This is a genomic window from Priestia sp. TRM10, from assembly GCF_057808375.1.
In genome coordinates this window covers 920,689-978,359 of the sequence record NZ_JBJZOT010000013.1, presented here as the reverse complement: position 1 = coordinate 978,359, position 57,671 = coordinate 920,689, and the positions used below count along the sequence as shown (strand labels likewise).

General features: G+C 37.3%; 54 protein-coding genes and 1 pseudogene (2 of these 55 only partly in view). 5 read left to right on the top strand and 50 right to left on the bottom strand.

Translation table 11 applies throughout. From position 1 onward, the window contains the following. The 39 genes and pseudogenes from lpdA to ACK3CR_RS15905 all read right to left on the bottom strand — a co-directional run. Nucleotides 1-420, bottom strand: the beginning of a protein-coding gene (gene lpdA, locus ACK3CR_RS16095) for a dihydrolipoyl dehydrogenase (RefSeq protein WP_488975754.1). 960 nt of this gene lie to the left of the window's left edge; only the first 420 of its 1,380 coding nucleotides appear in the window; its start codon is at nt 418-420; its stop codon lies off the left edge, out of view. An 11-nt stretch (nt 421-431) separates the two neighbouring features. After that, entirely contained in the window at nt 432-1,640 is a 1,209-nt protein-coding gene (locus tag ACK3CR_RS16090) for a dihydrolipoamide acetyltransferase family protein (protein ID WP_488975753.1), read from the bottom strand. Between the two features lie 20 nt (nt 1,641-1,660). Then, nucleotides 1,661-2,695, bottom strand: a complete 1,035-nt coding sequence (locus tag ACK3CR_RS16085) for an alpha-ketoacid dehydrogenase subunit beta (RefSeq protein ID WP_488975752.1) — start codon at nt 2,693-2,695, stop codon at nt 1,661-1,663. A 15-nt stretch (nt 2,696-2,710) separates the two neighbouring features. Continuing rightward, entirely contained in the window at nt 2,711-3,703 is a 993-nt protein-coding gene (locus ACK3CR_RS16080; RefSeq protein WP_488975751.1) for a thiamine pyrophosphate-dependent dehydrogenase E1 component subunit alpha, read from the bottom strand. 192 nt (nt 3,704-3,895) lie between these two features. Then, nucleotides 3,896-4,294: a hotdog fold thioesterase gene (locus tag ACK3CR_RS16075; protein WP_243510465.1), complete on the bottom strand. Its 399-nt coding sequence runs from the start codon at nt 4,292-4,294 to the stop codon at nt 3,896-3,898. Between the two features lie 127 nt (nt 4,295-4,421). After that, nucleotides 4,422-4,772, bottom strand: a pseudogene (locus ACK3CR_RS16070) (DUF3992 domain-containing protein). A gap of 70 nt (nt 4,773-4,842) precedes the next feature. Next, the gene (locus ACK3CR_RS16065) at nt 4,843-5,178 is read right to left on the bottom strand and encodes a hypothetical protein (protein ID WP_488975750.1); all 336 of its coding nucleotides are present in this window, start codon (nt 5,176-5,178) and stop codon (nt 4,843-4,845) included. A gap of 50 nt (nt 5,179-5,228) precedes the next feature. Continuing rightward, on the bottom strand, nt 5,229-5,750 hold the full coding sequence (locus tag ACK3CR_RS16060; protein WP_488975749.1) for an S-Ena type endospore appendage: 522 nt from the start codon (nt 5,748-5,750) through the stop codon (nt 5,229-5,231). A 188-nt stretch (nt 5,751-5,938) separates the two neighbouring features. Then, a complete protein-coding gene (locus ACK3CR_RS16055; RefSeq protein ID WP_488975748.1) occupies nt 5,939-6,961 on the bottom strand; it encodes a DUF3231 family protein in 1,023 nt (340 codons plus the stop codon). 100 nt (nt 6,962-7,061) lie between these two features. Next, complete coding sequence (locus tag ACK3CR_RS16050; protein ID WP_488975747.1) at nt 7,062-8,471, bottom strand: sensor histidine kinase; 1,410 nt, start codon at nt 8,469-8,471, stop codon at nt 7,062-7,064. Nucleotides 8,472-8,474: 3 nt separating this feature from the next. Next, the gene (locus tag ACK3CR_RS16045) at nt 8,475-9,182 is read right to left on the bottom strand and encodes a response regulator transcription factor (protein ID WP_243510486.1); all 708 of its coding nucleotides are present in this window, start codon (nt 9,180-9,182) and stop codon (nt 8,475-8,477) included. Between the two features lie 141 nt (nt 9,183-9,323). After that, nucleotides 9,324-9,683, bottom strand: a complete 360-nt coding sequence (locus tag ACK3CR_RS16040; RefSeq protein ID WP_243510489.1) for a YxeA family protein — start codon at nt 9,681-9,683, stop codon at nt 9,324-9,326. Between the two features lie 15 nt (nt 9,684-9,698). Next, the gene (locus ACK3CR_RS16035) at nt 9,699-11,633 is read right to left on the bottom strand and encodes an ABC transporter permease (RefSeq protein ID WP_488975746.1); all 1,935 of its coding nucleotides are present in this window, start codon (nt 11,631-11,633) and stop codon (nt 9,699-9,701) included. Continuing rightward, nucleotides 11,634-12,389, bottom strand: coding sequence for an ABC transporter ATP-binding protein (locus tag ACK3CR_RS16030; protein WP_243510495.1), 756 nt, complete (start codon nt 12,387-12,389; stop codon nt 11,634-11,636). A gap of 137 nt (nt 12,390-12,526) precedes the next feature. Continuing rightward, on the bottom strand, nt 12,527-13,957 hold the full coding sequence (locus tag ACK3CR_RS16025; protein WP_488975745.1) for a phospholipase D-like domain-containing protein: 1,431 nt from the start codon (nt 13,955-13,957) through the stop codon (nt 12,527-12,529). Nucleotides 13,958-14,104: 147 nt separating this feature from the next. Beyond that, a complete protein-coding gene (locus ACK3CR_RS16020; RefSeq protein WP_480380759.1) occupies nt 14,105-14,527 on the bottom strand; it encodes a BclA C-terminal domain-containing protein in 423 nt (140 codons plus the stop codon). A gap of 210 nt (nt 14,528-14,737) precedes the next feature. Continuing rightward, complete coding sequence (locus ACK3CR_RS16015) at nt 14,738-15,268, bottom strand: (2Fe-2S)-binding protein (RefSeq protein WP_480380760.1); 531 nt, start codon at nt 15,266-15,268, stop codon at nt 14,738-14,740. Continuing rightward, entirely contained in the window at nt 15,265-17,517 is a 2,253-nt protein-coding gene (gene pucD, locus ACK3CR_RS16010) for a xanthine dehydrogenase subunit D (protein ID WP_488975744.1), read from the bottom strand. The genes ACK3CR_RS16015 and pucD overlap by 4 nt, the downstream gene beginning before the upstream one ends. Then, nucleotides 17,517-18,410, bottom strand: a complete 894-nt coding sequence (locus ACK3CR_RS16005; protein ID WP_488975743.1) for an FAD binding domain-containing protein — start codon at nt 18,408-18,410, stop codon at nt 17,517-17,519. Before ACK3CR_RS16005 ends, pucD begins: the two co-directional genes overlap by 1 nt. Further along, nucleotides 18,407-19,003, bottom strand: coding sequence for a nucleotidyltransferase family protein (locus ACK3CR_RS16000; RefSeq protein WP_243510525.1), 597 nt, complete (start codon nt 19,001-19,003; stop codon nt 18,407-18,409). The genes ACK3CR_RS16005 and ACK3CR_RS16000 overlap by 4 nt, the downstream gene beginning before the upstream one ends. After that, on the bottom strand, nt 19,000-20,037 hold the full coding sequence (locus ACK3CR_RS15995) for an XdhC family protein (RefSeq protein WP_243510528.1): 1,038 nt from the start codon (nt 20,035-20,037) through the stop codon (nt 19,000-19,002). The genes ACK3CR_RS16000 and ACK3CR_RS15995 overlap by 4 nt, the downstream gene beginning before the upstream one ends. 243 nt (nt 20,038-20,280) lie before the next feature. Next, a complete protein-coding gene (locus ACK3CR_RS15990; RefSeq protein ID WP_243510531.1) occupies nt 20,281-21,195 on the bottom strand; it encodes a PfkB family carbohydrate kinase in 915 nt (304 codons plus the stop codon). Further along, a complete protein-coding gene (locus ACK3CR_RS15985; RefSeq protein WP_243510541.1) occupies nt 21,176-22,564 on the bottom strand; it encodes a purine-cytosine permease family protein in 1,389 nt (462 codons plus the stop codon). Before ACK3CR_RS15985 ends, ACK3CR_RS15990 begins: the two co-directional genes overlap by 20 nt. Before the next feature lie 11 nt (nt 22,565-22,575). Then, the gene (locus ACK3CR_RS15980; protein ID WP_243510545.1) at nt 22,576-23,583 is read right to left on the bottom strand and encodes an ADP-ribosylglycohydrolase family protein; all 1,008 of its coding nucleotides are present in this window, start codon (nt 23,581-23,583) and stop codon (nt 22,576-22,578) included. A 422-nt stretch (nt 23,584-24,005) separates the two neighbouring features. Beyond that, nucleotides 24,006-24,332, bottom strand: coding sequence for a DMT family transporter (locus ACK3CR_RS15975; RefSeq protein ID WP_061805143.1), 327 nt, complete (start codon nt 24,330-24,332; stop codon nt 24,006-24,008). 155 nt (nt 24,333-24,487) lie between these two features. Continuing rightward, nucleotides 24,488-25,378 carry a UTP--glucose-1-phosphate uridylyltransferase GalU gene (gene galU / locus ACK3CR_RS15970; RefSeq protein ID WP_328124775.1) on the bottom strand — a complete coding sequence of 297 codons (891 nt, stop codon included), beginning with the start codon at nt 25,376-25,378 and terminating at the stop codon, nt 24,488-24,490. Between the two features lie 33 nt (nt 25,379-25,411). Next, nucleotides 25,412-25,798 carry a GtrA family protein gene (locus ACK3CR_RS15965; protein WP_488975742.1) on the bottom strand — a complete coding sequence of 129 codons (387 nt, stop codon included), beginning with the start codon at nt 25,796-25,798 and terminating at the stop codon, nt 25,412-25,414. Further along, entirely contained in the window at nt 25,791-26,762 is a 972-nt protein-coding gene (locus ACK3CR_RS15960) for a glycosyltransferase family 2 protein (RefSeq protein WP_410914741.1), read from the bottom strand. The genes ACK3CR_RS15965 and ACK3CR_RS15960 overlap by 8 nt, the downstream gene beginning before the upstream one ends. Nucleotides 26,763-26,833: 71 nt before the next feature. Then, nucleotides 26,834-28,987, bottom strand: a complete 2,154-nt coding sequence (locus ACK3CR_RS15955) for an ArnT family glycosyltransferase (protein ID WP_488975741.1) — start codon at nt 28,985-28,987, stop codon at nt 26,834-26,836. 213 nt (nt 28,988-29,200) lie between these two features. After that, nucleotides 29,201-30,142, bottom strand: coding sequence for an agmatinase family protein (locus tag ACK3CR_RS15950; RefSeq protein ID WP_488975740.1), 942 nt, complete (start codon nt 30,140-30,142; stop codon nt 29,201-29,203). A gap of 102 nt (nt 30,143-30,244) precedes the next feature. After that, a complete protein-coding gene (gene eutH / locus ACK3CR_RS15945) occupies nt 30,245-31,483 on the bottom strand; it encodes an ethanolamine utilization protein EutH (RefSeq protein ID WP_243510564.1) in 1,239 nt (412 codons plus the stop codon). Between the two features lie 17 nt (nt 31,484-31,500). After that, nucleotides 31,501-32,208, bottom strand: coding sequence for an ethanolamine ammonia-lyase subunit EutC (gene eutC, locus ACK3CR_RS15940; RefSeq protein ID WP_488975739.1), 708 nt, complete (start codon nt 32,206-32,208; stop codon nt 31,501-31,503). A 17-nt stretch (nt 32,209-32,225) separates the two neighbouring features. Then, on the bottom strand, nt 32,226-33,587 hold the full coding sequence (locus ACK3CR_RS15935) for an ethanolamine ammonia-lyase subunit EutB (RefSeq protein ID WP_488975738.1): 1,362 nt from the start codon (nt 33,585-33,587) through the stop codon (nt 32,226-32,228). Nucleotides 33,588-33,601: 14 nt separating this feature from the next. Beyond that, nucleotides 33,602-35,047: an ethanolamine ammonia-lyase reactivating factor EutA gene (locus ACK3CR_RS15930; RefSeq protein WP_488975737.1), complete on the bottom strand. Its 1,446-nt coding sequence runs from the start codon at nt 35,045-35,047 to the stop codon at nt 33,602-33,604. Nucleotides 35,048-35,122: 75 nt separating this feature from the next. Then, nucleotides 35,123-35,695: an ANTAR domain-containing response regulator gene (locus ACK3CR_RS15925; RefSeq protein ID WP_328124785.1), complete on the bottom strand. Its 573-nt coding sequence runs from the start codon at nt 35,693-35,695 to the stop codon at nt 35,123-35,125. Beyond that, entirely contained in the window at nt 35,692-36,756 is a 1,065-nt protein-coding gene (locus tag ACK3CR_RS15920; protein ID WP_430238914.1) for a sensor histidine kinase, read from the bottom strand. Before ACK3CR_RS15920 ends, ACK3CR_RS15925 begins: the two co-directional genes overlap by 4 nt. Before the next feature lie 135 nt (nt 36,757-36,891). Further along, on the bottom strand, nt 36,892-37,998 hold the full coding sequence (locus ACK3CR_RS15915) for a Ger(x)C family spore germination protein (protein ID WP_430238916.1): 1,107 nt from the start codon (nt 37,996-37,998) through the stop codon (nt 36,892-36,894). Beyond that, nucleotides 37,995-39,089: a GerAB/ArcD/ProY family transporter gene (locus ACK3CR_RS15910; protein ID WP_488975736.1), complete on the bottom strand. Its 1,095-nt coding sequence runs from the start codon at nt 39,087-39,089 to the stop codon at nt 37,995-37,997. Before ACK3CR_RS15910 ends, ACK3CR_RS15915 begins: the two co-directional genes overlap by 4 nt. A 51-nt stretch (nt 39,090-39,140) precedes the next feature. Further along, complete coding sequence (locus tag ACK3CR_RS15905) at nt 39,141-40,559, bottom strand: spore germination protein (protein WP_488975735.1); 1,419 nt, start codon at nt 40,557-40,559, stop codon at nt 39,141-39,143. Nucleotides 40,560-40,796: 237 nt separating this feature from the next. Between ACK3CR_RS15905 and purT the strand changes: the two genes are divergently transcribed. Beyond that, the gene (purT, locus tag ACK3CR_RS15900; protein WP_488975734.1) at nt 40,797-41,960 is read left to right on the top strand and encodes a phosphoribosylglycinamide formyltransferase 2; all 1,164 of its coding nucleotides are present in this window, start codon (nt 40,797-40,799) and stop codon (nt 41,958-41,960) included. 55 nt (nt 41,961-42,015) lie between these two features. Then, complete coding sequence (locus tag ACK3CR_RS15895) at nt 42,016-42,297, top strand: hypothetical protein (protein WP_488975733.1); 282 nt, start codon at nt 42,016-42,018, stop codon at nt 42,295-42,297. Between the two features lie 24 nt (nt 42,298-42,321). Here ACK3CR_RS15895 and ACK3CR_RS15890 read toward each other — a convergent pair whose 3' ends face one another. From ACK3CR_RS15890 to ACK3CR_RS15855, 8 genes are all read right to left on the bottom strand, one after another. Continuing rightward, nucleotides 42,322-43,923, bottom strand: coding sequence for an MDR family MFS transporter (locus ACK3CR_RS15890; protein WP_243510595.1), 1,602 nt, complete (start codon nt 43,921-43,923; stop codon nt 42,322-42,324). A 15-nt stretch (nt 43,924-43,938) separates the two neighbouring features. Then, nucleotides 43,939-44,403, bottom strand: a complete 465-nt coding sequence (locus tag ACK3CR_RS15885) for a MarR family winged helix-turn-helix transcriptional regulator (protein WP_243510600.1) — start codon at nt 44,401-44,403, stop codon at nt 43,939-43,941. Between the two features lie 149 nt (nt 44,404-44,552). Continuing rightward, nucleotides 44,553-45,257 (bottom strand): FadR/GntR family transcriptional regulator, encoded by a 705-nt coding sequence (locus ACK3CR_RS15880; protein ID WP_243511138.1) that lies wholly within the window; start codon nt 45,255-45,257, stop codon nt 44,553-44,555. Nucleotides 45,258-45,430: 173 nt separating this feature from the next. Further along, nucleotides 45,431-46,801, bottom strand: a complete 1,371-nt coding sequence (gene gudD / locus ACK3CR_RS15875) for a glucarate dehydratase (protein WP_243511140.1) — start codon at nt 46,799-46,801, stop codon at nt 45,431-45,433. 33 nt (nt 46,802-46,834) lie between these two features. Then, on the bottom strand, nt 46,835-48,220 hold the full coding sequence (locus tag ACK3CR_RS15870) for an MFS transporter (RefSeq protein WP_243511151.1): 1,386 nt from the start codon (nt 48,218-48,220) through the stop codon (nt 46,835-46,837). A gap of 144 nt (nt 48,221-48,364) precedes the next feature. Beyond that, nucleotides 48,365-49,831 carry an alpha-ketoglutaric semialdehyde dehydrogenase GucD gene (gene gucD / locus ACK3CR_RS15865; protein WP_243511180.1) on the bottom strand — a complete coding sequence of 489 codons (1,467 nt, stop codon included), beginning with the start codon at nt 49,829-49,831 and terminating at the stop codon, nt 48,365-48,367. A 40-nt stretch (nt 49,832-49,871) separates the two neighbouring features. Then, nucleotides 49,872-50,804 carry a 5-dehydro-4-deoxyglucarate dehydratase gene (kdgD, locus tag ACK3CR_RS15860; RefSeq protein WP_328124799.1) on the bottom strand — a complete coding sequence of 311 codons (933 nt, stop codon included), beginning with the start codon at nt 50,802-50,804 and terminating at the stop codon, nt 49,872-49,874. A 146-nt stretch (nt 50,805-50,950) separates the two neighbouring features. Next, a complete protein-coding gene (locus ACK3CR_RS15855) occupies nt 50,951-52,852 on the bottom strand; it encodes a sigma 54-interacting transcriptional regulator (protein WP_410914679.1) in 1,902 nt (633 codons plus the stop codon). 226 nt (nt 52,853-53,078) lie between these two features. On the opposite strand from ACK3CR_RS15855, the gene garD reads away from it, so the two are divergent. The 3 genes from garD to ACK3CR_RS15840 all read left to right on the top strand — a co-directional run bounded on the left by garD (nt 53,079) and on the right by ACK3CR_RS15840 (nt 56,412). Beyond that, nucleotides 53,079-54,614 carry a galactarate dehydratase gene (gene garD, locus ACK3CR_RS15850; protein ID WP_430238931.1) on the top strand — a complete coding sequence of 512 codons (1,536 nt, stop codon included), beginning with the start codon at nt 53,079-53,081 and terminating at the stop codon, nt 54,612-54,614. Nucleotides 54,615-54,763: 149 nt separating this feature from the next. Then, on the top strand, nt 54,764-55,192 hold the full coding sequence (locus ACK3CR_RS15845) for a MarR family winged helix-turn-helix transcriptional regulator (RefSeq protein WP_243511206.1): 429 nt from the start codon (nt 54,764-54,766) through the stop codon (nt 55,190-55,192). Between the two features lie 29 nt (nt 55,193-55,221). Next, nucleotides 55,222-56,412 (top strand): MFS transporter, encoded by a 1,191-nt coding sequence (locus ACK3CR_RS15840; protein WP_488975732.1) that lies wholly within the window; start codon nt 55,222-55,224, stop codon nt 56,410-56,412. A 42-nt stretch (nt 56,413-56,454) separates the two neighbouring features. Here the strand turns inward: ACK3CR_RS15840 and ACK3CR_RS15835 are convergent, their stop codons facing one another. The 3 genes from ACK3CR_RS15835 to ACK3CR_RS15825 all read right to left on the bottom strand — a co-directional run. After that, the gene (locus tag ACK3CR_RS15835) at nt 56,455-56,997 is read right to left on the bottom strand and encodes a histidine phosphatase family protein (RefSeq protein WP_328124804.1); all 543 of its coding nucleotides are present in this window, start codon (nt 56,995-56,997) and stop codon (nt 56,455-56,457) included. Beyond that, nucleotides 56,969-57,115 (bottom strand): hypothetical protein, encoded by a 147-nt coding sequence (locus ACK3CR_RS15830; RefSeq protein WP_328124806.1) that lies wholly within the window; start codon nt 57,113-57,115, stop codon nt 56,969-56,971. The genes ACK3CR_RS15835 and ACK3CR_RS15830 overlap by 29 nt, the downstream gene beginning before the upstream one ends. 101 nt (nt 57,116-57,216) lie before the next feature. Further along, nucleotides 57,217-57,671, bottom strand: the 3' portion of a protein-coding gene (locus ACK3CR_RS15825; RefSeq protein ID WP_488975731.1) for an SDR family oxidoreductase. Its footprint extends 460 nt past the window's final position; the window shows 455 of its 915 coding nt (coding positions 461-915); its start codon lies beyond the right edge, outside the window; it ends in the stop codon at nt 57,217-57,219.

Here is a 57,671-nt window from a genome sequence, read left to right as displayed (position 1 = left end):
CGCAGCAATAATAAACTCTGTTCCTTCTATTTCGTCAACACTGTCCTCTTTTTGCACTCTTACTCGATTATGACTGATAAAAGAAGCTCTTCCCTTCATAACGTTAATTTTATTTTTCTTCATTAAGTATTTAATCCCTTGCACAAGCTGATGAACAACACCGTGCTTATAAGCCTGCACACCGTTCCAATTAACAGTAGCGTCTTTTGGAACTTCTATACCAAAGCGTCCTGCTTTCTTTACTTTTTCATATGTTAAAGCACTCTCAAGTAAGGATTTCGTTGGCATACATCCTTCATTTAAGCACGTACCCCCAAGATCCTTTTCTTCAATTAATATCACCTTTTTTCCAAGTGAGGAAGCTTTAATTGCTGCAACATAGCCAGCAGGACCTCCTCCAATTACAACTAATGTTGACATGTTTTTTCCTCCTACAAAAGGATTGCGATTGGGTCTTCTAAATACCCCTTAATGGTTTGTAAAAATTCCGCAGCAGGTGCTCCATCTACAACACGATGATCAAATGTTAAACTAAGTGGTATCATGCTGCATTTTTGAAGTTCTGCTCCTTTATACATTGGAACTTGCTCAATTGCCCCAACCCCAAGAATACCTGTTTCTGGTGGGTTTAAAATAGGAGTAAAAAATTCTACTCCGTATGTGCCAAGGTTTGTCACTGTAAAGGTCGATCCTGTCATTTCAATCCCATCCATCTCTCCTCGCCGAACTGAAGAGGACAATTTTCTAATCGTTGTGGCTGTTTCCACTAGGGAAAGCTTTTCGGCATTTCTTACAACAGGAACAAGTAAGCCATCTTTAATAGCAACAGCGATTCCAACATGTACACCTTCATGATAAATAATGCCGTCCTCATCATAGCTGCTGTTCATTTCTCTATGTTTTCCTAATGATAAAACAGTAGCTCGCACAATAAAATCGTTCAGAGAAAGCTTTTCTTCTCCTCTTTTTTCAAAGGATTGTTTTACTTCCTCTCTTAGTTTAACAAGATTTGTAACGTCTGCTTTCATCGTAATTGTAAGCTGTGCACTGTTTAATAAACTGCTTTGCATACGTTCTGCAATCACTTTTCTCATTCCTGCTAAAGGTATTTTTGTTCGTTCTTCTCTCCCTTCTTCTCTGCTTTCTTCCTCCTTTTCAGCTTGCTTTTTCAATTCTTTTTCAACATCAGCTTTTGTAATGCGACCTCCTGGACCGCTTCCTTGTATAGTGTCAATGTCAAGTCCAGAAGCTAATGCTATCTTTTTAGCAACAGGTGAAATTTTCAGACGGTTCCTTTTTATAGGACATTCTTCTATAGCAACTGTTGCTGCCACTTCCTCTTTTGAAGAAGATAAAGAAAGACGCTTTGTTTCATTTTCTTTTTTTTCGGCAATTTGTTCATTCAGTTCTCCAATGTAGCAAATAACAGTACCTGGAGGAACCCCTTCCTCTTCTTCAACTTTAATATCTAATAAGACTCCGTCACTTGGCGCTTCCACTTCCATCTCGATTTTCTCGGAGTTAATGCTCGCAACAGGCTCTCCTTTTGTCACTTTATCCCCTACTTTTTTATTCCAAGACGATATTATTCCTTCTTTCATCGCCATTCCGAGCTTTGGCATGACAACTTCGACTGCCATTTTCGTTTCCCCCTTTTTTCTTATACATTTAGAAGAGATTTGTCTCCGATCAGTTCTGATACAACTTTAATAATTTTTTCTGGCGTTGGTAAGTATTCATCTTCTAGAGGTGGCGAAAATGGAACAGGTGTGTGTGGTCCTGTAATCCGCTTAATTGGTGCATCTAACATATCGAACGCTTCATCTGCTACAAGTGCTGCAATGTCTGTTGCAATGCTGCATCGTGGGCTTGCTTCATCAACAATAATAAGGCGGTTTGTTTTTTCAACAGAAGAAAGAATTGTTTCAGAATCAAGTGGTGAGAGGCTACGTGGATCTACGACTTCTGCTTCAATGCCCAGTTTTGAAAGCTGTGCTGCCGCTGTTAGTGCTGTGCCAACTTGCTTTCCAATTGCAACAATTGTTAAATCGTTTCCTTCTCGCTTAATGTCTGCTTTGCCAAGTGGAATTGTGTAATATCCTTCAGGAACTTCTCCTTTTGCGTTATACAAAATTTTATCTTCAAAGAAAATAACAGGATCATCATCTTCAATTGCTGACAACAACAATCCTTTTGCATCATATGGAGAAGAAGGAACAACAACTTTAATTCCTGGAATGCTTGTAAATAAAGCATATAAGCTTTGGGAATGCTGCGCTGCTGCTCGAAATCCTGCTCCATGTGTTGTGCGGATTGTAACAGGGACTTTTGCTTTTCCACCAAACATGTAGCGAAACTTCGCTCCCTGATTTAACACTTGATCAAGACAACATCCGATAAAATCATTAAACATAAGCTCTGCAACAGGTCTAAGTCCAGTCGCAGCTGCCCCCATTGCTGCTCCAACATATCCTGCTTCTGAAATTGGGGTATCTAACACTCGATCTCTCCCAAACTCTTGAACAAGTCCTTTTGTAACCCCAAGAACGCCTCCCCATGCCTCATCATCTTGAAGATGGTCAACTCCTCCACCACCTGCAATATCCTCTCCAAGCATGATGACATCTTCATCTTTCCTCATTGCAAGCTGAAGTGCTTCATTAATTGCTTTTGACATTGTTAGTTGTCTGATCATTTTTCTCTCCTCCTTTTAATATGAAACATATACGTCTGTAAACAGTTCTTTTTGATCTGGATACTCGCTGTTTTCAGCAAGTTCAACTGCTCTTGAAACGGCTTCTTCTACTTTTGCGTCAATGTTATGAAGCTCTTGTTCGTTAACAATTTCTTCTGAAGTAAGATAGCTTTTAAACAAAGCAATTGCATCACGTTCTTGTAAATGTTCTTCTCTATCTTCTTTTTTCTTATAGGTTTGAGCATCACCTTCAAAATGACCATAATTTCTGTATGTTACACATTCAATGAGAGTTGGGCCTTCTCCGTTCCGGGCTCTTTGGACCGCTTCTTCTGCTGCTTTATAAACAGCTAAAATGTCTTTTCCGTCAACACGTATTCCTGGAATGTTGTATGATGTTGCTCTTTCTGCAATTGTCGAGCAGCTTGAAGCAGAATCAAAAGGTGTTGCTTCTCCATATCCGTTGTTTTCAGCAACAAAAATAACAGGTAATTTCCAAACCGCTGCTAAATTGATTCCTTCGTGAAACGTTCCTTCATTATTAGCTCCATCACCAAAAAAGCAAACGCTTACATCTTTTGTCTTTTTATATTTTGCTGTTAATGCAGACCCACACGCAAGCGGGAATCCTCCTCCAACAATTCCGTTTGCTCCAAGCATTCCTTTATCTAAATCTGCAATATGCATTGACCCTCCTTTTCCTTTACAAAGGCCTGTAATTTTCCCGAAAAGCTCCGCCATCATCCCGTCAAGATCGCATCCTTTTGCAATACAATGTCCATGCCCTCTATGTGTGCTTGTAATGCTGTCCTTATCTGTTAAATGTGCACACATTCCAACTGCAATAGCTTCTTCCCCTGCATACAAATGAACAAATCCAGGTAGAACGCCTCGTGCGAAGATTTCATGAACTTTATCTTCAAACTTACGAATTTCAACCATCTTCTGATACATCCACGTTGCTTTTTCCCAAGAAAGGTGTTTTTGATTTTGCTCCGTCATTTTCATTGTATAGCCTCCTTTTTAATATCTCACTATACATAGATGCAAGAAGCATGCCAAAAAAAGAATGTTGTTTTATAAGCTTTCTGTCTCACTTTCCTTCTTAAAAAATGAGACAAAATGGCACGTTTGTGTCACTTTGTCTCATTTTGTTTCAAAAAAAACATCCTTTAAGCACTAAGACTTAAAGGATGTTTTTTAGCGTTTATCAACAACCGCAATTGTACATCTTGAGATTGAAATCAGTTTTTCTTCTTCATCAACAATCCGAATCTCATACACCATGCTTGTCCGGCCTTGGTGAATAACAGATGCTATTCCTGTTACAAAGCCACTTTGTTTAGAGCGAATATGATTTGCATTAATCTCTTGTCCAAAAACTGCTTTTTCCTTAAGGTCAACTAAACTTGCGGCCCCAAGACTTGCAACCGTTTCAGCAAGAGCTACAGAAGCTCCGCCATGTAGAAAACCAAACGGCTGACGTGTTCTTTCATCAACAGGCATCTTTGCTATACATGTCCCGTTTTTTTTCACTTCTAAAATTTCTATCCCTAGACTCTCCATAAGGGTGTTTTTCATGTTAAAACGTGCTTCCATTATAACTGCCTCCAAAAAATAAAAATATGTACACTTTAGGATAACAGTTTTTTTCTCTTCTTCCAAAGAATAAACTAAAAGTATATAAAAAAGCTTAGATTTAGAATAATCCAAGCTTTCTTCACGATTAAAATTTATAGTTTAAGGAAAAAGCAACTTTCACATTTGCCGTTCCTGTTCCACCTGTACCTGCAATTGCAATGGACTCGATATTGTTTAATGTGATGGATTGTGCTTCTCCTGGTCCAACTGTAAAATCAGTAACAGCTGTTCCATTAACCTCCAAACTCGCTGTTGGTGAAATCCCTACAGCTCCATTATTTTCAACTACAATTGTTCCATTAATCGCAAACGTGCTTGTATCACTCTAAACTGGAATAGGCGTTCCAGCTGTTGTAACTGGTAAATCAATAGTTACACAAACAGCATCATTTACAACGCCAAGTTCGTCACTGCTACAACCTCCTAATTGAGCCATCTTATTTCCTCCTCATCGTAAAGTGAATTCTTTCTAACTCCATTATATGTTAATCATTTTTTCGGAATGGTTAAAAAATTATTTTTAAGAACTTTCTTCTAGGCATCACAAATGTCCCATTTATACTTCGATTTTCATCTTTTAGAACTTCTATTGTCATATCAAAACTAATCATCAAATTAACAATAAAACAAACTTCTTTCTCATTACTCTGTAGAAACTCTCCATAACAATGAGCATTTTGAATAGTAGTGTTTACAATGGTATGAGTTGGAGCATATAGAAGAGATGTTTCTTCATGTAAAAAAGCAAAAGGACCTATAATACAATCTTCAAATTCAAGGCATACGTATCCTTCTTGTACAAACTGAATTTCTTGAAGAAGGATAGCCTCCCCATTTGGCAAAACAATTCTTCTCCTTTTTCGTTCTGAAGAATCCCTTTTTTCTCTACACGTTATTTTTCTTGTTCTGAAGACAAAGGATACCCTTTTTCGTCACTAAAGAAGAAGCGTGCATTTTCCAAAACTGAAATATCAAACTCTTCCTCTGATATAAATGATAATTTCCGATGCACAGCAATATGGAACGTCCCTTTCACCTCGTGTTTCCCTTCGTTTGTAACAGCTAGAGAATGAAGCTTTGCAACTGTTATGCTTCTTGTTTGTCCTCTTAAAACAGAGAAAACAAACTCAAGATTAACAAAAACGCTCATCTCTTCTCCATGTTGAGAATTATTGCAGATCCAAATCGCGCTCGTCGTAGGAACAGAGGAATGATGTTCCCAAAGTATAGCTGGATACTCAGCGGGATTTGCAATTCGGAAGTGACGGCATATTTTTTCATGCTGTATTTTTTGCTTTTTCTTCTTAAAAACAGGCCGCTCAAATTGAATTGTAGAGGATCGAGTCATCCAGTCAAACACCTTCGCAACTCTTATGCAATGGGATTCAGGGTGATCAGCTTGAATAGTAGACATGCAATCCCCCCCTGTTCTATACAACTAATTTATGAATTTTTTTCCATGTTGGTTAGCCTTTTTGTTGTTATTTTTTAAAAAGAAAGCGTTTATTTAAAGCAAAGAAGTGTTTAATCCCCGTTGGATTAGAAAAAATGATGAATTTAAAAAGAAGAACCTCTTATTTTATTTAAATAAGAGGTTCTTCTTTATTCTTGGTGTTCTTTCTTACGAACTAACATCTCGCGGTCTTCTATTCCAGGAGGCTGCTCTAGCCAGTTGTGTTTAATCATAATATCAGCTCCCTTTTTAGCAAATTGACCAATTTCTAATGATAACCTCTCATAGTTTAAAACAAGATCACTGCGCTGACTAGCGGCTGCTCCAGTCGCATAGTTTCCCGTTCCTGCCGCGCTCAAAAGAGACATTTGAAACATTAACAATTTATCTGAAAATGTTGGAGTTGTAGAGTTGCTTATCCCCATATCAGGTAGCCTCGGAGTAGGGATATCATGATCAAGCAGCGTATCTACAAATACTTTAATATGCTTGTTTGAGATTTCTTTTCCACGCTGCATGTACTGTTGGATTTCTTTTGATGGGGAAGTTTGTCCAAAGCTTAAGCAAAGCTGAACACCGATCACATTTGTGACAATATTCATGAACAAATGAGAAATTTCAACTGCATTCAATGGCCGCTTAGAGCTAAATGGGTTTAAACCGCTAAAATATTTTTTGCTATTTATATAGCTGCTTTCTTTAGGAACTTGGATATACGGTTGGCGGTTAAATACCCCTTTTAAAAGAGCAATATCTGTTGTCATATTGTAAAGCCCACTCGTTTCAGTTAAGGCCGTTGTAAAATAGTGACGAATATCTCCTCTTGAACTCATCGAAATAGTGCCACTATATGTTATCATCCCTATTCTAGCCATAAAATTAACATAATCTAAACAAAAAACATCTGTATAAAGCCATGGAGCTTCTTCATTAACATCTTGAGATGTAAAACCGTTTGGGATAGCATAATTTTCTTTGTTAAATATTTCAACTAGCCTTTTTAAATGCTGTGAAGCAATATCATAAGCATGCCTAATAGCAGGCTTTATGTCATCATCTTCAATATGTTTCAGCATGTGACCTAAAATACATTTTGACATGCTATCATTCATATAAGCGGTCCAAAGAGAAGCAATCTCAGCCGACGTCAAATGAACCTTCTTTCCTTCCATTGTAGTAACCCCCTAAAATTAAGCTTATTATAATTAGTGTTTACAAACATTGGAGGAAATACATATAAAAAGTATAAATAGTTAGAAATCATCCGAGAGACTAGAGATAAATGTGAATTGTTGTTCCCATCCCAACCATACTTTTCATTTCAATATCTCCATCATGTGCTTTAATAACGTCTTTCGCAATAGCCATACCAAGACCAGAGCCTTTATGAACCTCTCCCGTATTTGTCCCTCGATAATACCGATCAAAAATTTTATCAAGATCTTCTTTCCTAATCCCTTTTCCATTATCTTTTATAACAATATGGGGGCGTACTTTTTTTTCAATTCGAACCGTTATTTTTACGTTCTCATCATTGTGTACAATCGCATTATATATTAAGTTGTGCAACGCTCGACGAATTAAAATCTCCTCTACCTCTACTTCTACTTTTTCTTGCTCTACTTCAAATTCAATATGACGGTTAGCATATCTTGCATCATTCAAAATATCGATGACAATGTTGCGAAGCACTGTAACAATATTAACTTCCTTTTTATTCAACATAAGTTCTTTATTTTTTAACCTTGTTGTTAAATTTAAGTCTTCCATCACTTCTTTCATATACAATGCTTTTTTTTCAATAATGTCGGCATATTCTCGCATCTCATCTAATGAAAAGTGATATTCTTTGTTTTTCATCATCTCAGCATATCCTTGAATAGAAGCAAGCGGCGTTTTGATATCATGAGAAATGTTCGCAAGCCATTCTTCTCTCATATGATCTAACTTCTTGCGCTCTTTCTCATTTGCGGTTAGCTCAGTTGACAAGTAGTTCACATTATAAAAAACGTCTTTATAAATGCCTTTTGGTTGGTAATTCACGCTATAATCTTTGTTTGCAAGTCTTTTAATTCCATCAATTAAGCTATTTAATGGAGAGGTTAGTCTTTTGCTAAATAAATAGCCAATGAAAAAAGCGATCAAGCTATCGATAAGTAAAAAAGTAAGTATTCCCACTTTAAAATTGTGAAGAATGCTTTCGATATCAAATGTGAAAACATATTTATTAATATTCGGATCACTAAAACCAACGAAATAGCTGTATTCCCGGTTATTCATCGTTTTCCCGCCTGCAAAAACGGTCGCTAATATATCTTCTTCCTTATATTTATATCTATTGATGGTTTCCAACGGCGTATATTTTTTCTTCACAGCTTTTGGAAGTTTGTAGCCGTATACTTCTTTTCCGTTTTCATCAACAATTTGAATCCACGCGTTTTTTTGGTCAAGCTTCTCTTTCCCTTTTTCGGTAACATCAATATTTCCATTTCCTGCAGTAATATAATGATTAAAATTTCTTGTAAACCTCTCGGCTGATATTTCTCTACTATGAAATATTGGCTTTCCTGTATTAATTTCAATGAGGAACAATCCAATGAGTGTCACAATGTTAATAACTACAACTAAAATAACAACAAGTACAATGGATAATAAATACCGGCCTGTTAGCTTCCATTTCATCTCTTATTCATCCTCGATAACAAGCTTATATCCTAACCCTTTTACAGTCATTAAGTACATGGGTTTTGAAGGCTGATCTTCTATTTTTTCGCGCAGTCTTCTTATATGAACCATAATTGTATTATCAAATCCAATAAAGTCTTCTCCCCATACAACATCACAAAGTCTTTCTTTACTAATTACTTTATTTGGATTTTCAAGAAAGTGCTTCATTAATCCAAGCTCTTTTCGTTTAAGCTCGACAATTTCTCCATTTTTGACTAGCTCTGCTTTTTCTTCATCGAGTATAAAAGGACCTTTTGTAATAATAGGATCACTTTTTTCCTGTTCCTTTCCATAACTTGCTCTTCTTAACTGAGCTTTCACTCTGTAAGCAACCTCTTTTGGACTAAACGGCTTTGTAATATAATCGTCTCCTCCAATTGCAAAACCTAAAATCTTATCAATTTCTTCTGTTTTGGCTGATAAAAAGAGAATCGGTACTTTTGACACTGTTCGAATTTCTTTACATACGTCATATCCTTCTCCATCAGGTAACATAATATCTAGTAAAATAAGATCTGGTTTCTGTTGACGAAATTGAGCCATCCCTTCCTTTGCAGTCGCAGCTGTTAATACGTGCTCAATTCCTTCTTTTCTTAATACCGTCTTTATAAGCCGCAAAATATCTTCTTCATCGTCTATGACAAGTATCTTTTCGTTATTCATCATATATCAACAACCACCTTTAAAATGTATCATGCTCCCTATTATATAGAAATTGCTGTACTTATTAAAACATTGTCGTATTTCCTTCTCTTTCTATAAAAAAACCTTTACAAAAGACTTCTTTTGTAAAGGGCACAAAGTGACTCACATGAATTTTTCTTTTACTTTTTGAGGAACTTTATCTTCGTTTATTTCTTCATATGATGTTACACCTTTATCATTTTTTATAAATAGCTCTAAATAAGCTTGCTGGCGGAGGGGGTTTTGAGACGTAAATGTTACAGTTTTGGCTTCACCGTCTTCCTTTACTGCCCGAAGTGTATATTCATATCTCACAAACACTTCTCCACTAGTGGCTTTCTCCTCTAACTTTTTGCCCTCACCTATAATTTGTGTATAATATTTGTCAGTACCTAATCGATTAATATTAACGTTCTGAAGAAATAGAAACGCTCCACCTAATACAACTAAAAACGTTATAAGAATGATTGCTGTTTTTTTCATGATTTGTCTCCTTTTTTATTCATTTGTTTTCATTACAATTTTGTAATACGAATTTACAGTTAAAATGTAATACAACACATATATGAAAGTATATACACTTATGCATATAATAACTGGCACAACTAGATTTGTTTGTAATAACTTTGATAAAGCGGTTAAAGCTACACTACAATGAGCAATCCCTATAATTAAAGGAAGCGTAAATATAAATGCCTGCTGTTTCGCTATTGTTTTCTTAATTTGTCTTTTATCTACACCAATTTTATATAAAACAACGTAGCGACTTCTATCTGCATTTGCTTCTGCTAATTGTTTGAAATAAATAATACTTCCTGTCGCAGCAAGAAATACTAGTCCTAAAAAACCTCCCATAAATATCATCAAGCCCGCAGCCTCTAGTCCTGAAGCATAATCTTCATAGAAGCTTGAGAATTGTGCATTATCAGCAAGAACAGCGTTAATATTTTCCGTAAGTTGTTTTGCGTGATCTTCGTTTGTGATTTCATAAACTTCCATGTTTACTTGTTTCTCATTTTTTGCTAACTGCGCAAACATATTATCGCTTACAACAACGGTTGCTCCCGCTGTATACGTGTTTAAAACATTATACTTTTTCAATTTTGTAAACGTAATTTCCCTCACTTGCTCATTTCCTTTTAAAGAAACGGTTGAGCCTACATATTTAGGTGTTATCCCTTCAAAATAGGCCGGCTCTAATACAGCTGCTTCATCTCCTTTTAAAGAGAGCTTATCTTTCCTTTTTTGCTCTTTTGCTAACTCATTGAAATCCGCAGATGAAATTACAGTGTACATCATTGTATTAAAAGGCAGTGTATTCTTTAAATCTGTAATATCTCCTTTTAGCTCAAGCGTTGAAATTTGTTTATGATACACTACTTTATGATCTTTATTTTTATGGATTAAATCTTGAACGATTTTTTCCTTACTTTCATCTTCATCCCTAAACATCATACTGTTCGGGTCATTGATTTCTACGTTGCTTTTATTGTTGTAATAAAAACTGTATGCTGTTCCAACGGCTGTTAAGGTTGTTGCACTAAGTATTGCAATGATCGTCAGCATACGAGCATTTCCTTTTATTCGATATAGAAGCTGAGAAACACCAATGAGATTACTTCCCCGCCAAGTATAGCTTTTATTTTTCTTAACAAGCTTTAGTACATAAAGAGATAGTGTATTAAATAAAAGATACGAACCTAGTATAACCGTTACTAGGATAACGAGAGGAGTCATCATAAACCCTATTGTTTTCCAAACTTCTGATTGCAATAAGTTTTGAAGAGCAAGCCAATAACCAATTCCAATGAGTATAAGCGATAAAAGTGCGATGAAAAGAGATGCTTTTGGCTCTTTCTCTCCTTCTTGATCTGCACGGAAAAGTTCAATAAGTTGAAAACGATAAACTAGACGATAGCCTTGAAAAGAAGCAATAAGCGTTATAATAAGAAATACAGTAACTGTGTTTATCACAGCGCTAAAAGAAATCCCAAAACTCCCAAGCACTTCGTATCCCATAATACTCATTAAAAGAGACACAAAAAATCTAGATAGAAGTGCTCCAAGTAAAATCCCTACAAATAGAGCGCCTATTCCCATAATGAAATTCTCATAAAAGAGCATGCGACCAATCTGTTTTTTACGCACACCAAGTAGCGCATATAATCCAACTTCTTTTTTTCGCTTTCTCGTAAAAAAAGTATTGGAATACCAAATAAAAATCGCTACAAAAATGATTAAAATAACAGATGCCCCATTAAAAGCAGAGCTGATTTTTGGTGAAGAATCAGAAGTTGCTTGAATGGTTTTATCGTATTTTAACGAAATAAACGTAAAATAGATAACAATACTAAAAATAAGAGATGTAAAATACAAAAAATAATTTTTGAAATTTTTCCTCATATTTTTTCTAGCAATACTAAAAAGGCTCATCTATACTCCACCTCCAATGGAAGCAAGAACATGTAGAATTTGCTCAAAGAAACCTTGGCGATCTTTTTCACCTTTATAAATTTCAGCAGCAATGCTGCCATCCTTAATAAACAATACACGTTTGCAAAAACTTGCTGCAAAAGCGTCGTGTGTAACCATCATAATCGTTGCTTCTCTTTCTCTATTTAATTTCGTTAAGCTTTCTAACAAACTTTTCGCAGATTTAGAGTCAAGGGCTCCTGTTGGTTCATCCGCTAATACTAAAGCAGGATTTGCAATAATCGCTCGCGCTGCTGCTGTACGCTGTTTCTGCCCCCCTGATATATGGTAAGGGTATTTATCGAGAAGGTCACTAATGCCGAACGTTTTAGCAATATCGTTCACCCGTTTTTCAATTTCTTCTGCTGAGACTTTTGCTAGGGCAAGAGGCAGAAGAATATTTTCTTTTACCGTTAATGTGTCAAGAAGGTTATAGTCTTGAAAAATAAAGCCGAGTTTGTCTCTTCTAAAGTCCGAAAGCTCCTTTTCTTTCATTTTGACGATGTTTTGTTCTGAGATCATAACCTCTCCAGCTGTTGGGGTATCAATGGTTGAAAAAATATTTAGTAATGTTGACTTCCCTGCACCAGAGGGCCCCATAATGCCGATAAATTCTCCTTCTTGAATTTCTAGATTAATGTCTTCTAATGCTCTATATACATTTCCTTTAGTTCCAAATACCTTTTGAATGTTTCTTGCTTTTAAAATGGTTTTCATTTGTGTTCCCCCTTGACTAAGCTACAAGAACGATTATAGATGCCGAACCTTACATCATTTTAATGTAAACCTTACATAAACCTTAAAAAAACCCTTATCAAAGCTGATAAGGGTTTTAAGCATTTATACTATGTGAGTTAAATAAGTTCTTTCCATAACACGGTCATTTTAGAAAGTATACGAAGGAATGTAGATTTTAAAAAAGGTGCTTTTTGTTTCTCTTCATAAGGTTTTCGTACATACTGTTGGTCTTTCGCTATAAGCGCACTATGCTCTACTTTATCATCAATAGCTTTCGTTAACTCAGATGCAAATGACTCACTATCAATAATAAGAACAGATTCTGTATTCAAGAAAACTGAACGTGAATCAATATTAAAAGACCCAACAACGCTCAAGCTTTGATCATAAACAATGGACTTTCCATGTATAGAATGTGGTCCACCGTATTCATAAAGCGTAGATCCTGTTTGAACAATATGATCTCTTGATGCCATATATCCCGCAAAAGCAAGAGCATTCGGTGTAGAAATTAACGAATTAGTAAGAACCGTTGTCTCTAGCTTTTCATTTCTTTTACGAGGCAGATATTTTTCCATGTTTTTAGTTGGAACAATATAAGGACTCTGAATAACCATAGAAGTATGAGCTTGTTTTCCGAGTGAGATTAAACTCTCCCAAACAACAGGTGTTTTATGAAACCGTTCGATTGGATTATGAATAAAAGCAACTTTATGAGCAGGCACTGTTGATGTTTTCCACTGAAAAAGTGGACTCACAAATTCATTTTGAATTTCCTTTGCTTTTTGATATTTATTTTTCAAACGATCTCTCACGCGTTCTCCCTTTTCTTGTTCACTTTTAGAAAGGTTTTGGAAAATAGTCTTTGTATAGGGATGCTTCCACAGTTCATTCATATAGTTTTTCATTGGAATAATAACGCTATCTTTGCGCTGTGTTTCATTAAATACTATCGTATCCCGATCATAAACAAAATCATCAGAAGGGGTCTTCGCCAAGTACTTGTCTCCTATATTTCTCCCTCCAATAATGGCTAAATCCTCATCTGCCATCATTATTTTGTCATGAAGGCGATTATTCCAAGTCCATGGCTTTAATAGTGTAAATGGCTCATAGTATTTTAGCTGGATATTCGGATGTGAAGCTAAAGCATATCGAACATCACTTCTTTTTCCTCGTAGATTATGGCAAATACCGTCCAAAAGCACGCGTACACGTACACCTCGGTCTGCTGCTTGAAACAACGCTCCTAAAACGAAATCAGTAGATTCTCCTTTTCCAATGGAATAATAGGCAATGTCAATTGAATTCCTTGCTTCTTGAATCATCTTTATTCGAGCAATTCCTGAGTTATAGCCGTCTTCAAGAAGCAGTACTCGGTCATCTTTAGAATGCTGATCTTTCCAAACATGAGCTGTACTTCTACTAGCTTCATCCATTTTTTCAATAGGAAGATAAAATAAAACAACTGCTGTTACTACAGCGTATGTAACATATAAAAATAAAACAAACGCTAGTCCTTTCACTATGCTTTTTGCTTTCATCATTTTTCATCTCTTTATGTTTCAATTTCTTCTTATAATTTATAAAAAAGCACTGTTTTATACGATAAATTTCTTCCTTCTTTTTTTGTCAGAATAGAGGCACATGCTAAAAAGACCTTCTTTAACTCAAGCAAGGTTTTCTTCATTCTCCTATTGAATTCTTATTACGTTGAGAGAAGCTCCGATTGTTCCTCCACCAGATATTAGAGTAGCCGTTAATAAAATGCTGCTAAAAAGCTGAAGAGAAAGTGTACTCCCTGCTGTAAGCGGCGTAATACAATCTCTGTAAAATGTCGCATTACTAACAGCCGGAACTAAGATTGTACCTGGGATAGGCGTCCCATTTGCTGTTACCCTTGCTCCAGTTCCAATACCAAGGCCAACTGTTGTATTAATTTGATACGTAATATAATAGCGACCTGTTTCAGGAACAGTGAAAACTGTATCATTTGCACTTACGATAAAGCTTCCTAAACTTTGGTTGTTCGGAAGGCGAATATTTGTTGATCCACCTAAGGCAACAACAATCACAGATCCAAGCGTGTTTGAAGTAAACATTCCACTTGTTGTCACACTATTACCTGGTGGGCCCGTCGCTCCCGTTACTCCCGTCGCTCCTTCCTCCCCACAGTTGCCTAGAGGTCCACAAAAATTTATCCCTGACGCCTGTCTTCCTCCTTCACTTCGTACATTGATTCATCTTTTATAATTTATTCAACTTAGTGAAGGACGAAACGGCATTTAACCTCCTAAAAAATGAAAGAATATAGTGAAGTGATTACGCTATAATTCTATCTTTGATTGAGAATCAAGCGTTCGTTTGATGCTATCAACGGCTCTGTAAATTCCTCCGTACCCTGTACAGCGACAAAGATTTCCAGACAAGCCTTCTTTAATTTCGCAATCTGTTGGGCTTTCGTTTTCTTGAAACAAATATTTAGTGGCCATAATCATTCCTGATGTACAATATCCACACTGAAATCCACCTTCATTTAAAAAAGCTTTTTGACAAACATCTAAGTCCCCTTTTGTTAATCCTTCAATTGTAGTAATGTGCGCATTTTTAACTTGATAAGAGAGCAACAAACACGAATTCACTAAATTCCCATCTATTAAAACCAAACATGCCCCACATCTACCAATTCCACACGAAACTTTTGTACCTGTTAAAGAGAGATCATCTCGTAAAATATCGACAAGTCTTTTTGTTGGAGAGACAGTGATTGTAAATTCTTCATCGTTCACAGAAAAAGTAAGCTTTAATTTTTCTCGTTCTTCTTTCAAATGATGCTTTTCTAGTTTTTCATAGCTCATTTTTTCGCTCCTTCCTCAAGATGATCTAATATATTTTCAGGTTGAAGAGGAAGTTTATTTACAAAGCACTTAGTAGCATCATAAACAGCTGCTGCAATAGCAGGAGCAACAGCAATTGTTCCGATTTCTCCAACGCCTCTAGGACCATAGCTATCTTCTTTATAGAGCGTCTCAATTTTGCTTATGTTCATTTGAAGAGGCAAATCTGAAATACTTGGAATAAGGTATGTGTCAATATTATCTCTTGTATATAACCCACTACATATATGTGAATCTTCCATTAGAGAATAACCAAGAGCCATAGCCGCTCCTCCTTCAATTTGCCCTTGATAACCTCGTTCGCTTATAACAGGTCCTGCCGCGATAGCATGGTCCATTTGTGACACTTTCACCATTCCTGTTATAACGTCTACTTCAACTTCAACTGCAACAGCCCCGAACGCGTATAGAAAATGACCTCCAACAACAGCATCAGGAGTTGTTGGAAAATGAAAATGAGTTTCTACACAAGGGAGTTTGTGAGAAAAAACGTGCTTAGCCACTTCTTTGTATGTTAGGCAAAGGTTATATTCACGCTCGTCTTGTTTATACCATATCCCTCCTCCTCCTAATAAAAGGCAGTCAGTCGGCAAATTGAGAAACTGAGAAACTCCTTGTAGTAATTGAGCTTTAAATTCTCCTTTCATTCTTTGGATTGCTTGCCATACCATACTTGTGCCTCTTGATGCAGTTGAAGATCCAGAAGAAGGAACATATTTAGTATCGCCAATCACAATTTTCAAATCTTTTGGAGCACATCCAAGCTCCTCTGTTGTAATATTTTCAATGACAGATAGCAATCCTTGCCCACATTCTTCAAATCCAAAAGATATTTCAATTTCTCCATCTTTCGTTAAAGAAAGTCGCCCACCAGCTGCATCAAGCCGTCCAAACCCTAACCCACCACCATGCATTGTTATAGCTGTTCCTACTCCAATTAGCTTTCCTTCTTTTCTCCTTCTCTCTTTTTGTAAAATAGGAGATTTTCCAATAGCACAAAGCACATCTCGCGCTCCATCTGTTGGCGCAATTTTCTGACCTAAAGGGCCTGGGTCAAACGTTTCTCTAAGATTCTGAGCTCGAATTTGAAGAGGTTCTATCTTAAGCTCCTCAGCTAAACGATCCATTTGACCTTCAAGTGCAAACGTAATTTGATTTCCTCCAAACCCTCGAAACTCCCCTGCTACACCATTATTAGTAAAAACAGAAACTCCTTTTGTTTTAACATGTGGAATAAGATAAGGACCTATAGCATGTTCAACTGCAAAATCCAATACTGCTGGCCCTAATGTTGCATATGCTCCTGTATCTGCTATAATATTTGTCTCTTGAGCAAGCACTTTTCCTTTTCTTGTTGCACCTGTTTTCATCCTAATTTTCATTGGATGACGTTTTATACTTGAACGAATAGATTCCCGTCTAGTTTGATGAATTTTCACAGGTTGCTGCGTTTTCAGGGCAAGAATGGCTCCATATTGCTGCACATTGAGCTCATCCTTCCCTCCAAAAGAGCCGCCCATTGGACTTGAAACTACTCTTATATCCTGTTCGGGAATGGCAAGAATGCGAGCAAGCTGAAAACGATCTTTATAACCATGCTGTGTTCCCATGTAAGCCGTAATTTTTCCATCCTCTTCTGGAACAACAACTCCTCCTTCTGTTTCCATATAAAGATGAGCTTGCCGAGGCAGTTTATATGTTTCTTCAATAATTACGTCACAGTTTGCAAATCCTTCTTCAACATCTCCTTTTTCATACTGTGCTTGATATAAAACATTGCCATTTGGATGAAGTTTCACAGCATTTTTCTCTAAGGCTTGTTCTGGACTAGAAATGATAGGAAGCTCTTCATAACATACTTCAATAATCTCTAACGCCTGTTCGGCTATCCTTTCACTTTCAGCCGCTACTGCTGCAATAGCATCTCCTATATAGCGAACTCGCTCTTCACAAAAAACAGGTTGATCAGGAAAAACAATTCCAAATCGATTCATTCCCTTCACATCTTTACTTGTTACAACCGCTTTTACTCCTGCTAATTCTTCAGCTTTTTTCGTACAAATTGAGAGGATATTTGCATGAGGATACTTACTTCTGAGTACTTTTCCGTACAGCATATTTGGAAAAGTTAAGTCTGTTAAATATTTAAGTTCTCCTGTTACTTTCTCTTTTCCATCAGGACGAACTCTGTCTTTTACCGTTTCGTTCATTAAAGCCCCTCCTCTTTCGTCTTCCCGCCAAATAAAATTTTGTATACTTTTTCTTCAATAATGTTATAAGCAAGCTTTTGGCGATATGTTCCAGAAGCAATAGCATCTGTATAAGGGCGAAATTCTTTTTTTATCTTTTCTTTTAATAACCTGAAATCTTCTCTTTTTTTGATATTTTTTTTAATCCAGTCTTCACAATCAAAAAGGCGTTTTGTCTCATTGTTTGCATAGCCTGTTACAAGACGAACTTCCTTTATTTCTTCCTTATCTTTTTCAATATAGCCAGCAACTGTTAGCGTTGAAAGTGTAAAAGCTTCCCTGCCGCCTACTTTTTGATAAAAGGTGAATTCATATTGCTTTTTAAGATAAATGGCCGTTACTATTTCTTCATAGATACGATTAAGCTTCCGCTCCTCTAACCATTTCACGATTTTCTTTCGTTCATAACCTTTTAGTGTAAACACTTCAATTTCTGCATCAATTGCAACCAAAAGAGGAAGAAGATCCCCATAAACACCAGCTATGTTTCCTCCAATTGTTCCTCTGTTCCGAACAGAAACACAGCCTATTTCTCTAAGAGCTTCTTGTAAGAATGGAGCGTACTTTTTAATAAGGGCATTTTTAAGACAATGTGAGAGCGTTGAGAGAGCACCTAGTCTAATAGAAAGTTCTTTTTCTTTACATTCCGTAATACCTGTAAGTTCTGTTATGTTTTCTAAACTAATTAAATGCTTCGGCATCTCTCCGCTTTTTTCCCATTGAATTTGAAGGAGGGTGCCCCCTGCAATAAATTCTGCTTTTAGTCCTAGCTTTCTCTTCATATCCAGAGCTTCTGTAATTGTATTTGGTATCCAAACATATGGCGTGCTTGTCATTGCTTCGTTAATCATCATTTTCTCCTTTCCTCAAAAACATGTTCATATGCTTCTTTTGTATCAATATCATAGAGCCACTTCTTTTCCTTATAAGAAAGAAAAAGACCATCACTTCTGTGTTTCAAGATCTTCCTAGCTCCTATATCTCCTTCTAAACTTAAAAGAAGAGGAAACATACTAGCCGCAAATAAGATAGGAGGCGCCATCGTTCCTTGAAAACGAGGGGCAATAAAGGAAAGGAACGGTTGCTTAGAGTAGGTAAACATTAGATCATTAACCATTGTAGACGTTACAAAAGGCTGATCTGCCAGAAGAACAACAACTGCATTTGCTTGTTGATATATTGCTTCTTGCACACCACTCTTTAATGAATATGCCTGCCCTTTTTCAGCTCTTATACAAGAAACGAAGTGAACTCTTTTATCACTTTTGTTCATCCAAAAAAGATCATCATTTGGACGGTGAACAACGATAATGGTATGAAGTTGAGATAAAAGAGCATGTGAAAGAGATGTATTCCCGATGGTAGAGGTTTGAAAAGGTAAAGATAATTTATCTACTCCCATTCTCTTGCTGGAACCTGCAGCTAGAAAGATTCCTGCTATTTTCATGCTGATGTACGGCTTTCTCGCACTGCTAAACGCTGTTGCTGAACAAGCTGCGCCACAATACTAACCGCAATTTCTTCAGGTCCTTCTGCTCCTATTGAGAGACCAACTGGACTGTATATATAAGGAGGAACTTCTCTTCCCTCAAAGAGCCGCTTCGTTCTATTTCTAGATCCTAGTACTCCTACATACTGAAGCTGTTTCTTTTCTAGAAGAGATAAAATTTCTTGGTCACGTTGAAAATTATGGGTGAGGATGACAACAAAGTCTTTAGACTGAATAGTCATTTTATTGATTACTTCATGTGGAAAAGAGACAATGAGCTCATCTGCAAGAGGAAACGCTTCTCTGTGACAGTAACTTCTTCTCCAATCTGTTACTGTCACAGAAAAACCGGTTTGAGCTGCAAGTCTTGCAAGGGGGATAGCATCTTCTCCACCTCCAAATAATAGAAGTCTTGGTTTTGGATAAAAACAGTGAACATATACATATGAGGCATGTTCGTTAAAAAATGCCACACCACTCTTTTCTTTTCCATATAACATCAATTTTTTTACATTTGGAGAAACTGCTCCTTCCCACTCTCCGAAAACATATTCATCTTCTGAAATGAACAGATAGTGAGAAACTCTTAAATCATGCGTAATTTTCTTTACAATGGTTACAGTTTTGCCGTGTTTTAAAAATTCTCCAAGCATTAGTAAATGCTTACGCAGTTTTTCATCTATTCCTTGAACAAGCACGTGAATGATTCCATTACATCCCGCTCCAGTCCCCCATAGCAAGTCGTCTTCACTCTTCATGTTAAATGTAAAAGTAGCCGATTTTGATGTTCCAAAGAAGTCTGTTGCACGTTGAAATAAATCTTCTTCCAAACAGCCTGCACTTAAAACACCTGCTTTTTCTCCATTTTCCAATAAGAGCATTGATGTTCCTTCTTTGCGATATGATGATCCTTCTACTTCGATAATAGTAGCTAAAACAGCTTTTGGTTTAGAACATTTCAACAAAGTTAGAATGTCATATATATTCTCCATCCCTCTTTCTCCTCTCCTTCCTGTTTCTTTTTAAAAAAGTAAGGTATGTCATATATTCTTACAAAAAAAGCAATTCCCTTAGTAATCTTTTGTAAATAATAAACGATTTTCCAAATTCAAACCTCACAATTGTCATATCTTTTAACACTACTTCTTGCTTTTTGGAAAAAATGTGATGTGTATTGTTTTTCTTTAGCAGAAATCACTAAAAAAAGAGACGATGCGAAATTCGCATCATCTCTTTTATAAAACAAGTTTACTACCTGATTGCTGTACAACAAGCCTTGCAATACCATTTCCAACTGCACACGCTTCTCTTAACGATAAATTGACAGCAAGACCTGCAATAAAACAAGCAAGGTGGGAATCACCTGCACCGATTGTATCAACGACAAGAGCAGGCTCTGATGGAATAAGGTCACTTTCTTCTTCTGTGTAAAAGAACGTTCCTTCAGCACCTAATGTAATAATTACAGGTTCACCCGTTTTATCAAAAATAGCACGTGCTCCATCTTCAACAGAGCTTTCACTTGTTAGGCAAAGAAGTTCTGCCTTATTCGAATGAACAATTGTTCCTTTTGTCAAAACCTTTTTTATAACGCTTTCATCAATAAATTTGATTCTTGGACTTGGATCAAAAATTAGCTTGGCTTCTTTTTTCCGTTTTTCAAGCGCTTTTGTAACGATATAACCTGAAGGACCTTCTAATTCGTATCCTGATATATAAATATAGTCGTATGTTTCAATTTCAATAACTTGAAACCATTCTTCTCTCCACTGTGTTTCAATTCCTGGTATACTTATAAATGTTCGTTCTCCACCTTCTTCAACAATGCACAAACTCCAGCCGTTGTCATATGGTTCTTCAATAAGAAGCGGATATTCTTCTTTCAGAAGCTCCTCTCTAATGATCTTTGCACAAATCCCCTCTCCAACAGGGATAAGTAAGTCATGTGGAATACAAAGCTGTTTTAACACACTTGATACATTATAAGCACAACCACCAACCGTCACTTGATCCGCTCTTCCAAAAATATCTTGACCGCTTTTAGGAAGCTCTGCTACTTTAATGATTACATCAATAATAGCTGCACCGAGAATAAGTACTTTTCCTTTCGGTCCAGGCTCGTTCGTGTCTTCATTTTGCCATTTTTCCACTTTCTACACCTCTACTCTTTGAAGATTGCACATTTACTAAAACAGCTTGTACAACTCCACTCACAATAAATGCTAATAATACACCTAAACTGCTATCCTTAAAAATCCCTCTTGCAAATGGCCCAGTAAAAAATGACGTATTTGTAAACGCCAGACCTGCCGCAATTCCAATCAACCAACTTAAAAGTCCCGCTGGATTTATTACCTCTGCCTTGTTGCTCAACAGTTTTTCATCATACCCAAATTTCCTCCGAACAAGAGCAAAATCAACGAGAAACGTAGCTCCCCAAGAAGCTAACCCAATTCCGACTAACCCTAAGAAAATCTGAAAATCTCCTAGAAAATTTTGAGAGAAAAACAAAACATACACAGGAAGAGCAATAATAATGATAGCATGGATAAAAATCGCTGTGGAGTCTTTCACATGAATGTCTAACGTCTGTAAATTTGTACGCGCTGATTTTAAACTTAAAATACATTGCGGAATTAACCCACCTAAAGCTGTAAGAAAATAAAGAGCCGTCATCCAAGATGGAAGAGCTTGACTAATTACATTAATTGGATTATCCGCTGTTCCTAATGATGGAACGGACGTTGTCATTAAAATCCCAGCGCTCATAATAATAAATAACGGAAAAAAAGCTCCTAAAGTTACGCTCATAACAACGGATTGAGAAGAAGTTTTAGGATGTTGATAACGACTATAATCAGCGCCAGCCCCTACCCATCCAATGCCAGTGCCTGCAATAATAATAGAAACAGCAGGAAGAAAAGACGTTAACCAATCCCCGTTATTTATTTGAAACAAAGCTTGCCAGTTTGTTTTCGGGATAAGTAAGGCTATTACAAAAAGAGTTAACAAACCAAAAACGTATGTAAAAATGGTTTGAGCTTTTACAAGTACCTTTTGACTAAATAAATTTGAAAGTAAAACAAGAAGAGAAAAAGCAAAAAGGCTGACAACGGTTAGCAACGATGTTGTATTTAAACCCCAAACATTAAGTAATGACAACAATGTTAAAGTGCCTGTAATAACATTAACAGCAAGCCAACCAACAAAACTCATCCAGACCATCAACGTTGGAAAATAGTTTCCTTTTCTTCCGAAAGCTGCTCGAGATAACGTGAGCATATTTGCTCCCGTATTTTTACCCGAAATACTTGTTAATCCAACAAGGATAAAAGATAGCGATCCAAGCATAGCCGCAAGCAGCGATTGAAAAAAGCTAAGGCCAAACCCGACAATCATTGTGCCGTATACAACACCTAAAATTCCAATATTACTTGCAAACCAAATAAAAAAGAGTTCCTTTGGTTTTCCCGACCGCTCAGAAGGTGACAAAAAAATAGATGAAGATGGTTTACTCATTTTCCTCCCCCTTAATAATGAAATCTTCGATATTTCACAAGGTGTTCAGCATAGTAAGTAAAATCGACTCCATTGCTTCTGTTAATCGTCTCAATCCATTCTGGTAAAATTCCTGTAATTCCTACCTTCGCTCCGCATATTGCTGTTGCCATAGCTCCAATAGTATCCGTATCTCCTCCTAAATTGGCACACATGATACTACATTTATGAACATCCTTTGTATAATACGCCAAAGCTAAAGCTGTCGGCACGGATTCACACGTTAATGTCCCCGCTCCGATAATGTGATAAAGGTGATCGGCAAAAGCGTCTTCTTCATTCTTAAATTTCTCTGCATATTGCAAACAAAGATCAAGTCTTGCTTTTAATGATGGACTAAAAGTTTCTGTCCCATATAAGCTAAGCGAACAACTATAAGTATCTTTTACCTTTTGGATGATCTCCTCCCAACTGCAATCTTCAAATGCGGCGCTAACAGCCATCGCAACCATTGCTGCTCCACTAATAGCAACATCTGACCCATGCGTTACTCGACTAACTTCATAAACATACCTCACAATTTCTTCCATGTAATTAGATGGAATGAGACATCCGATAGGAGCAATTCGCATTGCTGCTCCGTTTGTTTCAGCTTTCGCTGTAACAGTAGAAGCATTTCCCCCTGTCCGAATCGTTTGTAACGCTATTTTTGAACTCGGGCCAAGAATATTGTGTTCAAAAGCTTGATTTTGTTCAGCCCACTCAATAAGATGATCGGCAATTACTGTTGTTGATGGAATAAAATTCCGCTCAATTAAAGCATCTAAAATAGCGATGCTTTGGGCTGTATCATCTGTGTATTGTCCGCTTTTATAATAGCGTGCAGCTTCGTTTTCTTGTGGTCCTGAGATAAACGTATCAATTTTACCAAAGTGTTGTTTAATTCTCCTTCTACTCCAGAGTTCCCCAGGCATTCCCATTGCATCGCCAATTGCTAAACCATATAGCGCTCCTAATGTTTTATCCATTAATATGTCCACTACCAGTTCCCCCATGTTTGTCACTCATTTTATTGCTACATTATCTTCGTTATTTTTCTACCATCAAAAGTCATTTCTCTTTCCCACCTACTTAAATTAGACAATTATTTTATATCCCCTGCTTTTTTGCCAAATTATCTTAATTTTCTACTTTTTATGTAAAAAATTATAATATTCAGAAATTACTTTTTTTATTATCCTTTATAAATTCATTAAAAATTAAATTAAAGTTGAACTTTTTATCTTTTAAATAAAAAAGAGTTTTGATAGAAAGAAAAAAGGGAAGTATATTTTTGCGTGTTTTACACACGCTATATATGTCACCCGCTCCCCATATTATTCGCTTGTTGCGGGACACTTAACCAGGTCGGCGGGGTTGTCGGGTGACTAAAAAACGCTTAAGCCACTAAGCTTAAGCGTTTTTAATGTGGTGCAGCTTTCATATTTAAAACGATAACCCCACCAATAATCATGATAATTCCTATTACACTATATATGCTTATATTTTCTTTCCAAATCATAATGCCAACAAGAGCGGTAAGAGCCGTACCAACGCCAGACCAAATAGCATAAGCCATACTTAATGGTATGTTTTGAAGAGATAGAGAAAGAAAATAAAAAGCAGCTCCTATGCCAGCAACGGCTCCTATACTTGGGATAAGCTTCGTAAATCCTGCTGACGATTTAAGCATAGAGCTACCGATAATTTCTAAAATAATAGCTAGAGCTAAATAGAAATAAGGTTGCACAATCATCACCTCATTCATCTTTCCTATAACATTTTTCCGAAGAAAATCGTACCATATGTGAGCAAGACTACGCTAGTGTTTTTATTAAAAATTGGTGTTGTTCACAAAAAAAGCACGAAGTTGTTAAAAAATCCAACAACTTTGTGCTTTTTACATTAGGATGTATGATGAAGTTCACTTTTTTCGACCAGCTTTTTAAGCTCTTTCAACATTGGTTCGCGAAGCTCCTTATCTTCTAAAGCGAAAGAAATGTTTGTTAAAAGAAAACTGAGCGGCTCGCCTGCATCATATCTTTGACCTTCAAATTGATAAGCAAAAACAGCTTGTAACTCATTCATCGCTTCAATAGCATCTGTGAGCTGAATTTCGCCTCCTTTTCCTTCTTTCTGTTTCTCTAAGTAAGTAAAAATTTCTGGCGTAAAAACATAGCGACCAATAATAGCTAAATTTGAAGGAGCTTCTTCAGGTTGCGGTTTTTCAACAAACGAATCTACTCGATAAAGGCGGTGTTCTTTCTCAGCCGGATCTATTACTCCGTACCTGCTGATCTCTTCGGTTGGGACAGGCTGAACGCCAACAACTGAACACTCTTTTTTCTCATATTGCTTAATGAGCTGTTTCAAGCAAGGTTCTTCAGAGTAAGTTAAATCATCTCCAAGAAGGACCGCAAATGGCTCATCTCCAATAAAAGTGCGAGCACAAGAAATAGCATGCCCAAGACCTTTTGGTTCTTTTTGACGAACATAATGAATATTAGCTAAGTTTGAAACATGTTGAATAGCATTAAGCTGTTCTTCTTTTCCTTGCTCACTTAAATGTCTCTCGAGCTCAGCATCATAATCAAAATGATTTTCAATTGCTTGTTTTCCTTTTCCGGTCACAATTATAATATCTTCAATTCCCGATTTCAGCGCTTCTTCTACAATAATTTGAATTGTCGGTTTGTTGACAATCGGCAACATTTCCTTTGGAATTGATTTTGTAACAGGTAAAAAACGAGTACCTAACCCTGCTGCTGGAATAACGGCTTTTCTTACTTTCTTCATCTTTTTCTCCTCCATTTTATTTGATTTCTTTTTCTATCCATTTTGTGCTTTAAATACCCATGCTTTCGTTCCTATAAAGTTAATCCCCAAACCGATGATGGTAGCTCCCACCTTGCTGATTAAAAGAGACCATCCTAATTGCTCTGAAAATAAAAGTAAACATTTCATTGTTATTAAAAGCGTTAGCATGTTGATGAGAACAAAACGGAATAGTTCACTTCTTTGAGCTTTAGATGATTGTTTAAACGTCCATTTCCGATTTAGGATATAGCTGTTAAAAAGCCCGCAACTATAAGAAATTACTTGGGAAAGAACAGCTGGCATACCCCCAAAAACGAGAAGGGTAAAAACGAGAAAATCAATCATCGTATTAGAAGCTCCCACAATGCAAAATTTGAGAAACGTTCTTCCTTTATTCATGAATCATTTGCTTCTCTTTCTTTAAAGACGTTTCTGTACCATATATGTCACGTACAATATATAAAGGTCGACCTTTTGATTCATCATAGATGCGTCCGATATATTCTCCAATTACGCCAAGAAGAATGAGCACAACCCCACTAAAAAATAGCTGAATAATCACAAGTGAAGCCCAACCTGTGACAGTGCTTTCTGTAAAGAATTTCAAATATAAAACATACAGCATGTAAACAAATCCTGCTCCTGAAAAAAGAGAACCCGCATACGTTGCTAATTTCAATGGTTTATAAGAGAACGATGTAATTCCATCAAGAGATAACTTTAACATTTTTTTAAGTGGATACTTTGTTTCCCCTGCAGCTCGCTCATCACGTTCATATTCAACAGCCGTTTGATGAAAACCAACCCAGCTAACAAGTCCCCGAACAAATCGGTTCTTTTCTTGAAGACCTTTCATTTGCTCACATACTTTACGATCAATAAGTCTAAAGTCTCCTGTGTCAATAGGAATGTCAATGTCTGTCATAGAGCGGAGTGTTCTATAAAACATTGCTGCTGTTTGCTTTTTAAAAAAGGTTTCTCCTTTTCGCTTTGTTCTTTTCGCATATACAACTTCATACCCTTGTTTCCATTTGTCAATCATGTCGAGGATAAGTTCTGGAGGATCTTGCAAATCTGCATCAATTACAACAACTGCCTCTCCTTTTGCATAATCCATTCCTGCTGTAATCGCAATTTGATGACCAAAATTTCTTGAAAAATCAATTAGTTTAATAGATGAATCACGCAAGCTAATCTCTTTCAAAATTTCTACCGTCTTATCTTGACTTCCGTCATTTACAAATAAAAGCTCGTATTTTTCTTTTGTAGAATGCATTACATTACTTAAACGTTCGTACGTTGTTTCAATAACTTCTTCTTCATTATAAACAGGAATAATAATCGAATATTTTATATGTTCCATCTCATTTATAACCTCCTATGAATAGAATTTGTAAAAGGAGAAACGTTTCTCCTTTTACAAATCTACATCTTTTATAGTTCTACTTTGTAAAGCGTTTCGCTTTGACCTCCTCTACCAGGCATTCCGCTATTTGAATCGCTATCAGAATCACTGTTCGACGACGTACCGTTCCATTCTTCTTGTGGCACTTCTTCTCCATGCTCTTTGATCCATGTTTGTAAATCTGAGCTGCCACCAGGACCTCCGCCACCAATTAAGAAGTATTTCACTTCATTGTTTTTAACCATTTCTTCAAGCTTCTCTGTTGTTAAAATTGGATCTGATCCTGAAAATCCACCCATCGCCATGACTGTTTCACCTTCAATAATGTAAGGAGCAGCAGAAGAGGCATTAGATGTAGCAAATAAGTAAGTTTCTCCATCGCTATGTTTCTTAAGGTAAGAAACTAAATTTTCATTAATGCTGTTTTGTCCTTCACCCATCTTCATATTTCCATTTCCCACCGTTGTAGGACCAGCTGCCGGCATTACACTATTTCCATCTCCGTATATAATAGGAGTGCTTGCCCAAAAAGCAGGAATAACAAGAAGGGCAAGAAGGGCTGCTAAGGACACAAAATATGTCGCTCGTTTCTCTTTTTGTTTGAAGAAGAATAGCGCTAGCGAAAGCAATGTCCCTGCTACTCCTACTCCAATGCTCCAAACCATCCCAATTTGATCTATATAAGATTTCAATGTAAAGACTTCAAAAGCAGTTGTTGCTAGAATTGCAATAGGAAGCAACATTGATTTAAATCCTTTTTCTGTTTGATAAAGCTTAAATAGTTTAACCCATCCTGCTCCAACAAATGCTGCAATTGGAGGAGCTAACATGATGAGGTAGTATTGATGGAAAAAACCTGCAATACTAAAGAAGACACCAACAGGACCAAGCCATGCAAGCCAGAATAGGCTTTCTTTTTCCTCATCACTCCACTGTTTTCGCAAACGAATTCCCGAAAGTAAACCAACGCATCCGAAAAGAGCAAACGGAAGAACCCAACTAATTTGATCTGCTAAGCCAATTTGGAACAAACGGAAGAACCCTGGAGTGCCTGTATTGAACATTCCTCCCCCATTTTGACCACCTGGTCCACCTTGATCTCCTCTATTTAGAAAATCACGCTGTTCATTACCTTCAGACGTCTGAGTTTCTGAGTTTGTGCTATCTTGTGTAGAAGATGAATCTGTATTAGAAGAATCATTGCTCGCTGAATTATCACTATTTGTTGTGTTTGTATCATTAGCCTGATTTGGTCCACCTTGACCATTTGGTGGAGTTCCTGATGGCATTCCCTCTGGCGCTTCTCCTTGTTCCATTCTATTTGGTGGAGCCTGCATCTCAGCTCCATTTCCTTTATCACCACCAGCACCACCGCCTCCTGGTGTACCTTGTCCTTGACCTGTTAAACGAGCTACACCATTATATCCAAAAGCAAGCTCTAACACAGAGTTCGTTTGACTGCTGCCCATGTAAGGGCGATCATCTGCTGAGACACTATCAACAACAACAGCCCATGAAAGAGACAATGCCATCATAACAGCTGTTGCGCTTGCTAATATCCCTATTTTCTTTTTCCACTTCACCTTTGCTGCAGTTATGTAGAAAAGATAAAACGCAGGAGCAACCATGAAAGCTTGCATCATTTTCATATTGAAGCCAAGTCCAATCATGGCAAAAGCTCCAATTACCCAAATAGCTTTGTTTTTTCTAACGCCTTTAAATAGCATCCACACCCCAATTAAAAGAGTAAAAACAAGCATACTATCAATGTTGTTTGAACGACTTATGGCAGGAACAATTGGTGTAATCGCCATTGTCAGACTTGCGATTCTAGCTCCTGTAATTCCAAAGGTTGGTTTTAGAAGGAAGTATAGAAGAACAACAGATCCAACTCCAGCTAAAGCTTGTGGTAACATAACGCTCCATCCATGCAAACCAAAAATCGCAGCGCTTAATGTTTGAATCCAAAATGTAAGCGGCGGCTTATCCACTGTTACAAAACCTGCTGGATCAAAAGAAGCATAGAAGAAATTGTGGAAGTTTTCGAGCATGCTTTTTACTGCTGCCGTATAATAAGCATTCGCATAATCGTTTTTCCAAATGTTATAGATGTTTAAGAAAGCAGAAAGAAGAATAATCCCTAGCAGGATAAGATCCATTCTTTTGTACATAAACTTTTTCATTTTTTCACCTCATTATCATTTAAAACGATGATTTACTGAGGCTAATAGAGTCCGGACTTCTACTAACTTTGATCTCTTAAATCATGTTTTTATCAATTCAACGTTTTTAACGTTTCCTTGAGTGTATTTAGACTATAACAAGCAATTATGTCGGAAAGATGTCAAAAACAATTTTTAGCAAAATAAAAAGCTAAAGTTTAAAAACCTTAAACTTTAGCTTTCTCCTTCTATTTTTCCCGCAAGCGCGTAGAGAACAACCGTTGAGACAAAATGGGCAGAAAACTGACTTGGATCTTGCTGAGGATATACTTCAACAAAGTCCATTCCTACAATGCCCCTTTTGGCAAATTCATGCACTAATGTTAATAGTTCATAAGATGTTAACCCGTTTCCATCAACAGGACCGCCTGGGTTAAAGGCATAATCTAAAACATCACTACAAATCGTTAAATACACTCCATCAACATTGTGACTTGCTTTTTTATAAACGTCTTGGGCAAGCTCTTTTATGTTTGTACATTCTCTAATGTCTCGAATTGTAACAGTCTCTGCTCCTGCTTCTTTTGCATACTGACCACTTTCAGGTTTGTTTCGCGGCCCGTGAATCCCTGTATGAATAATGCTTTCATTTCGGATTCCATCTAGTTCATATATTCTTGCAAAAGGGGTTGATCTTGCGAATTCATCTCCTTCGTGTGAAACCATATTATCATAGTGAGCATCAAGGTGAATGATACCAAACTTCTTTCCCTGCTGCGTCTCCGTTAGGGCCTTCATAATTGGATATGTAATCCCATGATCTCCTCCAAATGCAACCGGAAATTTGTTCTCTTTCCATACTCGTTTAGAAAATGTTTCAATCCGCTTCATTGTTTCTTCTACACTAGCTGGAACAACGTCAACGTCTCCCATATCTCCTAAACTTAAATGTTCAAAAACATCAATATGATCCAGCTCAGGCAAATAGCCGCTATAACGAGCGGAAGAAAGCCGAATTACTTTTGGACCAAGTTCACATCCTGTATAGTCCCCCCATGTTACAGCTCCTTCCCATGGCACTCCATATATTAAAACGTCTGTCTCTTCTCTCCCTTTTCCCGTTGATGCATTTTTTGCTCCTAAAAAAGGGGGCGTATTCCCATATATCTTGTTCATTCTTTATCATCCTTTCTTTTCCTTAATTTCTTTTATGGTCTCCTTACCCTTTATGAATAAAAATACTCTTATAAAATAAAAAAGCGCTCAAAAATGAGCACTTTATATAGCCGCTGAATTTACAGTTTCAATGTCTGACTCTTCTTTTTTCTCTTTTTCTTCAAGTTCAATTGCTTTTGGAACAGAAAGGTATTTTGCAAGAACAAGAGCTGATGCTCCTCCTACGAATTTTCCAATCATAATATACAAAATTAAGTTAGGTTGAAAATTCGCTGTAAATGAAAGATGATCTCCAAATAAGAAAGCAGCACAAACCGCATAGGAAATGTTCATTACTTTATCTTTAGCAGGCATATCTTTTACAAGACGGAACATTGCTAAAATGTTCGCGGATGCTGCAAGAATACCAGCGCTTCCTTCTTTACTAATGCCAAATTGATTTCCTATTTTTTCAAGAGGTAGGGCTAAATACTTTTGCATCAAGTATACAAATGGAAAGGCTCCAGCTAGCATTAACCCAATATATCCTGCTACTTCAAGTGCTCTATATTGATCTTGTTCATCAGCTACAATCGGACTAAATCCAAAACTTCCAAAAAGAGTGCTAAATGCTCCTGTAAAATGTTCAACAATGGAGATTAGGAGAACAAGCTTTAAGAAAGCATCAAGACCGCGACCAAATATCATAAATCCTTTAATCATTTTGTCTGGGAAAAAGCGTAATCCTATTGCAAGAGAACCTACAAAAACAATTAACGGAATGAGGTTCATGAATATTGTTCCAAGGCTAAGGCTAAGCTCATACACTACAGAAGAGTTTGTGGAAACGGCAGACCGAATGGTTGGATTTGTAAAGACAATGAGTAAACAGCTTACTAACACGCCAATGGGAATAGCTAAAACCCCTGACATTACCCCAAGCGCCATATACTTGTGATCTTTTTTCTGGAGCATGGCAAGGCCTGTTGGGATAGAGAATACAATGGTTGCTCCTGCCATATATCCAATAATCATAGCCATAATCCAGCTTTCCTTTGTTTGAGCTAACGCCTCTGCTAGCTGATAACCGCCCATATCAACGGCAATAAGGGATGTTGCTGCAATTGATGGATCTGCTCCAAGCTTTACAAAAAGCGGACCAAAGACAGATTCAATAAGTTGAGATAAGTATGGAATAGACGCCATAATGCCTGCAGTTGGGATAAAAATATAACCGATGGAATGAATACCTTCCATAAATTCCTTTCCTATTCCTTTTTCTTTATTTTTAATAGCTGCAATTCCTCCGATAATAGCAGAAATCATTAAAATATAAATAACGTATGTTCCAATTTTCTCCACCCTTATTCCTCCCTCTTTTAAACAACAAGACTTACGCCACTCGTTTTTTGGGCTAACATCTGGTCTATAAGCGTCCCAATGTGCGCTGCCGCTTCAACAGGCGATGTACCTTGACGGTGAATATTTGAAATAACCATTCGGCTTGATTCTTTCGTTCCCTTCCTTGGTCTATAACACATATAAGCACTTAGTGAGTGAGCACAAACAAGCCCAGGTCTTTCCCCAATGAGAAGAATAAAAGCTTCAGGTTTTAAGATTTCACCAATATCGTCCATACAGGCAACTCTTCCCCCCTTTAAAAAGAAAGGAGTTCCAACAGTTAACTTATATGATGTTAGCGAATCTATTAAGGCAGGATATACATCTCGGATATTCTCTTCAATGGCATTTGCACTCAACCCATCCGCTATCACAATTTGTACTTGGGGATGTGTTATGCATTCCTTTTTAATAAGATTGCGCCCTTCTAATGAAAGAAGTCTCCCTTCATCAGGGCGCTTTAAATACCGCTCTTTTGTTTGAAAACGAGTTGTAACAGAAAAAAGATTAAATTCCGCTAATGTTTCTTCACTAACTTCTCCATAAACAGAATCAACCGCAGCAGCATGATCAATCCGGAATGACAAAAAATCTTGTGTGAGAGGCCTTGTACCTGTTCTGCCTACTCCAATTCGTGCTGGTGTATATTGTTTTAAATAAGCAATTTTCTCTTCTTTTTCTCTCATCCTCTTTTCCTCCTTCTTTATTTCACTTTCATAAAAATGGTAGGGTCGCCTGCTTGTCTCGTTAACTTTCCGTTTTCTGTAATCCCTTGATTTTCAAGCCAAGCTGAAAAGGCCGGAGCAGGAGATAAATTAAGTACATTTCGCAATGTTGCGATATCGTGATAGCTTAATGACTGATAGTTCAACATGCAATCATCTGCCATTGGTACACCAATAACAAAATTCACACCTGCTGTGCCAAGCAGCATACTCAAGTTATCCATATCATTTTGATCTGCGTTCATATGATTTGTATAACAAACATCAACCCCCATAGGAAGTCCATGCATTTTCCCCATAAAATGATCTTCAAGCCCTGCCCTTATCACTTGCTTGCTATCATACAAATACTCTGGTCCAATAAATCCAACAACCGTATTCACAATAAATGGATTATAACGTTTAGCAAGACCATAGCAGCGCGCTTCTAAAGTCAGTTGATCAATATCATAATGGCTGTTTGAGGAAAGTTCAGATCCTTGTCCTGTTTCTAAATACCACCTGTTTGACCCAAGTGCTGTTCCTTTTTCTTGCATCAGCTGGTGTGCTTCATCAAGCAGAGAAATGGATATACCAAAGGACTCGTTCCCTTCCTCTGTACCTGCGAGTGATTGGAAAATAAGATCAGCAGGCGCTCCTTTTTCAATTGCCCTCATCTGACTTGTAACATGGGAAAGAACACAGTTTTGAGTTGGAATAGAAAATTCCGTTATAATATTTTTTGTTTCCAAAAGAAGGTCATAAATATTACTTGTTGTATCAATAACAGGGTTAATCCCGATTACCGCATCTCCAATCCCATAGCTTAATCCCTCATATAAAGAAGCGCGCATTCCTTGCAATCGATCTGATGGATGATTAGGTTGAACGCGGGATGCAAGAGTTTTTGGCTGTCCAATTTTCGTTTGACAATGGGTAATAACTTGAATTTTAGCGGCAGCTTGAATTAAGTCTAGATTAGACATCAGCTTAGCTACTGCTGCAATCATGTCACTTGTTAACCCTTTTGAAATGGTTAACAAATTCTCTCCTGTTGTTTCGTCATGTAAGATATACTCCCTTAAATCGGCAACAGTCCAAGTTCGTATTTCTCTGTATACATTCTCTTCAACACTTTCTTCAATCACTCTAGCTACTTCATCCTCAAGAAGCGGATAGTTGCGAAAATCTGCAAGTGTAACATTTGACAGTACAGTTTTAGCTGCCATTCTTTCTTTCATATTTTCAGCACTAACACGCGCAAGCTCATCTCCTGATTTTTCTTCATTTGCTTTTGCCATAATTTCTTTTAAACTTTTAAAAGAATACGTTTGTCCGAGAATAGTTGTTTTTTTGTTCATTCTTTTTCCTCCTTCTATTGATGAAATGCAAGTGTTTTAACAGAAACCGAAATCGCTTCTCCTCCAATAGGCATCCCAAGATCTATATAATCTCCATCAGCGACCTGCACGCCATCAATGCAAACAATATTCACATCCTCGGCGCACCGTTTTTTGAGGGCTTGACCGAGCGCTTTTGCTACATCGTCTTGGCAAACAACGACAATATTTTCCTTTTTAAACTCTTTTTCCATTTCTTCATGAATAGCCTGAGCCATTTCCTGTAAAATCACGTACGAACAATAAGGCATGTCAAGGAGCGTTAAGGCAAACGGTGGATTTTGGTTTGTATCAAACACTTCTTTTGCATGCTTTATTTTTTCTCTCAATCTCCTTGAGAACTCAAGAGAGCTCCACTCTCCTTTTTTACTTGTTTTTACTTTTAAAAGCGGGATATTTCTGATTGGTAAAAGTTCTTTTTGCACATGAACAGTTGCTCCACTTACATCCATGCTTTGCATACCAGCCCCAATCACCGTTGCTCTATTTGTCTCAACTGCTTTTTTAATACACACACTTAACAAGGGAAGAGCAGTCGGAATCACGGAGGCTAAGAGCGGACCAATATCTCCATACCTTGCTGCATCTTTCATTGTATGAATTTGTGCATTATTCATCATTGCCCCAACTCCCCCAGAAATCATCATTTCATCAGGCTTAGGAAGCACTTCATTATAGTCTCCTGTCAGCAAAAGCTCTCCACCTTGTTTATCGTTGCTTAATAAGTAAGCAAACAAGTCTTCACTCAATTTTTGACAGAGGTTTTGAGCTTGCTTATACGATAAAATGCCTCCTTTTTTTAGATTAATAGATCGATAAGAAAGCCAGTTAAAGAGGGATGGCGCTACATACTCCACTTCTCCATCTTCTGTTAAACGAACAAGGCGTCCCCCAACGTGGAAAGTAAGGGAAGCTACAGCTTTTCCATCTTGGAAAAATGCCACATTTGCGGTTCCACCCCCAATATCAACATTCGCAACTGTTCCATTTATCTCTTCTGAACGTTTCATAGCTCCGGATCCTTTTCCAGCTAGAATACCTTCTAGGCTATCTCCTGCTGTTGCAACAACAAAGTCCCCTGCTTTATCTGCCAAATAATGAATAATACTTTCAGCGTTTTCTTTTCGAGCTGTTTCACCTGTAATAATGACAGCTCCTCCTTTAATGTCTTTTAAGTTAACGTTAGCTTTTTGATACTCTTTTGAAAGAAGACTCTTTAGCTTTTCAATATGAATCATATCTTCGGTTTCTAAAGGTGTTTCATATAAAGAGCCTGTATAGGTCACTTCTCGATCAATAATGCGGCAAACAGGGAGGCTAAAACCATCCTTCCTTTCATTAATAAGAAGCCTGCTTAAAATGACTTTTGTTGTGCTTGTGCCAATGTCAATTCCTATACTTTTTATCCAATATTCGCTCAAAACTCCTCCTCCTAACGAAAAAACGCTTTGAAGAATCCCTACAACATGTAGAGGGTCTTCAAAGCGCCATTGCTTTTATTTATTCACTTTTACTATAACCTGTTCCGCTATTTCCACCATTGATAGGTGAGTTTCCATACTCTTTTTTTGAAGTTTTCGATATGCCTCTTCCTCTGAATATCCTTTTACTTTCATTAGAATTCCTTTTGCTTTTTCAATTTTTTTACGATGCTCTATTTTTTCTTCTAAAAGAGCAATTTTTCTAGAGAGCTCTAGCTCTTTCTCACGTTGACTTAAAGCAATTTCAACAGCGGGAATAAGCTCCCTTTCTTTCACAGGTTTTACAAGGTATCCTGTGACTCCTGCTTTTTTAGCCTTTATCGTTAATTCTTGATCACTGTAAGCTGTTAAAAGTAAAATTGCACAATCCGATTGTTTCTTTATAATAGAAGAAGCCTTTACACCATCTAAAATAGGCATCTTTATGTCCATAATGATGAGGTTTGGAGCAAGATGTTTTGCTTTTTCAATTGCCTCTTCACCATTTTTAGCTTCCCCAACTAAGTTATACCCCCGCTCTTCAAGCATTTCTTTTATATCCAGACGTGTAATAGGTTCATCATCTACAACCATCACTCGGTCTTTCATAACATCACCGCTTTTGCTATAGGAAATGTGAGCGTCATTTTTGTTCCGTCTTCTGATGAAAAAGTGGAGAGAACGCCGTTCAGCTCGGCTGCCAACGTATGTACAAGCTGCAGTCCAAGCGAGGACGACTTGTCCTCAATTATTCCTCTACCATTATCTTCAACCGTAATGTTTGCTATTTGTTTACGGCAGATTACTGTAATACTGATTTTTCCACTCTCTTGTTGTCCAAAAGCATGTTTGAGACAATTTTGAACAAGTTCATTCACAATAAGTAAAACGAATGTTGCTTGATTAGATGGTAAAAAAGTAGGCTCCCCTTTAACCGAAAGCGAGATTTTTTTTTCTGGCACAGAGGCTAGGCTTAGAAGCATATCAGCGGCTCGCTCCATTACGAGCACAATGTTCACGGCTTCTATTCCATCTTGTGCTAAGTAATCATGTATAATTGAAATCGTCTCAATCCTTGCTACACTATCTTGCAAGATATCCGATACTTCAAAATGAGCTCGGCGCGTTTGCAATCTAAGCAAGCTTGAAATAATCTGCAGGTTGTTTTTTACACGGTGATGAATTTCTTTTTGAATAAGAGATTTCACCGTTCCCTCCCTGTCTACACTTTCTTTTGGAATTAACAGCTCTTCAATCCGTTTATTAGTCATCATTTCTTCTGAAATATCTCGCTCTCTTATGAGCACCCCAATAGTAGTTCCTTTGTTATCAACAATAGGTACGATATCTTGCTGAACGATAACACATTCTTGGGTGATGCCCCGTGAGTTCGTAATGGTATTACCTGTTCTTAGGCTAAAAAACACCCCTGGTTCATTTTGTTCTGTTGCTGTTTCTCCTATAATATTTCTTTTATATAAAGAAGAAGCTGTTGCAGGCTGAGCTTGTGCAACAATCATTGCTTTATCTTCAGAAAGGGAACAATCAATAAACATATCTGACTTTGCAATATCTGCTGTAAGTTGGAGAGTATTTGCAACTTCCATTATTCTTTCTTTCTGAGATAAAGATAGATGATGGAGGTCTTCTAAACAAGAAAGTGTGTTCATTTTTCCCCTCTTTTTCAAAAAATTCTATCTTTTATACCATTACTATAACATATGAAAAGAAATGCTCAATTTTAATGTCAAAACTTCTGACAATATAACATTTTTCGTCCGATTTCTCTTTTTTTTTGACACTTCTTATGACGTTGATCCTTTTGTTCCAAAATCAATAACTTCAATGTTTACATCATAATTAATTTCAGCTTCACTAAACTTTTTCCCCCACTCTTCATTGTGCTTCTTCCAATATTTTGGATGCTGAATTTGAACATATTGATAAAGACCCGCAACACCTGTTTTATATTTTGTTTGAAGCTTATGAATAATGTCTTCTACGTCTTTTTTCACTTGTTTTTCTATTACTTTCTCCATTCCTTCAAGATCTCGTTTCTTAAAGGAATTTTCACTTCTGTACCAGTTCTCTGCAATTCGCCCTTCACATTCTAGTGAGATATCGAAGTGAAGTTGTCCATTTTTAATTTTGGTCTTAATCTCTTTTCTCACCATATGGAAAATTTCAAAGGAAATGGGTTCTCCTTTATATGTTGCTGGAACGACTCCACCTTGAACATCGCCAATGAGCCAGTTCAAATGACTTACATCCTTTGGCGTCATATGTCCAATTGGTTTTCCATCGTCAATGACTTCTACTCCATCAAGACTTAGCTCTCCATCTTTAATTTTAAGGCCTTGTACGGCAAAACTTCCGTCTGACTGAAGCTTTGCTGATACTTGTCCAAGTGTAATCGGTTTTAAAATTTTATTAGAAGATGTTTTGTTATTTGCAATTTCAAAGATTTTATTAGCTGGAATGTCTTCTTTTGATCCTGTTGACAAGATTTTTTTTGCCGATTCTCTTGTCACAAAGACGAGCGCACTTCTTCTTGTATTGTCGTCTCTAATATATTCATTAATCCACACGTCAAGAGGATATTTGTCAAGGGCATTTTTACTAAAAATTAGCACGCGCTGGTGATTGCTCATCACTGGGGATGTTTTAAGAGCAATATCCCGGATGGATTCTTGAACCGTTGCTCCTCTTGTATAATAGTTTTTATAAGAAGGCCTAGTTGCCTCACTTCCCCCACCTCCAGATGGAATGATAATCTGCTGTGTAAGATGAACTTCTCCTTTTTTCCCTGCGTCAATTCCAGAACCAACTAGCAAAGAAACATCCTCAAGGTTTTGACTGTCTCCACACCCAACTAAAAAAAGAAGAACAAACAAGATTAAGATCTTTTTCATCTCGCTGTCACTCTCCTTTTAATTGCTACAAGCAGGAAGTTTATAATGGGAATGGCTAGTAGAACAAATGGAAAAATCCACCCTAACATGTCACTCATTTTTAAAATTTCAATCGTATCCTGCGGCCAATTAGCCAAGAGAAAGATAATTGGAATAAGGATATAAACGTTTGGTTTATATCCATTTCGAAAGACTGACTGCAACCCTATAACAGCTGAGAAGTAGTAAAGAGTAAGCGTTGTAAAAAATTGCAAAATCCATGTTATGAGTAGGAAAGACTCTAACCGTTCAATAAAGATCCCCTTTACTTCAAACGATTGCACAAAAGAAATCGTCGGCCATGTTACAGTTGTTACTTCTTGAACGGTGACCCCTCCTACAACAAGCACGTACGTTAAAATATATAAAAGCAGCGGAACAGCAAAACCAATAAAGGCTCCCTTTACAAGCTTTGTATTTTTGCTTGTAAATCCTTTTAAAATTAAGAGAAGTTCAATCCCAAAGAAAGATAGCATAACCGTATTCATTCCTTTGAAAACTGGCATAATCCCTTGCCCAAGAACAGGTTGAACGTTTTTTATATCCACAATTTGTAGGCCAAAAGCATATATCAGTAGAATAACAACAATTGTAATGGGAAAGAAAAACACGCACACTTTTGCAATTATTTTAAGATTGCTGTTAATTAGATAAGCAGAGGTTAAAATAAACGTGAGAATAATAAGCTCTACAGGTGTCTCAGACAAAAGGAAAAAGCGAACCATTTCACTCATTGCTACGACTTCAAAGCTTGCTACTCCTACAAAATAAACAACCATGATTAAATTAACGAGTTTTCCAAGCTTTTTCCCGAATCCTTCTTGGGTATAATCAAAGTAATTCTTCACATTATGCTTTTTTAAGATTTGAAGGAGTATGTAAATGACCGCAAAAAAGAGGAGGCCGTCGATGATAAGCACAATCCATCCATCAGGTGTTCCAACTTTAACTGTAATGGTTCTTGGCAGTACTAATAAGCCAACACCTAACATTGTAGATGAAATCAAAGCTATAAAATCTAATGTTGTAAGTTGCCCTCCATCTCGGCCCATACGATTACCTCCATTCAAACATCTTTTTTTAATCAATTTCCGACCATTGCTCTACATTTTTGGAAATGGAAACCTCATAATAAAATCTTTCCACTTCCCTTTTTGAATTGATGCTCCTGGGTCAAAGTATGGAATCGTAAAGCTGTCTAGTTTTGAAATATGAATGGTTACAATAATAAAGAAAAGAGTGACTCCATAGATACCTAAAAGCGCTGCACTAATCATTGCTCCAAAACGTAAAACCCGGAAGGCAAGACCAAATCCATACTGAGGCACAATAAATGAAGTGATTGCTGTGATGGAAACAATAATAACCATAATTGAACTCACAAGATTAGCCTGTACGGCCGCTTGCCCAATAACAACCCCTCCAACTAACCCAATTGTTTGACCAAGCGGGGTTGGAAGCCGTATTCCAGCTTCTCTCAATAATTCAATCGTCATTTCCATAATAATTGCTTCAATAAAAGGTGGAAATGGCACATTTTCACGGGTTTGTGCAATTGTCAACGCTAGTTCAGTCGGCAACAATCCTTGATTAAATGAAACAAGCGAAATATAAATCGAAGATAAAAAAAGCGTGATAAATAAAGATACATACCGAAGTATGCGCAAAAACGTTCCCGCAATCCACCGTTCATAGTAGTCATCAGGAGACTTTAACAACATGTTAATTGTCGTGGGAACAACAAGAACAAACGGTGAGCCATCGACCATGATGATCACTCTTCCATCTTTTAAAGCTGCTAAGGCAATGTCCATCCGCTCTGTGTTTTGAATTTGTTGAAAGGGAGAAAACGGGACTTCTTCGAGAAGTTCACCAAGCATACCCGAATCTTCAATATCTCTCTCCTGCACTTTCGAAAGCTTTTCTTCTACCCTCTGAAGCAGCTTTTCATCAGCTGTACCTTTAATGTAAAGTTTGGTGATTTTTACTTTGCCGTGCAAACCAACTTCACCTTGCTCAATCATCAAATTTTGATCCTTCGTAAACTGACGAATAAGCCCGATATTTTCATCCGTATTTTCAATAAAGGAAAGCTTTGGCCCGCGGACAACACGCTCTGTTGTTGGTTCAGCAAATGCTCTCATTTTAGGCATTATTGTATTTAATGAAAAAGCTATATTCATTCCATCCACAAGCAAGACAGACATTCCACTGAAAATAGCTTCTAATATTTCTTCATATGAGAAAAGCTCTGTTTGCTTAAGAAGTCCAATCTTAGAAAATAAAATTTCTTTAAATGGATATTCGAATTCTGTTAAATAGTCAATTGAGGTTAATGAATCAACGAGCTTTTGAAGCGCTTCACTATTCAACGAATTTTGTAAGTATAAAATGGTACATGCTCTATCATGTTTTTTTATATAAATATCTTTCCGCGACATGTCTGCCTGGTCTTTTAGTAAAGGAGCAAGATATGCTAAATTCCTTTCTAATCCAGTGCTTAACGAAGATATATCACTCATTATCATCACCAACTCTTCCCAATATCGCTTTTATTTTGTCACAAAAGGTAAATATTATACGGTTTGCTAAGTTCGATAAAGAGTCTGAACATTACTCTTTCGCAAAAATAAAATGTACGTTAAAATAGGATTAATAAAAGAAATTAATCTTATTAACGAATCAAATAAACTTAAAAACCGAACTTTAAACAAGGAGCAAGATCCATAATTCGTTTTTAGACAAGGAGGAGTTTTATTATGTTTAGCGGAAAGAAAATGCTTTTATTAGGTGCAGGTGAGCTTGGAAAAGAGATAATGATTGAAGCCCAGCGTTTTGGCATTGAAACAGTTGCTGTTGATCGCTATGAACATGCTCCAGCAATGCATGTTGCTCATAAACATTATGTCATTGATATGTTAGACTCACACGCCCTTCGTGACATCATCCAAAAAGAACAGCCAGATTTTATCGTTCCAGAAATTGAAGCTATTGCAACAGATGAACTTGTTGGTCTTGAGAAAGAAGGATTTAACGTTGTTCCAAATGCAAGAGCAACTAAATTAACGATGGATCGAGAAGGAATTCGCCGATTTGCTTCTGAAGAACTGAACATCCCAACAGCTCGTTATCAGTTTGCAAATACATATGAAGAGTTTACTGAAGCTGTAGCACAAATAGGCTATCCTTGTGTCATTAAGCCACTTATGAGCTCTTCTGGAAAAGGACAAAGTATTTGTCGCAGTGAAGAAGATTTAAAATCTTGCTGGAATATAGCTTTAGAAGGTGGACGTGTAAAAAGCACGCGCGTTATTATCGAGGAATTTATTTCTTTTGACTCTGAAATTACCCTTCTTACAGTGAGAGCTGTAAATGGAACTAAATTTTGCGCTCCAATTGGCCATAAACAAGAGAACGGAGACTATATTGAATCATGGCAGCCACACTATATGACAGAAAAACAGCTCAAGGAAGCAGAAAGAATTGCAAAGGAAGTAACAGACGGCTTAGGTGGATATGGACTTTTTGGAGTTGAGCTTTTCCTAGCAGGAGATCGTGTTTATTTTAGCGAAGTTTCCCCTCGTCCTCACGATACAGGTCTTGTAACACTTGCAACTCAAAAATTGTCAGAATTTGCTCTACACGTGCGCGCCCTGTTAGGTTTTCCTATTCCTGAAATCAAGCTCAGCACACATGGCGCAAGCCGACCATTGAAATCACCGCAAGAAACGAAAGAATATGAAATTAGAGGATTGGAGGATGCACTTGCTCTTCCACATACAGAAGTACGTGTTTTTGGGAAGCCAGATGCTACTGTAGGGAGACGTTTAGCTGTTGCCCTCTGCGGTGATGAGAGCGTAGAAAAAGCTCGTGAAACAGCTAAAACAGCACACGATTTTTTACATATTAACAGTTTGGATTAATCACCATATACACTCCCTTTTCATCATGGTAAAATTTGAAAAGGGAGGTTTTTCTATGGATATATTCACTATTCTCTTTATAATAGTGCTTGGAGTTTTTTATATTTCAAGTCGTATCTCGCAATTGGAAAAAAAGATGGACTTTAAAATGAAAAGGTTAGAAGCCTTTATCACAAAAGATAAGCATGATGCTTTCTTTCAATATGAAGAAGAGGTAAAAGGTGAGCTGAAGCAGCTCGTAAAAGATGGCGAAAACGTAAAAGCAATAAAAAAGGCCCGCGAACATTTCGGATTTTCTCTTCTTGAAGCAAAGCAATATGTTGATTCCTTACATTAAAAAAGAGAGCCTAGGCTCTCTTTTTTAATGTGATGCGGAAGGAACTCCCTCTTCTTGCTCAGAAGAAGCTTCCCCCTTTTTATTTTCAAGCTTAATTTTTTTAAGAAACAGCGTAAATAAAGCACCCACGATAATAAGTGCAAAACCTACGAAAAATACGCTGTGCAAAGATTCCATTAAAGATGTTTTTAAAATAGGAACTATTTCTCCAGGCATGCCTTTAACAGCGTCTGGACTAAATAATGACTGCAGAAGTCCTTGTGGATTTGTGCTAATCATTTCTTTTAACTTTGTAACAAGCGTACTTGCTTGAGCAGGAAGCGTATCTAGGTATGGAACTAAGTCGTTTGTTAAAAGCGTGCCAGACTTTGCATTCATCACAGCTCCTAACACGGTAATTCCAAATGTCCCACCAATCGAACGGAAAAACTGACTTGAAGATGTCACAACTCCAAGCTCTGCTTTTGAAAAGCTTTCTTGTAAAGCAAGCGTAATAATAGGCATTACAAGACCCATCCCAAGACCAATAATAGCCATATATGATATAGCAGTAAGCTGACTAGTATGAAGGTTTAGTGTTGTTAATAGGAAGAAACCGAATGCCATGACAATCATACCTGTAATAATTTGTGCTTTCACACCAATTTTATAGACAAGCTGACCACCAATAATACTTGTTACAATCATCGCAATCATCATTGGTGTCATAATTGTGCCAGATTCTGTCGCACTTACTCCAACGATTCCTTGCATAAAGAATGGCACGAACGTAACAGCACCAAACATCCCAACACTCATTAAAAATCCGATTAGATTCAAAAGAGTAAACGTTCGATTTTTGAAAAGGTACATTGGTAAAATAGGCTCAGCTGCTCTATTCTCAACCATAACAAAGCTTACTAAACCAACCAGAGCAAGAGCGAACAGGCCAAGGATTTGCCATGAATCCCAAGCATAGTCTTTCCCACCAAAGCTTAGCGCTAAAAGTAAGCTTACAACTCCAACAATCATCGTAAACATTCCAGCAATATCAAATTTAATCTTGCCTTTTCGTTCATGTTTTTCAAGACCGATAGCAATAAAGATTGCAGCTAAAATCCCAACAGGAAGATTAATATAAAATACCCATTTCCAATTTAGAGAATCAACAATCCAACCACCAATCTGCGGACCAATAACAGAAGCTAAACCATAAATACCACCAAAAACCCCTTGGAACTTCGCTCTTTCTTTCCCTGTGAATAAATCTCCGATTACAATCATCGCCATTGGCATCATAATCCCGCCGCCAATTCCTTGCAATCCTCGGTAAATGATAAGTTCTGTCATGTTCGTTGCTAATCCACACAGTGCAGAAGCGATCATAAAGATAACAATACCTGATACATAAACTGTTTTTCTTCCAAGTAAATCAGCTAGCTTCCCTGCGATAGGTACAACAGCTGTTGATGTTAATAAGTATGACGTTGTTAACCACGTCATCATGCTAAGTCCGCCAAGATCTCCGACAATTCTCGGCATTGCTGTTCCAACAATGGTACCATCAAGAGCAGCAAAAAACATCGCAATAATAAGTCCTGTCAAAACAAGCTTACGATTGCCTGATTTATTACTTTCAACTGTCATTATTTTCCCTCTTTCCTATTCTACTATTTTTCTTTCTAAAAGCGCAGAAATCTCATTATGTGTTCGTAAAATTCCTTCATATTCTTTCTCTGTTAATACATCTGCTGCTTGTTGAAAAACATCGTGTATTCCACTCTTTTGAACATGAAGTTCTTTTAAAAAGCGTTTTCCCTCTTCACTTAACAAAAGTTCTACTTCCCTGCGGTTTCCTTCTACATGATGCCGCTCGATAAATCCTTTTGAAACAAGTCCGTCAACAGCTTGACTTAACGTACTTTTTGGAAGAAACGTTTTTTCTACAACTGTTTTTTGAAGCATCTCCCCATATGGTGCAATGGTTACTAAAATGACATACTGAGGAACAGACAGTCCATTGTTTACAGCTGTTTTCTGGATAAGCTGCATCATATTTTTTTGCACGTTCCAAAAAGATTTAAGAAGCTCTACAGAACGTCCTTCACGTAGTTCATTACTTTCCATATTTACCTCACTTAATATTAAATTTATGAACTGTTCCATTTAGAACAGTTTTTTCAGAGCTTTTATATTCTAATCCGTATCTTCTTTAAAGTCAATCATTTTCTTTCCTTATAAAAAAACCTACCTTTACGAGGAAAGGTAGGTTTTTTTTATTGAGGAGGATTATATGATTTCAATACTTTATCTCTTACATATTTAAGGTGATTATACATCTGTTGAAAAGCATCAATTGGATCATGATTACAAAGAGCATTATAGATCGCTGTATGGTGCTGGGCTGTTAATTTTGGTTCTCTAAACGTTATTTCATTATCCGTTTTTTCATGTGTAAGAAGCAAAGAATGAATCATTCCTTCTACAATTTGATTATCTGCACTTGTAGCAATAATGCGGTGAAATTCTTTATCAAATTCACCATAGTTGTAGTCTTTGCTGTTTTCAATACTTTCAATTGTTTTCTTCAGCTGCTGAAGTTGTTCATCCGTTATTTTTTCAGCAGCCATTGTTACAAGACCAAGCTCTAATGTCATGCGAGCTTCCACAATAGCAGGTAAGTTATCAACCGCAAGGGCAAGCATAACTGAAAAAGGCTGTGTACCTACTTTGTTATTAAAATATGTACCATCGCGTGTTTTTCGGGTAATTACCCCCAATATCTCTAAAGCACTTAATGCTTCTCTTAATACAGGTCTGCTAACATGGAGAACGTCAAGAAGCTCCATCTCCGTGGGAAGTTTGTCACCCGGTTTCAGCTGTCCGCTAATGAGAAGCTCAATAATTCGGTCAACAACTTGTTTTGCAAGCGTATTTCTATTCACAGATTTAAAGGAAACCTTCTTCATTGGCCCCGTCATACGTATTCCTCCTTTTTGAATCCTACTTCTTCTATTATAAGAAAGAATGTTGCATATTACCAATCTATCATCCAAAATTATGCTTGCTTTTCTTTGTATTCGTATTATAAGGAAAAAGCTCGAACAATATGAGAACTGTTCGAGCTTTCAAGAACATTTGTGTTACCTTTTGGTTATCGAACTAAACAAGGACGCTTGTTATCAAATTTCCAATCCTGAATTAAATATTGCATTGCCTTTGCATCGTCTCTTGCTCCAAGACCCATCTTTTCATACAACTCATGAGCTTTTTCAATTTCTTCCATATCAATTTCTATCCCAAGACCAGGGCGATTTGGTACTTCTACAACCCCTCCTTTAATTTGGAACGGCTCTTTTGTTAATCGTTGACCATCTTGCCAAATCCAATGTGTATCAATTGCCGTAATATTCCCAGGTGCTGCGGCTGCCACGTGAGTAAACATCGCTAGTGAGATATCAAAATGGTTGTTTGAATGAGAACCCCATGTTAATCCCCACTCGTGACACATTTGAGCCACTCGAACAGAACCTTGCATTGTCCAGAAATGTGGATCTGCTAGTGGGATGTCAACAGATTGGAGCATAATAGCATGACCCATTTGGCGCCAATCTGTTGCAATCATATTTGTCGCTGTTTGCAAACCTGTAGCTCTTCTGAATTCCGCCATTACTTCACGTGCTGAATATACACCTTCTGCTCCACATGGATCTTCAGCATATGCTAAAACGTCATGTTTATTTTTACAAAGGGAAATAGCTTCTTCAAGTGACCATGCTCCATTTGGATCAAGAGTAATTCTTGCATTCGGAAAACGTTTGGAGAGTGCTGTAACAGCTTCAATTTCTTCTTCCCCGGCTAGCACGCCACCTTTTAACTTAAAATCGTTAAACCCGTATTGTTCGTATGATGCCTCAGCAAGACGGACTATCGCTTCTGGTGTTAACGCTTCTTCATGACGAAGTCTAAACCAGTCATTTTTTTGATCTTCTTCACTTCTGTATGCTAAATCTGTCTTTTTACGGTCTCCTACATAAAATAAGTAACCTAACATCTCCACAGACTCTCTCTGCTGACCTTCTCCCAGAAGAGCAGCAACAGGAACACCTAAAAACTTCCCAACAAGATCTAAAAGGGCTGCTTCTAATGCAGTAACAGCATGAATTGTAACGCGAAGATCGAACGTTTGAAATCCGCGCCCAGCCGCATCCCTGTTTGCAAATTTCTCTCGTACGTTATTCAAAATAGCGTTGTACCGCCCAATTCTCTCCCCAATAACAAGTGACTTAGCATCTTCAAGGGTCTTTCTAATTTTTTCTCCTCCTGGTACTTCGCCAACGCCCGTATTTCCTGCACTATCCTTTAGAATAACGATGTTTCGTGTAAAAAAAGGACTATGTGCTCCACTTAAATTTAATAGCATACTGTCATGACCTGCAACAGGGATCACTTCCATACTTGTAATATGTGCTGTTTTCTCTTTTTCTCCTTGGATCCCACTGTTTTGAATTGCGTAATTTGTCATATCCATTCACTCCCCTTTGTTTTTTGAACACGCTTACATCTTAAGATTGCTTTCAGGTTTCATTCCTGCACCTTTTAACTCCACTCGTTTAATTTCACCAACAAGAAGCAAGTAGCATAGAATAGCCACAATCGCGTTTGCTCCGACAAAAACGAGTGCTCCATTGAAAGAGCCTGTCGCGTTTACAATATATCCGATGATGATAGGTGTTGTAATAGAAGCAATGTTTCCAAATGTATTAAAAAGTCCGCCGCTTAATCCTGCAATTTCTTTTGGCGACGTATCTGAAACAACAGCCCAGCCCAATGCACCAAATCCTTTTCCAAAAAACGCAAGTGACATAATCACAACAACAAGCCACTCTGCATCAACATAGTTACAAGCAATCATACTGCAGGAAAGCAGCATTCCAATTACAATTGGCGTTTTACGTGCAAAGGTTAAAGAACGCCCTTTTTTTAAGAAGAAATCAGACACAATTCCTCCTAGCACCCCACCGACAAATCCGCAAATTGCAGGAAGAGAAGAAATAAATCCGGCTTCTAGAATAGACATGCCGCGCGCTTGAACTAAATAGACAGGAAACCATGTTAAGAAAAAGTAGGTTAGTGTTGTAATGCAGTACTGCCCAAGATAAACTCCAACAAGCATCCGATTTGTTAGTAGCTGCTTCACTTGAGACCACTGTGGCCCTTTTTTTGTTTCTTTCTCTTTTCCTGTTTTTGCTTCTTTTCCTTCATCCATATCAACTAAGCCGCCGCCTTCTTCTATGTAGGCTATTTCTTCCTTAGTTATACGAGGATGTTTTTTCGGACTATGAATAACTTTTAACCATACGCCCGCTAGAATCATTCCAAGAACACCCATTACAATGAAAACCATGTGCCAGTCAAATCTATGTACAATCCATGCCATTAGCGGTGAAAACAATACTAATGCGAAGTACTGAGCGGAATTAAAGATTGCGGAAGCTGTTCCTCTTTCAGATTTTGGAAACCACGAGGCAACAATCCGACTGTTCCCTGGAAATGAAGGAGCTTCAGCAAGTCCTACAATAAAACGCAGGCTGAATAACATAATTATAGCGACTCCTGCAGTAAAAAAGCCAATAAATCCTTGGAAAAAAGTGAAAAGAGACCAAAAGAAGACGCTTGCGGCAATAACTATCTTCGATCCAAACTTATCTAAAAGCCATCCACCAGGAAGCTGTCCAATAACATATGCCCAGCCAAATGCTGAAAAGACGTAGCCCATTGATACAGCACTTAATCCAAGATCTTTTTGTACAGAGTCACCAACAATTGAAAGCGTTGCACGGTCAGCATAGTTAATTGTCGTTAAAACAAAAAGCATAAAGACAACAAACCAGCGAACCCGACTTCTTCTTGTAGTTTCGATGCTTAATTTTGCTTGACCCATTGTTATCCTCCCCTTGCACTATGATCTAGCGCTTTCCCCATGTTCCCCCTTGATGCTTATCCTTATTGTAAAGCGCTTCCTCTTTATACAGATGGAAGAAATCACCCCCGTTTTTCTTCCATCTATATATTGAGGCGAAACTATTTATCCTTTAACAAAAACCGTCTTAATAGCTGTGAAAAATTCTTTCGCCGCTTCTCCTTGTTCACGAGAATGTGAGCTTGATTGTTTCATACCTCCAAACGGGGCTTGAAGCTCCACTCCCGCACTTTCTGAATTGATTCGTACAAGCCCTGCATCCATTTCGTTAATGAACGACAGCATAGAGCTAATGTTTGTTGTGAAAATAGAGGCACTTAAACCATATTCCACATCGTTTGCGATATGAAGAGCTTCTTCAACACTTTCCACTTTAAGAAGTGCAATAACTGGACCAAAGATTTCTTCTTGAGCAATCGTCATCTTGGAATTTACGTTTTCAAAGATAGTAGGTTGAACATAATAACCATCTTTAAGCTCGCCTTCTGTTAATCTTTCTCCACCATATAAAAGTGTTGCTCCTTCTTCTTTTCCTTTCTTAATATAGGAAAGAACCGTATTGAGCTGACCTTCATTTGCGCATGGGCCCATCCATGTGCTGCTGTCTTCTCCATTACCTACCGTAAGTTCTTTTGTTTTGGCTAATAGCTTTTCTTTAAACTCTTCATAAACGTCGCTTTGGACAATAACACGACTTGTTGCTGTACACTTTTGACCTGTTGAGCGAAATGCCCCACTAATTGTTCCATCAACAGCTAAATCTAAATCTGCATCATTTGTTACAATAACCGGGTTCTTTCCACCCATTTCAAGCTGGTACTTCGCTCCACGAGCAAGTGCTTGCTGACCGATTCTCTTTCCAACTCCGTCTGATCCTGTGAAAGTTACCGCTTGAATTCCTGGATGAGTCGCAATACCTTGTCCAATAACAGAGCCAGAGCCTGTTACCATGTTAATGACTCCCTCTGGAATATTAGCTTCTTGAAAACATTGAACAATTTTAGCACACGTTATCGCCGTTTCGGTTGCTGGCTTAATTACAACCGTATTTCCGTAGATAAGCGCAGGTGCCATCTTCCAAATTGGGATAGCAACAGGAAAGTTCCAAGGGGTGATCACACCAACAACGCCAAGTGGTGCACGGGTTGTAAACATAAGTGCATCACTATCAGTTGAAGGAATCACATCACCTACTTTACGCATACCTTCACCAGCGTAGTAGCGTAATATAGCAATTCCTCTCATTGTTTCACCTTTTGTTTCCCCAAGCGTTTTTCCCATTTCACGCATTGCACAATGAGCGATTTCATCTATTTTCTTTTCCATAATATCAGCAACAGCGTACAAATATTGTCCTCGCTCAGCTCCTGATAGCTTCTTCCACTTTTCTTGTGCTGTTGCAGCTGCTTGCACTGCTTCATTTAAATCTTCTTCCGTTGATTTTTGAACATATCCAACAATGTCTGTTGTATTTGCTGGATTGGTAATTTTAATCACTTCACTTGAAGATGAGAAAACTTCTTTTCCATTAATAAAGTTTGGGTACTGCTTTTCCTCTGTACGAATGCTCATAGTTCTCCTCCTTGATTAAGCGTTTACAATATGTTCAGAATTAAGAAAGAACGCTTTTTTGTGATTTTGGATATTTTTGAAATGTTTTTTCAATTACTTTTTCAAGATCACGATAGTCTTCTTTATCAACAGGTACAACAGGTGGGCGCACTGTATTTTTTACAGGTAATCCAATGATCTCCATTCCTGCCTTAATAAGTGATACAGCATAACCTTGTTTTCGATGACGAATCGAATTAATAGGTAGAATGACGTTTTGATACAGCTCTGTTACAAGCTCTTGATTTTGAGCTAAGATTGCATCATAAAACATTCTCGAAACATGTGGAATGTAGTTTGAAATTGCTGAAGAATACGAATCAAAGCCAATTGGAGCATATGCAGGCATTGTCACTTCCGCCATCGGCATTCCGTTCAGCCATCCCAATCTTTTTCCAACTGTTTGTGTTAACTGAATATTGAGCTCCATATTTCCATGGCCATCTTTTAAACCAACAAGCTGTGGAAGATCAAGTAATTTTTGAAGCGTTGGAAGCTGCAGGATTGCATTGTCTCTTTGATACACAATTGCATTTAAGCTTGTAGAGTCAATAATTGTTCTGAGATATTCATAAAGTCCTTCCTGTTCTCCTTTAATCAAGTAAGGAGGAAGAATTAAATAACCGTCTGCCCCTTTATTTTCTGAAATTTTCGCCCACTCAAGTGCCGTCGATAAATTCCCTCCTACTCCTGTATAAACAGGTACTTTACCATTTACAACACTTTGAGCCACCTCGACCATTTTCTCATACTCACTTGTATTTAAAGTGTGGAATTCTCCAGATCCACAGGCGATAAAAATAGCCTCTAATCCCTCATCTAATAAAAATTGAATGTTAGCTTCTAATCCTTTTTCGTCTATTTTTCCTTGCTCATTAAATGGAGCAACAGGAAAACCTAGAATCCCCGTTGGTGCTTTTCTTGTAATCGTCATAATCCCTTCCCCTTTCCAAACATTCTGATAATTTACAATTTTATTGTAAGACAAATTAAATTGTTTTGTCAACGGTTACAAAAAATTATTCTTTTCTTTTTTTATAAACTCATCTATCAGACTAACAAAAGAGCGTATTCTTCTTTTTAATAAGACTTCTCTACTTTAATACGATATTTTCGTAACTTTCGATAAAGGGTACTGCGATTAATGCCTAGAAGACGTGCTGCTTTCGAGATATTGCCACAACATTCCGTTATTACTTCTCTAATCTTTTCCTTTTCGTTTTCTTGTAATGACTGCTGCTCTTCCTGCTCCTTAGCCATTGAGTTTACTTCGAAGTAGTGTGAAATATCTTCTCGCTTCACTCTATCTTTTTCTTCTACAACAACAAGTTTCTCTATAAAATGCTTTAATTCCCTTACATTTCCTAACCATTGTTGCTTCGCCAACATCTTATATGCATCATCACTTAAGGAGAATGTTCTTTTATACTTCTCGTTATAATGCTGAAGAAAGAGCCGAGCAAGATAAGGAATATCGCTTTTTCTATTACGCAGAGGTGGAATTGTAATGGATAAAACGTGCAATCGATAAAACAAGTCTTCTCTAAACGTTCCTTTTTGTACACTTTCAACTAAGTTTTGATTTGTAGCAGCAATTACTCTAACATCTGTTGAGATGTACTGATGACCTCCTACACGCATAAATTGTTTCTCCTGAAGCACCCTTAACAACCTACTTTGGGCAGACGCATCCATTTCACCTAACTCATCAAGAAATATTGTTCCTCTATGAGCTAGTTCAAACAGCCCTTTCTTTCCTTTGCGCCTTGCTCCTGTAAACGCTCCCTCTTCATATCCGAAAAGCTCACTTTCAAGAAGAGAAGAAGGAAGAGCAGCACAGTTTATAGCAACAAACGGACCATTTCTTCGCTCACTTTCACTATGAATGCTTTGAGCTAGAAGTTCTTTCCCTGTTCCAGATTCTCCGGAAATAAGAACAGTGGCTTCTGTTTTAGCCATTCTATGTCCTGTCCTTTTTACATCATCTAACTCTTCTGAAATACCGAACATATCTTGAAAAGTATAAGAAGCTGTGAAGTTTTTATTTCCTACGTCTTTTCTAATTTTCTCCTCCATTTTTTGAATGTGTGTAATATCTTGAAAAGCTACCATTCCTCCTACCATCTTTTCATCTACAATAATAGGGATTTTATGAAATAGAAACGTTTTTGTTCCATATATGTTCGTTTCGCCTAGCTCATTTTTCTCCTTCAAATCGTGAAAAGAGTAGAATGGAAAAAGAGTAGAAAGAGATTTTCCAATGATGTTTTTAGCTTCTATTTCTAAAAGCTTTTCAGCTGCTTCGTTAAATACGTTAATCAAGCCTTTATCGTCTACCCCAATTACTCCTTGGGTTGAGTAATCTATCAACGCTTTGAACATCTCCGTTCTCTTCTTCTCTATTTTCCGACCCTTTACAATTCGTTTAGCTTCCAAAAGAGCATTCTTAATGGCAAAGTCTCCCGAATGAATCACACAAACTTGAAATCCTTTTTTACGTGCATAAACAGCAGTGCTCATTCCCCCTACAATAATGTCTGCGTCTTTAAATAAAAGATCATCAACTTTTGTGAAAATATCCTCCTTTTTCTCTAGTTTATAAAGGGAAAGCGACACATTTAAAATAGAGGATAAGCCTTCTACTTCTTCTTTCATATTTTCAAAAGCGAAAAGCGCTATTTTAGGTGAAACAAGACCTGTTTTTTTCTTACTTTCATGAAAACACTTTGCTAAATCTTGCCCAGTAATTCGAATGTCAACAAGCGGAATAGTTAAGTTTTCTTTTCTCAAAAGAGAAGCTGTTCCACCTCTTGAAATAATGACATCTACATGATCATTTTGTAAGCTACGAGCTAGTTTAACTGCTCTCCCAAGCCTTGATAAGTAGATTTCTACTTCGTTTTCTAAAGACAACCTTTTTATCATGTTTTGTCCCATTTTATAAAGAGCTTTATCTGGTGCAATAAAGATTATTTTGCCCATTATTTTCTCCCCTTTTCTCCAAGATGGCTATTCTATCTTTTTCGCCTTTTCTTCTCTTTCTCCTTTCCCATCTCTCGCAAAATACAACAAATGTCGCCAACATATGCTGCAAAATGATACACCTACACTTATTCATTTCCTACAATCCTCGAAGAAAGTCCCTCATTTTACTTGGCACGTTTATTGCATATTACAATAATAGCTTTTATAAAAAGGAGATGGAAAAATGTCAATAAGTAAAAAGCAAAATAGTACCCCTCTTTATATTAAAGTACATGAAAATGATAATGTTGCCATTGTTGTAAATGAAGGTGGTCTTTCAAAAGACACTATGTTCCCCTGTGGTTTAAAACTCATTGATGATGTTCCACAAGGTCATAAAGTTTCGCTTACCTCCTTATCTATTGGAGAACCTATTATACGATATGGAGAAATTATTGGATATACTCGCGAAATGTTACAAAAAGGAAGCCTTATTAAAGAAAGTGATGTCTCGCTCCCTGTTCCTCCAACATTAGCAGAGCTTATTCAGGACAGCCCTAAAACAGAAGAAATGGAGCCACTTAGCGGATATACATTCCTTGGCTATGAAAACGATGACGGCAGCGTAGGAACAAAAAATGTTCTCGGAATTACAACAAGTGTCCAATGTGTTGTCGGTGTTCTAGATTATGCCGTAGAACGTGTAAAGAAAGAACTTCTCCCCCATTATCCAAACGTTGACGACGTTGTAGCTTTAAACCATAACTATGGCTGTGGAGTTGCTATTGATGCAGATGATGCTGCCATTCCTATTCGTACTGTCCAAAATTTAATGAAGCATCCCAACTTTGGGGGAGAAGTGATGGTTGTAGGACTTGGATGTGAAAAGCTAACAACAAGTCGGCTTTTATCAAGCGACGATAAACGAGACGTTGTTCTCCTGCAAGAAGAGCAAGGATTTAACGGTATGCTTGAAACGATTATGAAAATGGCTGAAGAAAAATTAAAACGGTTAAATAAACGAGAACGCACATTATGCTCTCTATCCAACTTAGTTGTTGGATTACAATGTGGAGGAAGCGATGCTTTCTCTGGAGTAACGGCTAATCCTGCTGTTGGATATGCAGCAGATCTTCTCGTCCGTGCTGGGGCAACTGTCTTCTTTTCTGAAGTAACAGAAGTTCGTGATGCTGTTCATTTGTTAACACCACGAGCAGCAAACGAAGACGTCCAAAGAAAGTTAGTAAAGGAAATGGAATGGTATGATCGCTACTTAGAGCGAGGAAAAGCTGATAGAAGTGCAAACCCTTCACCAGGAAATAAAAAAGGTGGTTTAACAAATGTTGTGGAAAAGGCACTTGGTTCTATCGTTAAATCTGGAAGAAGTCCAATTGTAGACGTTCTAGCACCTGGAGAAAAAGCGACTAAAAAAGGTCTCCACTATGCCGCAACACCTGCAAGTGATTTTGTTTGTGGGACGTTGCAACTTGCCTCGGGAATGAATTTGCACGTTTTTACAACAGGACGCGGTACTCCTTATGGTTTAGCAATGGCTCCTGTTATAAAAGTTTCTACACGAAATGCTTTGAAAGAGCAGTGGCATGATTTAATTGATATTAATGCAGGAGAAATTGCAACTGGAAATGCGACAATCGAAGATATTGGCACAGAGCTTTTTCATTATATGATTGATGTTGCAAGCGGTAAAAAGAAAACATGGGCAGACTACTGGAAGCTTCATAATGACCTTTGCTTATTCAATCCTGCTCCACTCACTTAAAAAAACCGTCCTTTTGAAAGGACGGTTTTTCTACATCCTAAAAACGTTCCTTCTAAAAATATAGTTTGTATACAAACTATATTTACACAAACAATATTAAGATGTATAATAGGAAACATGTGATTTTGCTCAGGGGGTTATATGAGAAGATGCTAAAGGATGATATTGGATTTTGCACGAGCACAACAAGTAAATTGCTACGAAGTACTGTGACACATTCACTGAAGCCGTTCAATATTACAGCTGAACAGTGGACCGTTTTAAAACAGCTTTCTTTTGTGGAGCATTTGCCACAAAAAGCATTAGCAGAAAAAGCTGACAAAGATCAAGCAACTTTAACGAAAATTTTAGACTTACTTGAGAAACGTGACCTTTTAAAACGTTTACCAAATCCTGATGACCGGCGCTCTTACCTTATTGAAATTACAAGTGAGGGACGCGTTCTCACGGAGAAGGTTCTTCCACATGTTGAAAATCTGTACACAACAATATTTGAGGGGATTTCAGAAGAAAAGCTACGTTCTTTTGTGAGTGTTCTCGAAGACATTCAGTTTAATGTGAAGAATAAGCTAAATTAATTTTTTTTAAAAAGAAAGAAGGTAATATTTTGGAACACGAAAAAACAAAACTATGGACGGGACAGTATGTGATGATTATCACGATTACATTTTTGTTCTTCCTAAGTCTTCAATCCCTTTTAGGAGGGTTCCCTGTTTTTGTAGGTGATCTTAGTAACAATGCTACAACAGGGGGATTAATGACAACAGTCTTCATGGTTGCTGCTATCTTATCTCGACCATTTATCGGGATGTTTCTTGAAAGACTAAATATGAAAAAAACAATGCTTATCACTCTTGTCTTTCTTATTGCAGCTGTTGCATTAAGCTTTAACAATGAATCTGTCCCATTTTTAATTGTTTTACGTATTATTCAAGGAGTTGGGTTTGGCATCATTACAACTCTTTTAGCAACATTTGCTACTAATTTAATTCCACCAAATCGTATTGGAGAAGGAATTGGGTACTTTGGGCTTTCTACAAGTATTGGGACCTCTGTTGGTCCAATGATTGCTTTATCACTTATTCATGCATACAGTTTTAATGTTCTTCTTACTTTTTCTATCATTTTAACAGTGTTGACATTTGTTGGTGGAATTTTACTTCGTTATAAATACACGCCACCAAAAGCTTCACATACAAAATCACTTCTTGATCATGCTTTTGCACGAGAGGCACTTCTACCGTGTTTTCTTGTCATGATTTTTTATATTACGTTTTCCGGTATTGTGAACTATTTAGACGGTCTTGGAGCTGATACAGGTCTTGGAGGAAAAACTTCTTTCTTCTTTCTTATCGTTGGAGCAATGCTTGTTTTAACAAGACCATTTTCAGGTAAAATTTATGATCAATTTGGACATAAGTTTTTAATTTATCCTGCGTGCATCACAGGTATTATTGGTCTTCTTTTACTTTCACATACATCACACTTTAGTATGCTTGTTATTTCAGGTATTTTTTATGGAATTGCATACGGAATTATGCAGCCAACATTTCAAGCTTGGGCTGTTAGCCGCGTTACTCCAGATAAAAAAGGAACAGCAAATGCAATGGTTCTAAGCTTTATGGATTTAGGAGTTGCCGTTGGTGCCGTTATTTTAGGGCAAGCGGTTGGTGCATTAGGATACAGTGCCATGTACGCTTGGTCTTCAATCCTTATCGTTGCAATGGTTCTTATTTATTTTGCACTCACAACGTTTAAAAAATCTAACAAAAATACGGTTCATACAGAAGCTTCATAATAAAAAGGCGCTAATTCTCATTAGCGCCTTTTTACTATAGTTTTACTCTTCTTTTTCATATAAATAAACCCTAGCATTATGAGCTCGTGTAAACTTTTCGCCTTTAAAACCTCTTTTTAACAGTTCTTTTCGTAAGTAAACCATCAGAGCCCCGTGACTTACAACTAATATATTTTCCCTTTTCTCAGCCAAAATTTCGTTTACCACTGTAGTCACTCTTTTCTTCACTTCTGCCTTTTTCTCAGTCTGAGAAGAATGATTACAAAGCCAAGCAAGACGCATAATTATAGCATGAATTTTCACCGAAAGCTTAATGCCTGTTTTTAAAAAAGGAGACATCGGAATTTCACGGAGCTCAGGTCGCACGAAAAGCTCACCATTATAAATAGATTTTGCTGTTGTAAGCGCACGAGGCAAATCACTTACAAAACAACATGTCCATTCAATCCCTAAAAGGTCAATATCCTTTTTTTCTATGTCTGCTTCATCATATCCTTTTAACCACTGTTGTAGTTCAATTCTTTCTACTCTTTTTGTAGGATACGGATGATTTACTTTAAAATGTCGCACTAATCCAATCTTCATACTTTTCCCACTTTCCATATTTTTCTTTATTATAAAGCAAAATAGAAAAAATGAGCGAGTAGAAAGATTTATTCTTATTATTCATTAAGTTATCTATGTCTAAAAAAATAGCAGCCATAAAGACTGCCTCGTTTAATATTAATAAGTTTCAAGTAAACCTTGTTATGTTTGCGCGTTTTATTAAAGAATTAGGTATTATGAAAATTTCACTCATCGAAATCAAGATGACGTCCATTCTCCTCCATTCACATGAAAGGTTTGACCAGTTACAAACCGTGAATCATCTGAAGCAAGATAAACATACGTTGGGGCAAGCTCAAATGGTTGACCTTGACGCTGCATTGAATTTTCAACAAGTGAAACCTGATCTGCCGAAAAACTTGCAGGTATGAGAGGTGTCCACACTCTTCCTGGAGCAACCGCGTTGACCCTAATTCCTTTATCTACAAGATTGTTAGCCAATGCACGAGTAAATCCAACATTAGCTGCTTTAGTCGCTGTATAATCAATCAATTGTTTGTTTCCTATATATGCGACAACAGAAGCTGTATTTATAATCGAACTACCCTTATCCAAATATGGAAGTGCTGCTCTTGTTGTATAAAAATGTGAGTAGATATTCACCTTAAAAGTATCATCAAATTGTTCATCCGTAATATCTAGTAAATCTAATT

Bases quoted from the DNA above. Each gene is read 5' to 3' on its own strand.
- ACK3CR_RS16090 (WP_488975753.1), bottom strand. From the start codon at position 1,640: ATGGCAGTCGAAGTTGTCATGCCAAAGCTCGGAATGGCGATGAAAGAA.
- ACK3CR_RS16085 (WP_488975752.1), bottom strand. From the start codon at position 2,695: ATGATCAGACAACTAACAATGTCAAAAGCAATTAATGAAGCACTTCAG.
- ACK3CR_RS16080 (WP_488975751.1), bottom strand. From the start codon at position 3,703: ATGAAAATGACGGAGCAAAATCAAAAACACCTTTCTTGGGAAAAAGCA.
- ACK3CR_RS16075 (WP_243510465.1), bottom strand. From the start codon at position 4,294: ATGGAAGCACGTTTTAACATGAAAAACACCCTTATGGAGAGTCTAGGG.
- ACK3CR_RS16060 (WP_488975749.1), bottom strand. From the start codon at position 5,750: ATGTCTACTATTCAAGCTGATCACCCTGAATCCCATTGCATAAGAGTT.
- ACK3CR_RS16055 (WP_488975748.1), bottom strand. From the start codon at position 6,961: ATGGAAGGAAAGAAGGTTCATTTGACGTCGGCTGAGATTGCTTCTCTT.
- ACK3CR_RS16050 (WP_488975747.1), bottom strand. From the start codon at position 8,471: ATGAAATGGAAGCTAACAGGCCGGTATTTATTATCCATTGTACTTGTT.
- ACK3CR_RS16045 (WP_243510486.1), bottom strand. From the start codon at position 9,182: ATGATGAATAACGAAAAGATACTTGTCATAGACGATGAAGAAGATATT.
- ACK3CR_RS16040 (WP_243510489.1), bottom strand. From the start codon at position 9,683: ATGAAAAAAACAGCAATCATTCTTATAACGTTTTTAGTTGTATTAGGT.
- ACK3CR_RS16035 (WP_488975746.1), bottom strand. From the start codon at position 11,633: ATGAGCCTTTTTAGTATTGCTAGAAAAAATATGAGGAAAAATTTCAAA.
- ACK3CR_RS16030 (WP_243510495.1), bottom strand. From the start codon at position 12,389: ATGAAAACCATTTTAAAAGCAAGAAACATTCAAAAGGTATTTGGAACT.
- ACK3CR_RS16025 (WP_488975745.1), bottom strand. From the start codon at position 13,957: ATGATGAAAGCAAAAAGCATAGTGAAAGGACTAGCGTTTGTTTTATTT.
- ACK3CR_RS16015 (WP_480380760.1), bottom strand. From the start codon at position 15,268: ATGAGCTATGAAAAACTAGAAAAGCATCATTTGAAAGAAGAACGAGAA.
- pucD (WP_488975744.1), bottom strand. From the start codon at position 17,517: ATGAACGAAACGGTAAAAGACAGAGTTCGTCCTGATGGAAAAGAGAAA.
- ACK3CR_RS16005 (WP_488975743.1), bottom strand. From the start codon at position 18,410: ATGATGATTAACGAAGCAATGACAAGCACGCCATATGTTTGGATACCA.
- ACK3CR_RS16000 (WP_243510525.1), bottom strand. From the start codon at position 19,003: ATGAAAATAGCAGGAATCTTTCTAGCTGCAGGTTCCAGCAAGAGAATG.
- ACK3CR_RS15995 (WP_243510528.1), bottom strand. From the start codon at position 20,037: ATGGAGAATATATATGACATTCTAACTTTGTTGAAATGTTCTAAACCA.
- ACK3CR_RS15985 (WP_243510541.1), bottom strand. From the start codon at position 22,564: ATGAGTAAACCATCTTCATCTATTTTTTTGTCACCTTCTGAGCGGTCG.
- galU (WP_328124775.1), bottom strand. From the start codon at position 25,378: ATGAAGAAAGTAAGAAAAGCCGTTATTCCAGCAGCAGGGTTAGGTACT.
- ACK3CR_RS15965 (WP_488975742.1), bottom strand. From the start codon at position 25,798: ATGAATAAAGGAAGAACGTTTCTCAAATTTTGCATTGTGGGAGCTTCT.
- ACK3CR_RS15960 (WP_410914741.1), bottom strand. From the start codon at position 26,762: ATGGAACATATAAAATATTCGATTATTATTCCTGTTTATAATGAAGAA.
- ACK3CR_RS15955 (WP_488975741.1), bottom strand. From the start codon at position 28,987: ATGAAAAAGTTTATGTACAAAAGAATGGATCTTATCCTGCTAGGGATT.
- ACK3CR_RS15950 (WP_488975740.1), bottom strand. From the start codon at position 30,142: ATGAACAAGATATATGGGAATACGCCCCCTTTTTTAGGAGCAAAAAAT.
- eutC (WP_488975739.1), bottom strand. From the start codon at position 32,208: ATGAGAGAAAAAGAAGAGAAAATTGCTTATTTAAAACAATATACACCA.
- ACK3CR_RS15935 (WP_488975738.1), bottom strand. From the start codon at position 33,587: ATGAACAAAAAAACAACTATTCTCGGACAAACGTATTCTTTTAAAAGT.
- ACK3CR_RS15925 (WP_328124785.1), bottom strand. From the start codon at position 35,695: ATGAAAGACCGAGTGATGGTTGTAGATGATGAACCTATTACACGTCTG.
- ACK3CR_RS15920 (WP_430238914.1), bottom strand. From the start codon at position 36,756: ATGAACACACTTTCTTGTTTAGAAGACCTCCATCATCTATCTTTATCT.
- ACK3CR_RS15915 (WP_430238916.1), bottom strand. From the start codon at position 37,998: ATGAAAAAGATCTTAATCTTGTTTGTTCTTCTTTTTTTAGTTGGGTGT.
- ACK3CR_RS15910 (WP_488975736.1), bottom strand. From the start codon at position 39,089: ATGGGCCGAGATGGAGGGCAACTTACAACATTAGATTTTATAGCTTTG.
- ACK3CR_RS15905 (WP_488975735.1), bottom strand. From the start codon at position 40,559: ATGAGTGATATATCTTCGTTAAGCACTGGATTAGAAAGGAATTTAGCA.
- purT (WP_488975734.1), top strand. From the start codon at position 40,797: ATGTTTAGCGGAAAGAAAATGCTTTTATTAGGTGCAGGTGAGCTTGGA.
- ACK3CR_RS15895 (WP_488975733.1), top strand. From the start codon at position 42,016: ATGGATATATTCACTATTCTCTTTATAATAGTGCTTGGAGTTTTTTAT.
- ACK3CR_RS15890 (WP_243510595.1), bottom strand. From the start codon at position 43,923: ATGACAGTTGAAAGTAATAAATCAGGCAATCGTAAGCTTGTTTTGACA.
- ACK3CR_RS15885 (WP_243510600.1), bottom strand. From the start codon at position 44,403: ATGGAAAGTAATGAACTACGTGAAGGACGTTCTGTAGAGCTTCTTAAA.
- ACK3CR_RS15880 (WP_243511138.1), bottom strand. From the start codon at position 45,257: ATGACGGGGCCAATGAAGAAGGTTTCCTTTAAATCTGTGAATAGAAAT.
- gudD (WP_243511140.1), bottom strand. From the start codon at position 46,801: ATGACAAATTACGCAATTCAAAACAGTGGGATCCAAGGAGAAAAAGAG.
- ACK3CR_RS15870 (WP_243511151.1), bottom strand. From the start codon at position 48,220: ATGGGTCAAGCAAAATTAAGCATCGAAACTACAAGAAGAAGTCGGGTT.
- gucD (WP_243511180.1), bottom strand. From the start codon at position 49,831: ATGAGCATTCGTACAGAGGAAAAGCAGTACCCAAACTTTATTAATGGA.
- kdgD (WP_328124799.1), bottom strand. From the start codon at position 50,804: ATGACGATTACAAGAAAAGCACCAACGGGGATTCTAGGTTTTCCTGTT.
- ACK3CR_RS15855 (WP_410914679.1), bottom strand. From the start codon at position 52,852: ATGGGCAAAATAATCTTTATTGCACCAGATAAAGCTCTTTATAAAATG.
- garD (WP_430238931.1), top strand. From the start codon at position 53,079: ATGTCAATAAGTAAAAAGCAAAATAGTACCCCTCTTTATATTAAAGTA.
- ACK3CR_RS15845 (WP_243511206.1), top strand. From the start codon at position 54,764: ATGCTAAAGGATGATATTGGATTTTGCACGAGCACAACAAGTAAATTG.
- ACK3CR_RS15835 (WP_328124804.1), bottom strand. From the start codon at position 56,997: ATGAAGATTGGATTAGTGCGACATTTTAAAGTAAATCATCCGTATCCT.
- ACK3CR_RS15830 (WP_328124806.1), bottom strand. From the start codon at position 57,115: ATGGCTGCTATTTTTTTAGACATAGATAACTTAATGAATAATAAGAAT.